At 44.0% G+C, this 53,377-nt stretch carries 75 protein-coding genes, 2 pseudogenes and 1 other annotated feature (2 of these 78 cut by a window edge); of the genes and pseudogenes, 21 read left to right on the forward strand and 56 right to left on the reverse strand.

Annotation, left to right across the window (positions count from 1 at the left end):
* Positions 1-385 carry the 5' end (the start) of a D-alanyl-D-alanine carboxypeptidase/D-alanyl-D-alanine endopeptidase gene (gene dacB, locus HFA01_RS04655; RefSeq protein WP_146814005.1) on the reverse strand. 1,109 nt of this gene lie to the left of the window's left edge, so the window shows 385 of its 1,494 coding nt (coding positions 1-385); its start codon is at positions 383-385; its stop codon lies beyond the left edge, outside the window.
* Between the two features lie 316 nt (positions 386-701).
* Between dacB and HFA01_RS04660 the strand changes: the two genes are divergently transcribed.
* Together HFA01_RS04660 and HFA01_RS04670 are read left to right on the forward strand one after the other, a co-directional pair.
* Entirely contained in the window at positions 702-1,220 is a 519-nt protein-coding gene (locus HFA01_RS04660; protein ID WP_146813705.1) for a hypothetical protein, read from the forward strand.
* Positions 1,221-2,148: 928 nt separating this feature from the next.
* Positions 2,149-3,735: a M4 family metallopeptidase gene (locus HFA01_RS04670; RefSeq protein WP_146813709.1), complete on the forward strand. Its 1,587-nt coding sequence runs from the start codon at positions 2,149-2,151 to the stop codon at positions 3,733-3,735.
* 95 nt (positions 3,736-3,830) lie between these two features.
* Here HFA01_RS04670 and HFA01_RS04675 read toward each other — a convergent pair whose 3' ends face one another.
* The 3 genes and pseudogenes from HFA01_RS04675 to fosB form a co-directional block, all read right to left on the reverse strand.
* The gene (locus HFA01_RS04675; protein ID WP_146813711.1) at positions 3,831-4,343 is read right to left on the reverse strand and encodes a GNAT family N-acetyltransferase; all 513 of its coding nucleotides are present in this window, start codon (positions 4,341-4,343) and stop codon (positions 3,831-3,833) included.
* Between the two features lie 190 nt (positions 4,344-4,533).
* Positions 4,534-5,379, reverse strand: a complete 846-nt coding sequence (locus HFA01_RS04680) for a DUF2785 domain-containing protein (RefSeq protein ID WP_167506160.1) — start codon at positions 5,377-5,379, stop codon at positions 4,534-4,536.
* A gap of 29 nt (positions 5,380-5,408) precedes the next feature.
* A pseudogene (fosB, locus tag HFA01_RS04685) lies at positions 5,409-5,833 on the reverse strand (metallothiol transferase FosB).
* 259 nt (positions 5,834-6,092) lie between these two features.
* On the opposite strand from fosB, the gene HFA01_RS04690 reads away from it, so the two are divergent.
* Together HFA01_RS04690 and HFA01_RS04695 are read left to right on the forward strand one after the other, a co-directional pair.
* Positions 6,093-6,272: a hypothetical protein gene (locus HFA01_RS04690; RefSeq protein WP_146813715.1), complete on the forward strand. Its 180-nt coding sequence runs from the start codon at positions 6,093-6,095 to the stop codon at positions 6,270-6,272.
* A gap of 12 nt (positions 6,273-6,284) precedes the next feature.
* On the forward strand, positions 6,285-6,467 hold the full coding sequence (locus HFA01_RS04695; RefSeq protein ID WP_146813717.1) for a hypothetical protein: 183 nt from the start codon (positions 6,285-6,287) through the stop codon (positions 6,465-6,467).
* Positions 6,468-6,745: 278 nt separating this feature from the next.
* Here the strand turns inward: HFA01_RS04695 and HFA01_RS04700 are convergent, their stop codons facing one another.
* From HFA01_RS04700 to HFA01_RS04735, 8 genes are all read right to left on the reverse strand, one after another.
* Entirely contained in the window at positions 6,746-7,132 is a 387-nt protein-coding gene (locus HFA01_RS04700; RefSeq protein ID WP_146813719.1) for a VOC family protein, read from the reverse strand.
* 55 nt (positions 7,133-7,187) lie between these two features.
* On the reverse strand, positions 7,188-8,006 hold the full coding sequence (locus tag HFA01_RS04705) for an MBL fold metallo-hydrolase (protein WP_146813721.1): 819 nt from the start codon (positions 8,004-8,006) through the stop codon (positions 7,188-7,190).
* 147 nt (positions 8,007-8,153) lie between these two features.
* On the reverse strand, positions 8,154-9,092 hold the full coding sequence (rbsB, locus tag HFA01_RS04710) for a ribose ABC transporter substrate-binding protein RbsB (protein WP_146813723.1): 939 nt from the start codon (positions 9,090-9,092) through the stop codon (positions 8,154-8,156).
* A gap of 10 nt (positions 9,093-9,102) precedes the next feature.
* Positions 9,103-10,059, reverse strand: coding sequence for a ribose ABC transporter permease RbsC (gene rbsC / locus HFA01_RS04715; protein WP_146813725.1), 957 nt, complete (start codon positions 10,057-10,059; stop codon positions 9,103-9,105).
* Positions 10,052-11,542: a sugar ABC transporter ATP-binding protein gene (locus HFA01_RS04720; protein ID WP_146813727.1), complete on the reverse strand. Its 1,491-nt coding sequence runs from the start codon at positions 11,540-11,542 to the stop codon at positions 10,052-10,054. Before HFA01_RS04720 ends, rbsC begins: the two co-directional genes overlap by 8 nt.
* A 14-nt stretch (positions 11,543-11,556) precedes the next feature.
* Complete coding sequence (rbsD, locus tag HFA01_RS04725; RefSeq protein WP_146813729.1) at positions 11,557-11,943, reverse strand: D-ribose pyranase; 387 nt, start codon at positions 11,941-11,943, stop codon at positions 11,557-11,559.
* On the reverse strand, positions 11,940-12,830 hold the full coding sequence (gene rbsK, locus HFA01_RS04730; protein ID WP_146813731.1) for a ribokinase: 891 nt from the start codon (positions 12,828-12,830) through the stop codon (positions 11,940-11,942). The genes rbsD and rbsK overlap by 4 nt, the downstream gene beginning before the upstream one ends.
* A gap of 5 nt (positions 12,831-12,835) precedes the next feature.
* Complete coding sequence (locus HFA01_RS04735) at positions 12,836-13,813, reverse strand: LacI family DNA-binding transcriptional regulator (protein WP_146813733.1); 978 nt, start codon at positions 13,811-13,813, stop codon at positions 12,836-12,838.
* 145 nt (positions 13,814-13,958) lie between these two features.
* On the opposite strand from HFA01_RS04735, the gene HFA01_RS04740 reads away from it, so the two are divergent.
* Complete coding sequence (locus HFA01_RS04740) at positions 13,959-14,627, forward strand: HAD hydrolase-like protein (RefSeq protein ID WP_146813735.1); 669 nt, start codon at positions 13,959-13,961, stop codon at positions 14,625-14,627.
* A 48-nt stretch (positions 14,628-14,675) separates the two neighbouring features.
* Here the strand turns inward: HFA01_RS04740 and HFA01_RS04745 are convergent, their stop codons facing one another.
* Positions 14,676-15,512 (reverse strand): LysR family transcriptional regulator, encoded by an 837-nt coding sequence (locus tag HFA01_RS04745; protein WP_146813737.1) that lies wholly within the window; start codon positions 15,510-15,512, stop codon positions 14,676-14,678.
* Between the two features lie 139 nt (positions 15,513-15,651).
* On the opposite strand from HFA01_RS04745, the gene HFA01_RS04750 reads away from it, so the two are divergent.
* Positions 15,652-15,984, forward strand: coding sequence for a DMT family transporter (locus tag HFA01_RS04750; RefSeq protein ID WP_146813739.1), 333 nt, complete (start codon positions 15,652-15,654; stop codon positions 15,982-15,984).
* Between the two features lie 2 nt (positions 15,985-15,986).
* The gene (locus HFA01_RS04755; RefSeq protein ID WP_146813741.1) at positions 15,987-16,286 is read left to right on the forward strand and encodes a DMT family transporter; all 300 of its coding nucleotides are present in this window, start codon (positions 15,987-15,989) and stop codon (positions 16,284-16,286) included.
* A 115-nt stretch (positions 16,287-16,401) separates the two neighbouring features.
* On the opposite strand, the gene HFA01_RS04760 is transcribed toward HFA01_RS04755, so the two are convergent.
* Positions 16,402-16,785, reverse strand: a complete 384-nt coding sequence (locus HFA01_RS04760; RefSeq protein WP_146813743.1) for a hypothetical protein — start codon at positions 16,783-16,785, stop codon at positions 16,402-16,404.
* A 50-nt stretch (positions 16,786-16,835) separates the two neighbouring features.
* Positions 16,836-17,711, reverse strand: coding sequence for an aminoglycoside 6-adenylyltransferase (locus HFA01_RS04765; protein WP_146813745.1), 876 nt, complete (start codon positions 17,709-17,711; stop codon positions 16,836-16,838).
* Between the two features lie 275 nt (positions 17,712-17,986).
* On the opposite strand from HFA01_RS04765, the gene HFA01_RS04770 reads away from it, so the two are divergent.
* The 3 genes from HFA01_RS04770 to HFA01_RS04780 all read left to right on the forward strand — a co-directional run bounded on the left by HFA01_RS04770 (position 17,987) and on the right by HFA01_RS04780 (position 19,743).
* Positions 17,987-18,370, forward strand: coding sequence for a nuclear transport factor 2 family protein (locus tag HFA01_RS04770; protein WP_146813747.1), 384 nt, complete (start codon positions 17,987-17,989; stop codon positions 18,368-18,370).
* A gap of 109 nt (positions 18,371-18,479) precedes the next feature.
* The gene (locus HFA01_RS04775) at positions 18,480-18,959 is read left to right on the forward strand and encodes a DUF2243 domain-containing protein (RefSeq protein WP_146813749.1); all 480 of its coding nucleotides are present in this window, start codon (positions 18,480-18,482) and stop codon (positions 18,957-18,959) included.
* Entirely contained in the window at positions 18,952-19,743 is a 792-nt protein-coding gene (locus tag HFA01_RS04780) for a cytochrome c oxidase assembly protein (RefSeq protein ID WP_146813752.1), read from the forward strand. The genes HFA01_RS04775 and HFA01_RS04780 overlap by 8 nt, the downstream gene beginning before the upstream one ends.
* Before the next feature lie 6 nt (positions 19,744-19,749).
* Here the strand turns inward: HFA01_RS04780 and HFA01_RS04785 are convergent, their stop codons facing one another.
* The 5 genes from HFA01_RS04785 to HFA01_RS18810 all read right to left on the reverse strand — a co-directional run bounded on the left by HFA01_RS04785 (position 19,750) and on the right by HFA01_RS18810 (position 23,599).
* On the reverse strand, positions 19,750-20,220 hold the full coding sequence (locus tag HFA01_RS04785; protein ID WP_146813754.1) for a tetratricopeptide repeat protein: 471 nt from the start codon (positions 20,218-20,220) through the stop codon (positions 19,750-19,752).
* A gap of 164 nt (positions 20,221-20,384) precedes the next feature.
* Positions 20,385-21,008 (reverse strand): nucleotidyltransferase domain-containing protein, encoded by a 624-nt coding sequence (locus HFA01_RS04790; protein ID WP_146813756.1) that lies wholly within the window; start codon positions 21,006-21,008, stop codon positions 20,385-20,387.
* Between the two features lie 23 nt (positions 21,009-21,031).
* On the reverse strand, positions 21,032-22,273 hold the full coding sequence (tyrS, locus tag HFA01_RS04795) for a tyrosine--tRNA ligase (protein WP_146813758.1): 1,242 nt from the start codon (positions 22,271-22,273) through the stop codon (positions 21,032-21,034).
* A gap of 43 nt (positions 22,274-22,316) precedes the next feature.
* Positions 22,317-22,541, reverse strand: a binding site (T-box leader).
* A 166-nt stretch (positions 22,542-22,707) separates the two neighbouring features.
* Positions 22,708-23,334, reverse strand: coding sequence for an FMN-dependent NADH-azoreductase (locus tag HFA01_RS04800; RefSeq protein ID WP_146813760.1), 627 nt, complete (start codon positions 23,332-23,334; stop codon positions 22,708-22,710).
* 118 nt (positions 23,335-23,452) lie between these two features.
* Positions 23,453-23,599: a hypothetical protein gene (locus tag HFA01_RS18810; protein WP_167506161.1), complete on the reverse strand. Its 147-nt coding sequence runs from the start codon at positions 23,597-23,599 to the stop codon at positions 23,453-23,455.
* Positions 23,600-24,158: 559 nt separating this feature from the next.
* On the opposite strand from HFA01_RS18810, the gene HFA01_RS04805 reads away from it, so the two are divergent.
* The gene (locus tag HFA01_RS04805; protein ID WP_146813762.1) at positions 24,159-24,884 is read left to right on the forward strand and encodes an alpha/beta hydrolase; all 726 of its coding nucleotides are present in this window, start codon (positions 24,159-24,161) and stop codon (positions 24,882-24,884) included.
* A 191-nt stretch (positions 24,885-25,075) separates the two neighbouring features.
* On the opposite strand, the gene HFA01_RS04810 is transcribed toward HFA01_RS04805, so the two are convergent.
* The 3 genes from HFA01_RS04810 to HFA01_RS04820 form a co-directional block, all read right to left on the reverse strand.
* Positions 25,076-25,303, reverse strand: coding sequence for a hypothetical protein (locus tag HFA01_RS04810; protein ID WP_146813764.1), 228 nt, complete (start codon positions 25,301-25,303; stop codon positions 25,076-25,078).
* A gap of 117 nt (positions 25,304-25,420) precedes the next feature.
* Positions 25,421-25,963: a GNAT family N-acetyltransferase gene (locus tag HFA01_RS04815; RefSeq protein WP_146813766.1), complete on the reverse strand. Its 543-nt coding sequence runs from the start codon at positions 25,961-25,963 to the stop codon at positions 25,421-25,423.
* Positions 25,960-26,154 (reverse strand): hypothetical protein, encoded by a 195-nt coding sequence (locus HFA01_RS04820; protein WP_146813768.1) that lies wholly within the window; start codon positions 26,152-26,154, stop codon positions 25,960-25,962. Before HFA01_RS04820 ends, HFA01_RS04815 begins: the two co-directional genes overlap by 4 nt.
* 200 nt (positions 26,155-26,354) lie before the next feature.
* Here HFA01_RS04820 and HFA01_RS04825 point away from each other — a divergent pair, with 200 nt between their 5' ends.
* Together HFA01_RS04825 and HFA01_RS04830 are read left to right on the forward strand one after the other, a co-directional pair.
* Positions 26,355-27,287: an oxidoreductase gene (locus tag HFA01_RS04825; protein WP_146813770.1), complete on the forward strand. Its 933-nt coding sequence runs from the start codon at positions 26,355-26,357 to the stop codon at positions 27,285-27,287.
* A 127-nt stretch (positions 27,288-27,414) separates the two neighbouring features.
* On the forward strand, positions 27,415-27,855 hold the full coding sequence (locus HFA01_RS04830; protein WP_146813772.1) for a hypothetical protein: 441 nt from the start codon (positions 27,415-27,417) through the stop codon (positions 27,853-27,855).
* 45 nt (positions 27,856-27,900) lie between these two features.
* Here the strand turns inward: HFA01_RS04830 and HFA01_RS04835 are convergent, their stop codons facing one another.
* From HFA01_RS04835 to HFA01_RS19145, 6 genes and pseudogenes are all read right to left on the reverse strand, one after another.
* Positions 27,901-28,323: a DNA polymerase III subunit beta gene (locus HFA01_RS04835; RefSeq protein ID WP_281290455.1), complete on the reverse strand. Its 423-nt coding sequence runs from the start codon at positions 28,321-28,323 to the stop codon at positions 27,901-27,903.
* Positions 28,297-28,506, reverse strand: a pseudogene (locus HFA01_RS19140) (DNA polymerase III subunit beta family protein); the annotation flags it as partial. The gene HFA01_RS04835 and the pseudogene HFA01_RS19140, both read right to left, overlap by 27 nt.
* 15 nt (positions 28,507-28,521) lie before the next feature.
* The gene (locus tag HFA01_RS04840; RefSeq protein WP_146813776.1) at positions 28,522-29,013 is read right to left on the reverse strand and encodes a beta clamp domain-containing protein; all 492 of its coding nucleotides are present in this window, start codon (positions 29,011-29,013) and stop codon (positions 28,522-28,524) included.
* Positions 29,014-29,140: 127 nt separating this feature from the next.
* Positions 29,141-29,608: an NUDIX hydrolase gene (locus tag HFA01_RS04845; protein ID WP_146813778.1), complete on the reverse strand. Its 468-nt coding sequence runs from the start codon at positions 29,606-29,608 to the stop codon at positions 29,141-29,143.
* A gap of 14 nt (positions 29,609-29,622) precedes the next feature.
* Entirely contained in the window at positions 29,623-29,883 is a 261-nt protein-coding gene (locus HFA01_RS04850; RefSeq protein WP_146813780.1) for a hypothetical protein, read from the reverse strand.
* A gap of 301 nt (positions 29,884-30,184) precedes the next feature.
* The gene (locus tag HFA01_RS19145) at positions 30,185-30,316 is read right to left on the reverse strand and encodes a hypothetical protein (protein WP_281290447.1); all 132 of its coding nucleotides are present in this window, start codon (positions 30,314-30,316) and stop codon (positions 30,185-30,187) included.
* A gap of 52 nt (positions 30,317-30,368) precedes the next feature.
* On the opposite strand from HFA01_RS19145, the gene HFA01_RS04855 reads away from it, so the two are divergent.
* Positions 30,369-30,803: a PH domain-containing protein gene (locus HFA01_RS04855; protein ID WP_167506163.1), complete on the forward strand. Its 435-nt coding sequence runs from the start codon at positions 30,369-30,371 to the stop codon at positions 30,801-30,803.
* Between the two features lie 204 nt (positions 30,804-31,007).
* Here the strand turns inward: HFA01_RS04855 and HFA01_RS04860 are convergent, their stop codons facing one another.
* From HFA01_RS04860 to HFA01_RS04880, 5 genes are all read right to left on the reverse strand, one after another.
* A complete protein-coding gene (locus tag HFA01_RS04860) occupies positions 31,008-31,559 on the reverse strand; it encodes a 2'-5' RNA ligase family protein (RefSeq protein ID WP_146813784.1) in 552 nt (183 codons plus the stop codon).
* Positions 31,560-31,761: 202 nt separating this feature from the next.
* Positions 31,762-32,721 carry a DUF2268 domain-containing putative Zn-dependent protease gene (locus tag HFA01_RS04865; RefSeq protein ID WP_146813787.1) on the reverse strand — a complete coding sequence of 320 codons (960 nt, stop codon included), beginning with the start codon at positions 32,719-32,721 and terminating at the stop codon, positions 31,762-31,764.
* A gap of 80 nt (positions 32,722-32,801) precedes the next feature.
* Positions 32,802-33,668, reverse strand: a complete 867-nt coding sequence (locus tag HFA01_RS04870) for a DUF4097 family beta strand repeat-containing protein (RefSeq protein ID WP_146813789.1) — start codon at positions 33,666-33,668, stop codon at positions 32,802-32,804.
* A gap of 167 nt (positions 33,669-33,835) precedes the next feature.
* Positions 33,836-34,315, reverse strand: a complete 480-nt coding sequence (locus tag HFA01_RS04875; RefSeq protein WP_146813791.1) for a glycosyl-4,4'-diaponeurosporenoate acyltransferase CrtO family protein — start codon at positions 34,313-34,315, stop codon at positions 33,836-33,838.
* The gene (locus HFA01_RS04880) at positions 34,315-35,388 is read right to left on the reverse strand and encodes a glycosyltransferase family 2 protein (RefSeq protein ID WP_146813793.1); all 1,074 of its coding nucleotides are present in this window, start codon (positions 35,386-35,388) and stop codon (positions 34,315-34,317) included. The genes HFA01_RS04875 and HFA01_RS04880 overlap by 1 nt, the downstream gene beginning before the upstream one ends.
* 101 nt (positions 35,389-35,489) lie before the next feature.
* On the opposite strand from HFA01_RS04880, the gene HFA01_RS04885 reads away from it, so the two are divergent.
* Together HFA01_RS04885 and HFA01_RS04890 are read left to right on the forward strand one after the other, a co-directional pair.
* The gene (locus tag HFA01_RS04885) at positions 35,490-36,368 is read left to right on the forward strand and encodes an alpha/beta hydrolase (protein ID WP_146813795.1); all 879 of its coding nucleotides are present in this window, start codon (positions 35,490-35,492) and stop codon (positions 36,366-36,368) included.
* Positions 36,369-36,461: 93 nt separating this feature from the next.
* The gene (locus HFA01_RS04890) at positions 36,462-37,286 is read left to right on the forward strand and encodes an alpha/beta fold hydrolase (RefSeq protein ID WP_167506164.1); all 825 of its coding nucleotides are present in this window, start codon (positions 36,462-36,464) and stop codon (positions 37,284-37,286) included.
* A gap of 34 nt (positions 37,287-37,320) precedes the next feature.
* On the opposite strand, the gene HFA01_RS04895 is transcribed toward HFA01_RS04890, so the two are convergent.
* The 3 genes from HFA01_RS04895 to HFA01_RS04905 form a co-directional block, all read right to left on the reverse strand.
* Complete coding sequence (locus tag HFA01_RS04895) at positions 37,321-37,536, reverse strand: hypothetical protein (RefSeq protein WP_146813799.1); 216 nt, start codon at positions 37,534-37,536, stop codon at positions 37,321-37,323.
* A 21-nt stretch (positions 37,537-37,557) separates the two neighbouring features.
* A complete protein-coding gene (locus HFA01_RS04900) occupies positions 37,558-38,061 on the reverse strand; it encodes a GNAT family N-acetyltransferase (protein ID WP_146813801.1) in 504 nt (167 codons plus the stop codon).
* 455 nt (positions 38,062-38,516) lie between these two features.
* Positions 38,517-39,716: an MFS transporter gene (locus HFA01_RS04905; RefSeq protein ID WP_246139274.1), complete on the reverse strand. Its 1,200-nt coding sequence runs from the start codon at positions 39,714-39,716 to the stop codon at positions 38,517-38,519.
* 296 nt (positions 39,717-40,012) lie between these two features.
* Between HFA01_RS04905 and HFA01_RS04910 the strand changes: the two genes are divergently transcribed.
* Together HFA01_RS04910 and HFA01_RS04915 are read left to right on the forward strand one after the other, a co-directional pair.
* Positions 40,013-40,963 carry a nucleoside hydrolase gene (locus HFA01_RS04910; protein WP_146813804.1) on the forward strand — a complete coding sequence of 317 codons (951 nt, stop codon included), beginning with the start codon at positions 40,013-40,015 and terminating at the stop codon, positions 40,961-40,963.
* A 137-nt stretch (positions 40,964-41,100) separates the two neighbouring features.
* On the forward strand, positions 41,101-42,513 hold the full coding sequence (locus tag HFA01_RS04915; protein ID WP_146813806.1) for a glycoside hydrolase family 18 protein: 1,413 nt from the start codon (positions 41,101-41,103) through the stop codon (positions 42,511-42,513).
* Positions 42,514-42,540: 27 nt separating this feature from the next.
* On the opposite strand, the gene HFA01_RS04920 is transcribed toward HFA01_RS04915, so the two are convergent.
* The 4 genes from HFA01_RS04920 to HFA01_RS18815 form a co-directional block, all read right to left on the reverse strand.
* A complete protein-coding gene (locus tag HFA01_RS04920) occupies positions 42,541-42,984 on the reverse strand; it encodes a hypothetical protein (protein WP_146813808.1) in 444 nt (147 codons plus the stop codon).
* 186 nt (positions 42,985-43,170) lie between these two features.
* The gene (locus HFA01_RS04925) at positions 43,171-43,482 is read right to left on the reverse strand and encodes a hypothetical protein (RefSeq protein WP_146813810.1); all 312 of its coding nucleotides are present in this window, start codon (positions 43,480-43,482) and stop codon (positions 43,171-43,173) included.
* Positions 43,483-43,594: 112 nt separating this feature from the next.
* Positions 43,595-44,068 (reverse strand): hypothetical protein, encoded by a 474-nt coding sequence (locus HFA01_RS04930; RefSeq protein ID WP_146813812.1) that lies wholly within the window; start codon positions 44,066-44,068, stop codon positions 43,595-43,597.
* Positions 44,069-44,080: 12 nt separating this feature from the next.
* The gene (locus HFA01_RS18815; protein WP_167506165.1) at positions 44,081-44,233 is read right to left on the reverse strand and encodes a hypothetical protein; all 153 of its coding nucleotides are present in this window, start codon (positions 44,231-44,233) and stop codon (positions 44,081-44,083) included.
* 120 nt (positions 44,234-44,353) lie between these two features.
* Between HFA01_RS18815 and HFA01_RS04935 the strand changes: the two genes are divergently transcribed.
* Positions 44,354-44,749, forward strand: a complete 396-nt coding sequence (locus HFA01_RS04935; RefSeq protein ID WP_146813814.1) for a hypothetical protein — start codon at positions 44,354-44,356, stop codon at positions 44,747-44,749.
* Positions 44,750-44,813: 64 nt separating this feature from the next.
* On the opposite strand, the gene HFA01_RS04940 is transcribed toward HFA01_RS04935, so the two are convergent.
* Positions 44,814-45,242 carry a VOC family protein gene (locus HFA01_RS04940; protein WP_146813816.1) on the reverse strand — a complete coding sequence of 143 codons (429 nt, stop codon included), beginning with the start codon at positions 45,240-45,242 and terminating at the stop codon, positions 44,814-44,816.
* A 255-nt stretch (positions 45,243-45,497) separates the two neighbouring features.
* On the opposite strand from HFA01_RS04940, the gene HFA01_RS04945 reads away from it, so the two are divergent.
* A complete protein-coding gene (locus tag HFA01_RS04945) occupies positions 45,498-46,865 on the forward strand; it encodes a TrkH family potassium uptake protein (protein ID WP_146813818.1) in 1,368 nt (455 codons plus the stop codon).
* A 16-nt stretch (positions 46,866-46,881) separates the two neighbouring features.
* The gene (locus tag HFA01_RS04950) at positions 46,882-47,547 is read left to right on the forward strand and encodes a potassium channel family protein (protein WP_146813820.1); all 666 of its coding nucleotides are present in this window, start codon (positions 46,882-46,884) and stop codon (positions 47,545-47,547) included.
* Between the two features lie 35 nt (positions 47,548-47,582).
* Here HFA01_RS04950 and HFA01_RS04955 read toward each other — a convergent pair whose 3' ends face one another.
* The 14 genes from HFA01_RS04955 to HFA01_RS05010 all read right to left on the reverse strand — a co-directional run.
* Positions 47,583-47,774 (reverse strand): hypothetical protein, encoded by a 192-nt coding sequence (locus tag HFA01_RS04955; protein ID WP_146813822.1) that lies wholly within the window; start codon positions 47,772-47,774, stop codon positions 47,583-47,585.
* Positions 47,775-47,848: 74 nt separating this feature from the next.
* Positions 47,849-48,406, reverse strand: coding sequence for a DEAD/DEAH box helicase family protein (locus HFA01_RS04960; RefSeq protein WP_146814007.1), 558 nt, complete (start codon positions 48,404-48,406; stop codon positions 47,849-47,851).
* A gap of 48 nt (positions 48,407-48,454) precedes the next feature.
* On the reverse strand, positions 48,455-49,195 hold the full coding sequence (locus HFA01_RS04965) for an ABC transporter permease (protein ID WP_146813824.1): 741 nt from the start codon (positions 49,193-49,195) through the stop codon (positions 48,455-48,457).
* The gene (locus HFA01_RS04970; RefSeq protein WP_146813826.1) at positions 49,192-50,103 is read right to left on the reverse strand and encodes an ABC transporter ATP-binding protein; all 912 of its coding nucleotides are present in this window, start codon (positions 50,101-50,103) and stop codon (positions 49,192-49,194) included. The genes HFA01_RS04965 and HFA01_RS04970 overlap by 4 nt, the downstream gene beginning before the upstream one ends.
* A gap of 196 nt (positions 50,104-50,299) precedes the next feature.
* Positions 50,300-50,509: a hypothetical protein gene (locus HFA01_RS04975; protein ID WP_146813828.1), complete on the reverse strand. Its 210-nt coding sequence runs from the start codon at positions 50,507-50,509 to the stop codon at positions 50,300-50,302.
* Between the two features lie 33 nt (positions 50,510-50,542).
* Complete coding sequence (locus HFA01_RS04980) at positions 50,543-50,893, reverse strand: cupin domain-containing protein (RefSeq protein WP_146813830.1); 351 nt, start codon at positions 50,891-50,893, stop codon at positions 50,543-50,545.
* Positions 50,894-50,940: 47 nt separating this feature from the next.
* A complete protein-coding gene (locus tag HFA01_RS04985) occupies positions 50,941-51,207 on the reverse strand; it encodes a hypothetical protein (protein ID WP_146813832.1) in 267 nt (88 codons plus the stop codon).
* 14 nt (positions 51,208-51,221) lie between these two features.
* The gene (locus HFA01_RS18820) at positions 51,222-51,398 is read right to left on the reverse strand and encodes a hypothetical protein (RefSeq protein ID WP_167506166.1); all 177 of its coding nucleotides are present in this window, start codon (positions 51,396-51,398) and stop codon (positions 51,222-51,224) included.
* A gap of 67 nt (positions 51,399-51,465) precedes the next feature.
* Positions 51,466-51,621 carry a hypothetical protein gene (locus HFA01_RS18825; protein ID WP_167506167.1) on the reverse strand — a complete coding sequence of 52 codons (156 nt, stop codon included), beginning with the start codon at positions 51,619-51,621 and terminating at the stop codon, positions 51,466-51,468.
* A 15-nt stretch (positions 51,622-51,636) separates the two neighbouring features.
* Entirely contained in the window at positions 51,637-51,834 is a 198-nt protein-coding gene (locus tag HFA01_RS04990; protein ID WP_146813834.1) for a PspC domain-containing protein, read from the reverse strand.
* Positions 51,835-51,854: 20 nt separating this feature from the next.
* Positions 51,855-52,127 carry a hypothetical protein gene (locus tag HFA01_RS04995; protein ID WP_146813836.1) on the reverse strand — a complete coding sequence of 91 codons (273 nt, stop codon included), beginning with the start codon at positions 52,125-52,127 and terminating at the stop codon, positions 51,855-51,857.
* Positions 52,128-52,162: 35 nt separating this feature from the next.
* Entirely contained in the window at positions 52,163-52,411 is a 249-nt protein-coding gene (locus HFA01_RS05000; RefSeq protein ID WP_146813838.1) for a hypothetical protein, read from the reverse strand.
* A gap of 162 nt (positions 52,412-52,573) precedes the next feature.
* A complete protein-coding gene (locus HFA01_RS05005) occupies positions 52,574-53,239 on the reverse strand; it encodes a response regulator (RefSeq protein WP_146813840.1) in 666 nt (221 codons plus the stop codon).
* A protein-coding gene (locus HFA01_RS05010) for a GAF domain-containing sensor histidine kinase (protein ID WP_146813842.1) crosses the window boundary here: on the reverse strand, positions 53,229-53,377 show its 3' end. 1,372 nt of this gene lie beyond the right edge of the window; the window shows 149 of its 1,521 coding nt (coding positions 1,373-1,521); its start codon lies off the right edge, out of view; the stop codon is at positions 53,229-53,231. The genes HFA01_RS05005 and HFA01_RS05010 overlap by 11 nt, the downstream gene beginning before the upstream one ends.

A 53,377-nucleotide genomic window follows, 5' to 3' on the forward strand; every position in this document is an offset into this window, starting at 1 on the left:
GATCGCCTTTTCCTTTAAGATACAAATCTCCATGAAGTTTTTTTCCTTTGATTTCCCCCTCAGCAAGGATTTCAGTCGTAAACGTATAACCTGGTCCAAGAACTTCCATCGCTGCAGCTCCTGTCAGCAACTTCATATTCGATGCAGGCTTCAAACGAAGATCCCCGTCATGTTCATAGATCACTTCCCCTGACTCTGCTGAACGAATACTTACTCCGGCGAGGGCGCCATCAAGATCTTCATCCATTAAAATCGTGCGGATTTCTTCACCAAGGTCGTCGTTCCCTGCCATTACCCCCGCATCCTCATACGTCTGAAATGGGGTCAAGATTAAAAAAGAAGCCATCATCAAAAAGACCATTTGTTTCCAACGAAACGGGTTCATCACTATGTATAGACCTCCTTGAAAATTATGGATAATTACAACCTTACCAAAAATAACAGAAAGTTATAACTATTTTTAGGATAAGAATAAAAACAGTGCCATAGTCGCAGTCTTTAGTACTTCACCCGTTTTTATACCATTTTGGCCTGACCCTCCCGCTTATAAAAAGGTGAAGCGTAAGCATAAAACATTCTCATGCGGGGGCCACACCCTTATTAAGTGAAATTAGGCAAATTCACCAATTCGTAAGAAACGATAGGCGAAGATATCGGAATTGAATAGGATGAAGAGATGTATTCAAGGGAGGCGAACATTTATGTATCACATGAATTCTTATCCCCCATATTTACACCAGCGTCAGCAAGGGGCCATGATCTGCTTTCCCCAAGGGCAGGGAGCTCAGATGCAAGGGGGCATGCAAGGAACGATTACAGGAGAAAACGGTGAAGAAATGACCGTCACCTGCTACCCCTTATATCCTCAGACTGGATCGCAGAATGGAACGGGAAATGGAGAAAGCAACGAAGAAACCGGAAGTCAGGGAAATGGAAGTGGTGAAAATGGCGGAATGACGCAATTGCCTGAAATTCCATCCCAGGGGCAGAGCGGAACCGGGAATGGCAATGGGATGATGCCGGGATTCCCTATGCCGGGGCAAAATGGTGGTGGCAGCGGAAGTGGGATGATGCCAGGGTTCCCTCAACCAGGTGGAAACCAAGGTGGCATGCCAGGTGGGGGAATGACGCCGGGACTTCCAGGTATGGGAGGTCAATCACGCGGTTATTTAGAACCCGCACCTTGGATCTATCAAGGTTCCCATCATTACTACAAATAGAAGATTTGGTGCCTGCCCAGGAACGACTCCACAGAAAGGCAGGCCCCTCCTTCATTCAAATTGCAGCCCCATCAATATCAAAATAAGCTCTAATGCAGGAGAATTTACATTACCGAGAAGCCGTCCTGAATTAAATATGCTGGATATCGATAATTTATTTTAAAAATTTTGTAAATTCGACATATTTTACTTAACGCACAAGGAATAGAAGAGTAGAATTCTAAGTAGGTTCGGGCTATTGATGAAAATGACAGAAAGGAAGTGACTCTAAAGTGACGATTAGTAACATTTATGACCGGTTAAATAACGAAAAAATTGTGGGGATGTACTATAAGGTTCTAACGGAAATCTTTAATGGTACGTTGTCGGATGTGATGTTCAACGAAGTAGACTTATTAGAAACCATTGCTGCAAAAAGAGGCATACACCTATCCTATTACAGGATCAAAGAACATTTAAATAGGCCTTCCCAGTTAATCTTACTTATTAGATTCCATTGATACATATCACTCGTAAGAGGTATAAGTGATAAAACAAGCAAGGGCTCAAGGAAAGAACCTCCGCTTCCTATCCTCCCTTTCCTTCTTTTGATCATACTTCGAATCCCACTATCACTACTACTACCCAAATACTCCTTGCCCAACCATCCATATTTAATATGGATATTTTCGCAATCCTTATCGCCTTCACTTGATAAACTTTGTTCAGTATATTAAACGTAAGCCTTGCCAATTCCGGATACCCTCTAATGACACAAAAGAGACCCTCCATACATGCTACAGTTGTCTTTTTCAACCGAATTTACAATATTCCCAAGTCTCTTGATTTACGTTCATCTAAGCTACTTTTTTACCCCCTGGATATCCCAAACATGAATTCAGAATATTATGTTACATTGAATTTGTGTTAAAAATACAGGAGGGATTCGATGAACTGGAAACACACAGTAGCTACATTTGTTTTAGGTACGAGCCTGGTGACTGGCGGAACCATGGCTCACGCAGAGGTTGGAAACAATGGGAACGGGAAAGCAGAAAACCCTGTTTTCATGAAAGAAAACCTGCAAGGGAAAAAAGTCAAGTCCGAAAAGGGAGTCAAAGAGTTCTTCAAACAGAACGATGCCCTTTCCCAACTCAACCCAAATAGTGACTTGAAATTGTTGAAAACCGAAACGGATGACCTTGGGATGACACATTATACATACCAACGAGTGATTGGTCAGGTTCCCGTAGCGAATGCGAAGGTGGTCGTCCATACCGATCAGGAGGGCCAGGTAACAGCTGTAAACGGGGAATTTCATAAAGATGCTCCAAAGAAGATAAAACAAACGAAGGAAATCCAGAAGAAAGAAGCGCTGGATCTCGCTTGGGATCAAATTGATGTCTCCCGTGCAGAAGCGAACCATGTCCAGAAGAGTTTGAAAGGAGAAGACTTCCAAACGTTGACGGAGAACTCCGATCTCGTCGTTCATTATGAAGATGGCACGTACACACTTGCTTATCATGTGGAACTGCAGTTCTCCAAGCCATACCCTGCCAACTGGCAGATCTATATCAACGCTGAAAGTGGAGAAGTCCTTAAATCTATGAACCTTGTTCATGAAGCGACAGGGACAGGCACGGGGGTTCTAGGAGATACAAAGTCTTTAAATACTTATTTCTATAACAATACGTATTATCTTTTTGATACGACAAAACCGATGAGTGGCGTCATTGAGACGTTTGATAACTATGGTGGTGAGTATTACAGTCTGCCTGGTTCTTATGTTACAGACTCCGGAAACACCTTTTACAGCGAGCGTCAAAAGGCTGCCGTTGATGCTCATTATTATGCAGGAGAAGTCTTCGATTATTACTATAATCAATTTGGCCGGGTCAGTTATGACAACCAGGGAGCAGACGTTCGTTCCACCGTTCATTATGGCAGCAATTACAACAATGCCGCTTGGACTGGAAATCAAATGATTTATGGAGATGGCGATGGTTCCACATTCACATACCTATCTGGTGCCGATGATATCGTCGCACATGAATTGACACACGCTGTTACAGATACAACGGCGGAGTTGGTTTATGAAAACCAATCAGGTGCACTGAACGAGTCCTTCTCTGACGTATTTGGATATTTTGTAGATTCAGAGGATTGGTTAATGGGTGAAGATGTGTACACACCAGGGCAGCCAGGAGATGCTTTACGCTCTATGTCCAACCCGAACGCCTACGATCAGCCTGACCATATGAATGAATACCAGAACCTACCGAACACAGAAGCCGGCGACTGGGGCGGCGTCCACATCAACAGTGGAATCCCGAACAAAGCCGCTTACTATACGATCAACAGTTTGGGCATTGCCCAATCCGAGCAGATCTATTACCGTGCGCTGACCGTTTACTTGACTCCAAACAGCAATTTCACAAATGCTAGAGAAGCATTAGAACAGTCTGCTTTGGACCTTTACGGTACATCTGCAGCGAATGCAGTATCTCAAGCTTGGGATAATGTAGGGGTTTATTAAACGAAACCGAACAATTAGGAAGACCTAAAGAGAATACTCACAGCCAAGCGTCTAAGGAAAACCTTAGACGCTTTTTATTTTAAGCTCCATCCATTTTAGTCAATCACCCATGCATATTTTACAAACTTTACTGTTTCCCCTAACATAACAAATTCATCACCACTAGTTTCCAATCTCTTAAAACCATCTCTCTCAAGGACTTTTTGTGAAGCAATGTTATGATCGATTGTCTTGGCTAACACTTTTGTGAAGCCATTTTCTTTCACATGTTCCATCAACATACCCAAAGCTTTTTTTGCGATCCCTTGTCCTGCGTATTTTTGCCCCACTCTATACCCTAGATGTCCTAAGTTTTTGGATTGGTCTACGTCTACGAAATTCATCCTACCTAAGATTTCACCCGTTGTCTTCTTAATCAGATAAAAATAAGATAACCCTTGCTTTTGTTCATCTAATAATTTCATATGTTTGATCATGAAAGTGTCGAAGTCATAATATTCCTCTCCCCGACTGGGTACCATCTTTTCAAAAAACATTCGATTCTTACACTCAAAATTAAATAAATCCTCCGCGTCTTCATATCTTAATGGTTCGATCACAATTTCCATTTCATTCTCCTCGATCCCTGGTAACTATTGATTTGGTAAGGTAAGGAGCGGACGGCCAATGATTAAACGATGAACCTTACCTACGTACAGGAATTTTAATTGATTTCACAAAAGGTTTATTTTTCTTATTATCACCATTCAATAACTTTTGAATCTTAAAGAGCTGATGATAGATTCCTGATGTATTCACTCATTTTCCAAGCAACCCTTCCACTAGTCGTTGAAGGCGGTAAAATGGAGAATTTTGATTCAATTGGAAGTAAAGGCTTTTTAAAAAAGCTTTGGCGTTGTTTCGGAATATTAAGTACTGCTCCATAGTGACGCTGTTTTTATGCTCGTTCCAATCTAAGGAGAGTTCTTTCATTTGATTCTCCACGAGTGTGATACTCAATCCACGGTTCAACATTTCCATAAACGGCGTCAAGATGCGCTCCTCTTCTCCATGGATATAAGCATGATCATAGATGAGGACCTTCGACCATAAAGCACGGAAAAGCTCAGGATAAGCGTCACTGTCCGTTTTTTTGTTCTTGACAAGTTCATCAACAGCATCAGCCACATGAGCAATGCTGTGAGCCCAGCCCTTCTCTTTGACATATCCCCTGTAGTCTTCCTCTAACGAGAGATAACGCAGAAACGCTTCTTTCACCTCGACCACTTTCGTTCCACTCAAAAAATCATCTTCCTTATCCCGATACAAAAGCAGGGCCATCAGTAATGAAGTAAACGACCGGGTGAACACGGTGTCTGTCCCTCTTTCTTTAATTCCTTTGAAAAGCAGATCCTGCACACACAGATCCATCATTTCTCCCATCAGCTCCGCTCCCAGCTGATTCTTTTCTACAATCACCTGAGCGAAGGTAGAAAAAATCAAATCATCCCGAAGCTTAGCATCGAGTGAGCCGATGTGAGCCATCATGGAGGAGATGACCTCCTGCTCATTCACCTCAGCCCATGAAATCTCTCCCTTTTTCACTTCCGATAAAGTCCTTTTCAATTGCTCTTCATTCATAGGTGCAGCTTTTACATGGATCATCAAACGTCCCCTTTTTTGACTAGGTACTCTCATGAATCATAAAAAGTCATATGAGGTTTAGCCTCTTTGTAATAGTCGAGCCGATCTTTCCTTGTTCCTGTATGAAATTCGAACTTATGCCCATCTGGGTCCGTAAAATAGATGGACCGTTTATCCCTCTCGTCACGCTCCCGCCCCGGAAGGTATTCACTCCGAGGCTTTTCAATTCATCATAGACGTCATCAAAGTCACTCTCTTTGATCGTAAAAGCGGTATGCGTATAGGAAGATGCCCCGTCCTGTCTGGGTATATCCTTCTCTTCATTTAATGCGAGCCACATCCCCTTCAGATCGAAGTAGGCGGTCGTCTTTCCTCTGACCAATAACTCGGCACCAAAAACTTTTTCATAGAAAGGGATGGATGTATCTAAGTCAGATACCGAGAAAAGAAAGTGATTGAGGCCTTGGATTTCCATTGCAGCACCTCCTTCGAAAGCGATTGGTTTCAACGTGCAGCCGTTACCCTTTCAACCTTCTTCTTTCCAGGCTTCCATAAACGCTCGAACGCTTCCAAACCTTGCTTCTCTATCTTCATTCACTGCTTACCTAACCACTTCATAAAGACCCTCACCAGCTCGGTCATGAGTCAATTCCATATCCCTCATCCTTTCTACATGTTTTCGGTTTGATAAAAAAGGTAATAACAGGAAGTAAACCATTTATGGAGCTGATCAAATGACCCGGAGTCAACAAATCTTTCTTGGACTTGCCCTCGGATTCGCCCTTGTCTTAGGATTCCAACTGGGATTTACGGTTTCTGATCAATGGATCGTCATCATTCTCATTGCTCTGGGATGTGGATTTATTACCCGTTTCGTCCTGCAGTGGTTTTTCAAAAGGAGAAATCATGGGTAAGGAGGTATTCATTTGGGGAAAAGACTGCTATGGGGAATCACCACCGCTTTAGGATACTTGATCGTTTCATTGATTCTCGGCTATATAATTGTTGGAGAACCCGATGTAAGCCTTATTTTAGGACTGACTTCAGGCGGATTCATTTCCGGGATTACCTACCTGAATCCTCCTCCAAAGAAATGGCGGGGAGGTTAAGGTTTTGTTTCTCTCCATGGACATCCTTCCTCATTATAGTTTAATAGTATATGATTTCCAGTTACACGTCCATGACACTCTTAATGCCTGTCCTCTCATGCTTTGGAGAGCCCCGCTCCCCTTCACAAATCTCTCCTTGGAGGGAATTTCTATTGATAAAAATGGCTCTCCCTCTTTAAGAACCGCTAAACAGCAACTGTACAGGATTATGGTCCTTTTATAATCATGCCAAATGATAATTTCACAACCTTTTTCATCCCCTATACTATCCCTGTTTGTTAAGTTCGAGTATAGGATGCACTCGATGCATTCATTTCCCCTAATTCAATGCGGTTTCCATCCGGATCAAGTAAAACCGCGATCGTCCCCCAGTCAAATACACGCCGCTCTTCTAAAAAGTGAATCCCGCGTTCCTTTAGGTGATGGACTTCTTTACTGAGATCTTTCACATCGAAACGAAGGACGGTCGGATTATGAATCCTCGTTTTCTCCCCCAGTTGAGCCACTCCGCCCTTTTCGACCATAAGATAACCAATAGGAAGGTCGAAACAGACAAGCATTTCTTGACGCCTTCTTACAGGCAATTGTAAGCGGTTCTGATAAAAGCTTACACACTGTTCAAAACGCTCCACAAACAAAATCAATCCGAATTCATCAACGTTCATACTAGTAAACTCCCTTTCATCTCAAACGATTGAAACCTGCTCTAAGGACACTCTTTTATGTCGTAAATAATGTGCCTTGAATGGCACGAATGTAGCGATCAGCTGAATCTTGGACCACTTCATCCGCCCTTGTTTTTACGATGTTGTGAAAAGCGTTATAAATACGATTGAAAGCAAGACCATCAACTTTCTCTGCTATTGCTGCGACTTTTGCTGCCGGGAGGGGAATCAAGTTCGGATAGCTGTACATGAAGCTCACCCATTGGTTATCTGCAACGACCTGGATGATATCTCCAGTCATCAGCAACCCTTCGTCACCATTTTCGATGTGCAGGACCGCTCCCCCTTTGAAGTGTCCACCTAAACGATGAAGAGAGAGATTTTCTGAAAGTTTCATAGATTCTCCGTTCCAGAAGTGAAGGGCCGAGCTTTCTTCCATGACCCATTCCTCGTCATCCTCGTGTAGGTACACGGGAGCATCAAACGTTTCTGCCCAATCGTTCATTCGTGAATAGTAGTGCGGATGAGAAATGGCGATCGCATCAATGCCGCCAAGATCGCGAATGACATCTATTGTCTCTTGATCAAGGTAAGTGATGCAGTCCCAAAGCACATTCCGTCCATCTTTTTGGATGAGGTAGGCCGTTTGACCAATCCCTACTTTTGGAGTGGTGGTGATGCTGTACAATCCTTTTTCCTCTTTTCTGATCATGTTTTGATAACGTTCTGTCTGAACCAGCTCTTCATGTGTGGTCCATTTCTGTCCCCCCGGGTTTACATACTGTCTTTCTTCGCTGCATATCTCACAACGATCTGGTACTTCTTCACTTTCTGAATACTGAACGCCGCAAGTCTCGCAAATATACTTCTCCATGAATCTTCCTCCTTGGAATGTTCCGCTTTTGTTCTATCTTCAGCTTAGCTGGAAAATGAAAAAGAGAGCACCTGCCATGGATGGAAGCATTCCTACAACTTTGGAAGTATAAAAAAAGAGACTCATCACGAGTCTCTCTTTTCATCTTTATTCTTCTGTTTCCAAATCCGACTCCTGCGTGACGAGCTTCAAAGGTACCGGAATCGTATCTTCAACTTCCTCGCCTTGCAGCACATCGGCACCGGCCTGCACCGCAAGCTTGCCAATTTCCTCCGGCTGTTGAGCAACAGTAGCCGAAAGGTTTCCATTTTGAATACTAGATATCGCATCATCGTTCCCGTCAAATCCGACGACCAGAACATCCCGACCTGAACTCTGAATCGCCTGGTAGGCTCCGAGCGCCATTTCATCATTGTGAGCAAAAACAGCTTCAATGTCCGGATTTCCTTGGATGATGTTTTCCATCGTAGTCAATCCTTCCGTCCGGTCAAAGTTCGCTGTTTGTTTAGCTACGACATCCAGTTTTTCATCGGCAATGTTGTGGAAACCAGCGCCGCGTTCACGTGTCGCGGACGCGCCGGGGACACCTTCAAGTTCAGCGACTTTGGCCCCTTCACCAAGCTGCTCAACCAAATACTCCCCGGCCATTTCGCCGCCTTTTTCGTTATCTGAGCTGACCAATGTCGCGACTTCCCCTTTTTCTGCCGAACGGTCAAGCGTCACGACCGGTATGCCTAAGCTGTTGGCTGACTGAACGGCCGTCGAAATGGCCGAAGAATCGGTAGGGTTGATCAGCAATACATCCACACCCTGCTGGATCAGATCCTCCACGTCATTGATTTGTTTCGCTGCATCATTTTGCGCATCGACGACAACGACTTCCATTCCTTGAGCCTCAGCCTCATTTTCTACCCCTTCTTTCATAGAAACGAAGAATGGGTTATTCAGCGTAGATACAGACAGACCAATTTTTATATCATCCGGATTTTTATCCCCTTTAGGCTTCGCCCATTCCGGTGGCTGCAGCGAGCAGGCACCAAGGAATACCAGGGATAAACTCATCAGTAATACGACTAGCTTTTTCATGTTACCCCTCCTATGCTGCTTTCTTTCGATCGATGAGTACGGCGATGATGATGACGACACCTTTGACCACCATTTGGAAAAAGGACGACACGCCGAGAAGGTTCAAACCGTTGTTCAACGTCCCGATAATCAGAGCACCAATCAATGTGCCGATAATCAACCCACGTCCGCCAGAAAGGCTTGTCCCGCCAAGAACAACAGCAGCGATTGCATCAAGTTCGTACGATGTACCCGCTGTCGGCTGAGCCGAGTTCAAACGTGATGTAAGGATAGCCCCGGCAAGCGCTGAAAGCAGACCAGCAAGAGAATAGACCAGCACTTTGATCCGAGAAACTTTGATCCCTGAGATGAGTGCTGCCTTCTCGTTGCCTCCGATCGCATACGTTTTACGGCCGAATGGAGTTTTATGCAAAATTACCCACAGGACAGCAAAGGCAAGCAGCATCGTGATGGCTGGGACCGGAATCCCAAGGAAATAACCTCTTCCGAACAATTGGAAAGCATAGCTGTCGCCAAGCCCTGTAATCGGGTTTCCATCCGTATAAACAAGTGTCAGTCCACGGAACATCGTCATCGTTGCAAGGGTCGCGATGAACGGAGCCATTTTCCCTTTGGTAATAAGAAGTCCGTTAACCGCTCCCATGAGTGCTCCAAGCAAACATCCAATCAATATCGCTAAAATCGGATCCACACCTGAGACCATCATTCCGGCCATCAAGGCACTGGATAAGGCGAGAATCGAGCCGACAGATAAATCGATGCCCCCGGTTAAAATGACGAATGTCATTCCATAAGCAATCAGAGCATTGATTGCGACTTGTCTTAATAGATTCAATAAGTTCAAGGGTTCAAGAAAACTCGGGTTAATAATGGAAACTGTCGCCATCAATACAAGTAAACCAACGAATGGTCCTAACTTCTGCATCACGTTTCCTAAATGATTCGTTTTTTTGATTGCATTAATCATTGACTGTACCTCCTGTTGCCAGTGTCATAATTTTTTCCTGATCGGCTTCGTCTTTGGAAAGTTCTCCAGCAATCGTTCCTTCATGGACGACGAGCACACGATCACTCATTCCCAATACTTCCGGCAGCTCAGAAGAAACCATGATGATGGCTACTCCTCTGTCTGTCAGTTCATTCATCAATTGATAAATCTCCCGTTTCGCACCAACATCGACACCACGGGTCGGCTCATCCAGGATGAGAACTTTCGGACCGATCCCGATCCATTTGGCAATGACGACCTTTTGCTGGTTACCACCGGACAAGTTCTTTGCTTCTGTTTTGGCAGATTCGGTTTTGATCGTCAGCCTTTTGATCAGCATATCGACAAATTCGCGTTCGCGTTTTTCTCCAATGAGGCCTTTGTCTGTGAAGCTGTACAAACTCGGAAGCGCGATGTTGTCCTGGATCGGAAAATCAAGAACGAGTCCCTCTTCTTTTCGGTCTTCCGTAATGAAACCGAGGCCGAGCTTGACCGCCTGACTCGGGCTTTTCACCGTCACTTTTTCTCCATTGATGAAAATGTCGCCCTGATACTTGCCATCCAAACCGAAAATGGTGCGCATGATTTCTGTACGACCTGCACCCATTAATCCTGCCACACCGACGATTTCACCTGAATGGGCACGAAAGCTTACATTCTCGAAGAGGCCTTTTCTCGTAAGATTTTTCACTTCCAACACAGCTTCTCCTGGTTTTGCTTCTCTCGCAGGAAAACGATCGGTCAGTTCACGGCCAACCATCTTCCGGACGACATCATCAAAATTCGTTTCAGGGATCGGTGTGGTATCCACCGTGTGCCCATCTCGCATGACCGTGATCGTGTCGCAGATCGTGAAGATCTCTTCCATCCGGTGAGAGATGTAAACGATGGATACGCCGGATTTTTTCAAGGAGCGAATGACTTCAAAAAGTTTCTCTATTTCCCTGTCTGTCAAAGCGGCTGTCGGCTCGTCCATGATGATCACTTTGGCATCTGTCATGAGCGCTTTAGCGATCTCAATCATCTGCTGTTCACCGACCGAACACTGGCCCGCTTCTTTTTGGAGTGGGATTGAAATAGACAGCTTCTCAAACTGTTCGTTCGCAATCGCTTTCATTTTATTCGTTTGAATGAGACCAAAATGTGTAACCGGTTCCTTATTGATGAATAAATTTTCCAGCACCGTCATATCCGGCCATACATTCAACTCCTGATGGATGAAAGCAATGCCGAATTCTTCTGCTTCCTTTGGGTTGGCAAACGTTTTTTCCTTCCCATCAATTTCGATTGTACCTTTGTCCTTCTTATGAAGACCTGTCAGGATATTCATGAGCGTAGATTTACCAGCGCCGTTTTCGCCCATCAATGCATGAACTTCTCCGTCTTTGATGTGAATATCAACGCCTTCAAGGACTTTGTTCTTTCCGAAAGCTTTATGAATCTCGTTCATACGGATTTCCATGATTGCTCACCTCTTTAAAAAGTTACTCCAGCGTGAAGGATACAGTTTGCATAGGGGGTGATCTCCCCTGTCCGAACCACCGCTTTGGCATGTTTCAACTGATCTTTAAGTGCTTCATGAGGGAGAGAGTCCATTTCCCCAAACCACTCGTTCATCCCTTTAAGAACAGAGGGGTTTTGCTCCATTTCCTCTGCAACGGTGACACGTTCGACAACCATCTCTTCTTTCAAAACCTCTACGACTTCAAGGAAAGAAGGGACCCCTTGTTTTAAAGAGAGATCGATCTTTTTCACTCCGTCCGGCACGGGAAGCCCCGCATCAGCAACAACGATCGTATCGGTGTGACCGAGATCTGCAAAAACTTTGGATAGATGACTGTTCAATAGGCCATGTCTTTTCATTCCGTGAGTCCCCTTTCTACTTCTTCCCGTCTAGGCATACCGCCTTGTGCCCCAAATCCTGTAACGGACAGGGAAGCCGCTCGATTCGCAAAGCGCAGACTTTCTTTCAAGTCCATCCCTTCGGCTATTGCCGTTCCGAAGGCCGCATTGAATGTATCCCCCGCACCCGTGGTGTCTATGGGTTTCACAGGAAAAGACGGAACGAGCACCTCTTCTTTTCCATTAAAATAGCGGACGCCTGCTGCTCCTTCCGTAATGAACAGCTTATTTGGATGTTTCTTTAATGCTGTGGCTGGTTCTTCTCCATGAAAAAGGAGGGCAGCTTCATGTTCATTCGGCGTAAGGTAACTCACTTGTTCCACCACCGTATCAGGGATTTCCCTCGCTGGTGCAGGGTTCATTAATAACGGCACGCCAAGCTCCTGGCACAGTTGAGCTGTTTCAATCACAGTTTCTTCAGGGACTTCCTGCTGAATCATCACAAGGTCACACGTTTCAATGAAGTCCCGCTTTTCCTTCACATACGCAGGAGTAACGTGATCGTTGGCTCCTTTGACGACAACGATGCTGTTGTCTCCTTCCGCTAGAATAATGTGAGCCGTTCCACTTCTTTCATGTGTAACCGGTTCCACATAATCCGTCTGAACGCCATTCGATTTGAAATTATTTAAGATCGCTTCCCCGTAGGCGTCCTCTCCTACTCGGCCGATCATATACACGTCTGCTCCGAGACGGGCGGCGGCAACAGCCTGGTTCGCCCCTTTGCCTCCAGGTACGGTTTCAAAAGATTCACCAAGAACCGTTTCGCCCGCGCCCGGACGCCGGTTGGATGTCACAACTAAATCCATGGAAGAGCTGCCGATCACAGCTATTTTAGGTTTTCTCATACGTTTCATTCCTTTCGTGTCGTCTTTCGTTCTACTAATTCCACAGGCATTTGAATGGTCTGTTCAACGCCTGGTTCTTTCTTTATCGTCCGTATTAACAGCTTTGCCGCTTCCCTCCCCATTTCATAGGCGGGCTGGCGGATCGTGGAAAGAGTCGGATAGGACAAACGGCTTTGTGGAATATCGTCATAGCCGATGATTTGTACATCCTCAGGAATACGCTTTCCACGTTCCATAGCCTCATGAACGATCGCAATCCCGACAATGTCGTTACTCGCAATAATTCCATCTGTATCTGAAAACTTATCAAATAATTCTTCTGCCCATCCTTGCGCCTCTTCAAAAGAATAGGAGGTCGTGGACAGGACAGAAAAATCAACATCTGCCCGACTCAGCTCTTCGATCGCTCCTTGGAAGCGGTCCTGGGCGGGCTTGATATTCGCCGGTCCTTTTACGAGCGTAATCCTCTCTGCCCCTTTTTCAATAAGGGTTTTCGCTGCCAGGCGCCCACCTTCTCTTCCATCCGCGTAAACCGCTGGATAGTTTTCCGACGCCCGGTCCAAGAGGACGAGTGGCAGATCGAGAGCCTCATAAATTTTATAATCGACATGATTAGTCGCCGTTATGATTCCGACCACATTATTCTGGACGAACGTTTGTATATATTCCAATTCCTTTTGAATATTTTCATCACTATTCCCAAGCAGAAGCCGATATCCTGCCTGGCTCAGTTCATCTTCCACACCTCTTGCCAGCTGTGGAAAGAACGGGTTCGTAATATCAGGCAAAAGCAGACCGATGAGACGGGACTCCCTTTTATAAAGAGAACGTGCCACTTCGTTCGGACTGTAGTTCAATTCAGCAATGGCTTCCATCACTTTCTTTCTCGTATCTGCTCCTACATACCCATTATCATTTAACACACGTGAAACGGTAGCCACTGAAACGCCTGCTTCACGTGCAACATCTTTGATTGTTACCATACGTTCACCTCTGTGTGTAACCGGTTACAGATAAAGTACCACATCCTTGTAATCGTTTGCAAGAACTTTTTTATAGAGATGGGACATGTTTGATCATAAAACTGATATGATGAAACTCACAACCTATGAAAAGGAGCGCTTACATATGCTACGTGCCATCATTTTTGATATGGATGGAACCTTGTTCCAGACAGAAAAAATCCTTGAAGTTTCACTGGAAGAAACGTTTGATCACTTGAGAGATTACGATGAATGGAAAGGAGAAACACCACTTCAAAAGTATAAAGAAATTATGGGTGTTCCTCTCCCTACGGTGTGGAAAACCCTGCTCCTCCATCACTCGGAGGAGATCAGACATCAGGCAAACGTCTACTTTCTAGAAAAACTCATCCTCAATATTCAAAAAGGGAAAGGCGCGCTCTACCCACAGGTCGAAGAAACCCTGGCAGCATTGCATAAACAAGGCTACTCCCTTTACATAGCCAGTAATGGGCTGACTGATTATTTGCAGGCCATCGTCAAATGCTATCGTCTGGATCGCTGGGTAACAGAAACGTTCAGTATCGAGCAGATCGACTCGTTGGACAAAGCCGATTTGGTGGCGGCCATCTTGGAAAAATACGGCTTTAAACAAGGCGCAGTTGTCGGAGACCGTCTCTCAGATATACAGGCCGCTGAGAAAAATGGTTTAACTTCCATAGGCTGTCGGTTTAACTTTGCTCAAGAAGCTGAACTTGCTGAAGCCGATCATGTCATTGATGACTTTTCTTCACTGAACGAAGTGATACGAATCCTTGAAAAGTTGCACGCTTGACGGATGCATAAAGAAAGCAGCTACCCTTGTCACAGGCAGCTGCTTTCTTTATTGAATATCTCTAAATAGACCGCTCAAGTAATCAAGGTTCTCCTCTGTTCGTGCGTAAAGATACATGTCTCTTTTAAAAGGATTGTCTTGAATCGGTAAAAACACAACGCCCCGATATTCCACTTGCTGAACCATCATCTCCGGAAGGTAAGCAACCCCCATTCCAAGTGACACCAACCCCGCCATAGCGTGATACTGGGATTCTATCACTTCACCTTTGAATTCATACGCACGCATGACCGTCCGCACTTTTTCAGATAAAGGCCCCTCTGTCGGGATGATTTGAGTTTCCTCTAAACATTCCTCAAGCGTGACGGTCTGTTTTTCTGATAATGGAGAGGTTATGGGGATGGCAGCTATAAAGTGATCGGTGAACAAATAGGAGGACCGCAGCGTCTTATACGCAGGTGTATCCTGGATAATAGCTGCATCGATCTCGCCTTTCTCAAGTAATGGAAGAAGATCTTTACTATCATCTTTGATTGCAGTCACATGAAGGTTCCCTCTTACCAGCTTATCGTAATACTTGGGCAGATAATAGGACGTAAGCACAGGTGTGGAACCAAAACGGATGTGATCTTCATGGGATTGGTATTGTTTCACGGTTTGATGAATACGTCCGAATAACGGGGTCAACTCCTCCACCATCCCTTTGCCTTTTTCCGTCAGCTCGACACCATAGGAAGCTCTGTTGAAAAGGGAAAACCCAAGCTCTTCTTCCAATTTTCTCATCTGTTTGCTCAGTGCCGGTTGAGAAATATACAAAGCTTCTGCTGCTTTCGTAAAACTCCGTTGTTTGGCAACTTCGATAAAGGCGTTTAATTTCTGCAGCATTCTCTTTCACCCTTTCGGTATTTGCATGGTACCTCCATTATAACCTCAGGTTATGATGATATGACAATTCGATTGTTCCTACTTCCTCCGGTTTCTTTTATCCTGAAAATAGACGAAAGAAAAAAAGGAGGACGGAAGGATGAAAACCTATCTTTTATTAGGAATCTCCATTTTGTTTGAAGCTGCCGGGGCGACGGCGATGAAATATTCGGAAGGCTTTACGAATGTCACGGCCAGCCTTGTCGTCATTTTCTGCTATGCTCTTGCCGTTTCCTTCTATATATTTATTACTAAAAATCATGAAATCGGGATGATCAACGCCTTATGGTCGGGCGGTGGGACGCTGGTTGTCACATTATTAGGTGTTGGTTTGCTGGGGGAATCGGTGACGATGTCCAAACTTCTCGGACTGACGTTGATCCTGGCAGGAATGGTGGGCTTGACAGTACCAGGGAAAGAAAGGGGTGCATAACCATGGGTTATTTGATACTTTCTCTAGTATTTGCGACAATCGGCAACATTTCCGTAAAATTATCCTCCGGTTTCCAGCGGGTCATCCCCAGCATTACAGCCTTCGTTTTCATCGGAGCATGCCTGTATTTCCTCACGCTGAGTGTCCAGACAATCGAAGTAGGCATTGCTTATGCCATTTGGAGCGGGGTCTCCATTATGGCCACCACAATCTTTGGAATCCTACTTTTCAATGAAAAAGCAAGCCGTAGAAAGTTCCTCTTTATCATTCTCATTATTCTTGGCGTGATGATTATTAAATAAAAGGAGAGAAGGGTTCCTATGAAAGCCCTCTCTCTCCAGTGATGGAAGGCACTCTTTTCTTCGTTCAAGAATGCCATCCATTTTTCTTCCCCTCTGTCCAGCTGAGTCTTCCTTCTTAATCTATGTACTCCAAGTCCAGTGTCTCTTCCTTTTCTCCCCATTCAATCGTAACCTGGATCTCGTGATCTTTTCTTGTCACCGCACATCCAGAGCAGAAGTTCCCCATTTGTTGAACCATCCCATCATTTAACAAGACGTAATCACCTTCTCTACCACCTGCAGGACTATCCAGGGTGTAGTTGATGTTTTCCGGAGCTTCACCTTCCCCTACATACGTGATGTGAAGACTTGTCGATTCACTGTCTTCTGATTTTACATCCGCGATGTATTCGACCTCCCAATTCTCGCTTTCTTCTTGAAAATACAAGGTTTTCTGCCCTAGACATCCGGTTAGTACCACCGCGGTCATGAAAAAGAAAATAAACGTGAGATACTTCATGCAATTGCCTCCCTTATCATTATTCATATGCACCGAGGACACATCCCCATTTAAAAAATCCGGTCGGCCGATGGAGATAACTTCCTCACCTGCTTCAAATAGTGCGTCATGTTTTCATCCTCATCGTTTCGATAGGTGAAAGAAAACTCATCCGCTACATGACCAGCAAGCGTGCGGAATAAATGACCGGCAGCAAACAAGGCATCCCAAATATGTTCCAGGTCTCCGTCCGCATAAGTCGCTTCATACATCGTCCAATATTTTTCAGGCAGGAGCTTCTTAAGATAATTCCCGACCTTCCCTGTCGACACCATAAAATCTGTCTGGATCCCAATATACCAGGAAACCATCTGATCCAAGTCCCTGCGGATGATACACTCCAGCATGAACTGCGCATAAGGAACCTCATCTCGCCACAAGCTTTTAGCTACGTTCTGCTGACACCACCAGAAGTTGTTGCAGCGAGCGAGATATTCCTGTTCCGTCGGCTTCAGCACATGATAATCTTCATCTGTTGCATCAGGAATCTCAGGTAGACAACCATCCTTATCCAACAAAGCTACCGTAAGCTTGTCCTCCCCGTAGTGCTCCTGCATATGCGGAAGGGTTTCGATATGTAAATCGATCCGGTTGCCATCCGTAAAGAGCATCAAATAACCATAAAAGTCAGCATAGTCCCCATCTGCACCCTGATCATTTTTATCCGGTTCCTGCATCATCAGCCTTTCACCGAAGGCATCCACCCACCCCTCATCTTCCAAAAAAGAAGCCGTTTCCGTCACAACGTAGACAATGTCATAATCCTGAAAAAGATCTTCTTCTAAAGTGGGATTGGTTCGTGACCCATTCATATATACCGCCCGGATTCGTTCATCTTTCTCAGCAACAGTCAAAAGTAGATCCATCATTTCCTTTTCTGATCGCATCCTTTGCTCCCTCCCCTTTACAGTCCATCTTTATGATCCAAATAATCTTCGTATCGTTCCTCCCACTCTCGTCTTTTCATTTCTATCTATACACTTTTCTTCAGACTCATCCATGATAAAACCGAGAAAAACAAATTTCATTCCCAAAGCCTTTCATTGGTGCTTCTTCCTTATTTTCAAAACCAATCTTCTTTAACATAGGCAGGCATTGCTACATCCCATCGTGATAGACTCAAAGTATAATATTCCCATAGAAAATTTTAACACAAAGGAGAATGCTTATGTCTCTGAAGGAAGAACTGAAAGAATTGGAGAACCACCACATACAGGTAAACACACGCAAATCCACAGAAGAGCTTGATCACATATTGGCGGAGGACTTCTGGGAAATCGGCAGTTCCGGCGTTCCTTATGATAAAAAGTTCTGCCTAGTTCAAGGCGTCGTCCTGACTGAGATGACCCTTCATCACTATCAAATCCAGCCCCTATCCGAGGACACGGTCCTCGCCACGTATTATGTCGAGGACCGGACAAGAAGCAGAAATACTCTCCGCAGTTCGATTTGGAAAAAGATCGATGAGCGCTGGCAATTGTATTTTCATCAAGGCACCATTACGGACTTACATAAAGATGAGTATAGAGAAAGGGTTGGTCTCTGATCATGTCTTCCCCTTCCAGTCAAAAGTCCTTTTTCTAGCCAAGTACGTTTGTATTTTTCAAGTGATGGGTACAACATAGGAAGAATTTTGAAGGACGGAAGGTTTCTGTATGGGTTCAAAATCTCTTCATTCAGATCAAAAACATACCTCAAAACGCAACCTATGGTCCGGAGTCCTTTTCGGGATCGGCCTGGCTGCTTTTATCGATGAAACGATTTTCCACCAACTGCTAAGATGGCACCACTTTTACGATCAATCCACCACGGACATCGGCCTGATATCCGACGGTTTGTTTCACGCGTTCAGCTGGTTCGCAACCATTGGCGGCCTGTTTCTTTTGGCCGATTTAAAAAGGAGGAATGGCTTATCATGGAAGCGCTGGTGGGGCGGCGTTCTGCTTGGGGCAGGCTCCTTCCAGTTGTACGACGGGATCATCCAGCATAAACTGATGCGGCTGCACCAGATCCGTTATGTAGAAAATGTGATTCCCTACGATCTGGTCTGGAACATATCCGCTGTCGTTATGATTGCTGCAGGTCTATTCCTTCTAAAACGCACCAGCAAAAAAGGAGCTCCTTCCGATGCATGAGGCGCATGCGGGCGGAAATGGGCTCCTGTTTGACTTGATTTTGTCGTTCCCTTTCCTCTTAGCCATTGGCTTGTACATAGGAGCGGGCTTCGTCTCTAATCGTTCTCCTCATTTACAAAAATGGCCGACTTGGCGTTATGTGTGCTGGACCATCGGGGTCCTGTGCGCAGGATTGGCTGTCATCGGCCCGCTCGCTGACCAGGCGCGCATCGATTTTCGCGCTCATATGATGGGACACTTACTTTTAGGTATGCTCGCCCCACTTCTGCTCGTCCTCGCCGCACCGATCACCCTTGTGCTAAGAACACTGCCCGTTTCCGCTGCAAAAAAACTGACCCTTCTTCTGAGAAGTACTTATGTACGTCTCATCAGCCACCCGGTCACCGCCTCCATTCTCAACATAGGCGGATTATGGGTGCTCTACACCACAGACTTATATCACTTGATGCATCAAAGTCTATGGATTCATGTGCTCGTCCATCTGCATGTGTTCCTAGCCGGTTACCTTTTTACAATGGCCATGATTTACACCGAACCTGTCGCTCATCGCTACAGCTATCTTTACCGGACCCTCGTATTCATCATCGCTCTTGCCGGCCACGGAATTCTGTCGAAATTCTTGTATGCTTCACCGCCCGAAGGAGTCAGTCAAAGCCAGGCAGAGGCAGGGTCCATGCTTATGTATTACGGAGGCGATGCCATTGACGCCGTTCTTATTTTCCTCCTCTGTTTGCAGTGGTACAAAGCCACTCAACCGGATAAGAAATTGGCAGCTAGTCAATGAAAAGCCCTACCAGGTCTGATCCAAATGTCCTGCATAAAAGCATATGGCTTTTCTATACTTCTTAATCCAGGGGCTATCGGCATGAGAACCAAGGACGGCCAGCAGTTGTTTCACAGCTTCTGGCGACTGTTCCAAATTGTATAAGGCCATGGCATGGAAAACCTGTATCGCGGGATTGCCTGGAAATTCGCGCGCTCCCTTTTCCAGGACTTCCCTCGCTTCCTGATACTTTCCCGTGCACCGCAGACTGCTTCCCAGCTGGATATAGGCCTGAGTTCTACGATCACCTTGAATTCCTTGTTCGATGGCTTTTTCATAAAACGGGATGGCTTCCCGCTCCATCCCCTGTGCATCATGGGAGAATGCACACAGGTAATTCAACACTGCGCTCTTCTCTTCATGTTGCAATTGATCGAGTGCTTCCAATCTCGCTTTTTCGACCTCGCCCTCATCCAACCAAACTTGAATCTGTCTCATAAAATCCCGTCCTTATTTTCCTGATTGCGATCGATCCATGATTTTGTAGCTATTTTTGTTTTAATTGATTTATCTTGATTTGAATTTGTATATTCTGAGTTCAGTTGATATATCTTCCATCCAGCCGTTAAATCTCCATTTTGTCTGATCTACCATCGATCGACTCACAGCTTCTGCAAGTGGTCGATCCAGGCATCCAACCGTCTGCGATCTCCTGGACCTTCCAGCAGCTTATCGTAAATCCGGTACCCTTCCTCATCGTGTTTCCGTAACCAGTTCAATGACTTTTTCGGGCCGAGGTACCAGCGTCCGATCATCTCAAAATAAATTTCAAGACTTTCCTTCACGAGCCAGTGGAATCGATATCGACCTTCCAGATCACCTTTTCTAGAGCGAATTTTCATTTTGGTCAGCCAATCTTTCAAAAACTGCTTCTCCTTTGGCTCCATAGATGCCGGACCTTTCTGGAAGATGGAATCAATTTCAGTCATCCAGGGTTTCGCTCGTTCATGATCATCAACAAGCACGTCTGCGCGATGGACTTTCAAAAAGTTGGCTGGTTGTTCCATCTCCTCGGTTTTATGAACCCATACATCCAGGAGCTTCCCGCTGAAGGTTTCCACTTTGTTTTGTGTTTCCAGTTCGTCGGAAAAACCGATCAGATCGACATCACTTTCTTCCGTGTAGTCATCCGTCTGATAGGAACCATACAAGAATACGGTATGGCACTTGTAATTCTCTCTCATATGCCTAGTTGCTTTTTCTAAAAAACGTTCACGATCCATCATTCTATTTCCCCTTTATCCTCTATTCAGGAAGATCTTCTTAATCGTACGAACTTTCTTTTTCCGACTTGAACGACCGTTCCATCCTGTCCTTGCACCATCTGGCTTGGGTCCGTCACTTTTTCCTGATTGATCCGTACGCCGCCATTCTTGATCATTCGTCTCACTTCGCTTTTTGATGGTAAAAGTCCAAGCTCCTTGACGAGGTCGACAACGTTTACCTTCTCATCTTTTTCCCACATCACTTCAGGGATCTCATCCGGCATCGCTTTCTTTTGAAAAACATTCGTAAAGTGTTCACGGCTTAGACGGGCCGCTTCTCCCCCATGAAGCATTTCAACAAAGGAAGCGGCAAGCTTCATTTTGGCATCCCTCGGGTGAAGCGTTCCTTCATCAAGACTCCGTTTCACTGCCTGCACTTCTTGAATAGATAACGGAGACACGAGTTCAAAATATTTCATGATCAACGCATCAGGGATCGACATCGTCTTTCCGAAAATGTCCTGCGGCCGTTCATTCACTCCAATATAATTGCCTTTTGACTTCGACATTTTCTCTACACCATCAAGACCCTCAATTAACGGCATCAACAGGACCACTTGTTTTTCCTTCCCGAAGTGCTCCTGCACCTGACGGCCAAACAACACATTGAATTCCTGGTCGGTTCCACCGAGCTCGATATCTGATTCTAACGCATACGAGTCGTACCCTTGCATTACGGGGTAGAAAAACTCGTGAAGGTGGATCGGTTTATTCGCTTTGTACCGGTTGTGAAAGTCATTACGCTCGAGCATCCTCGCAACCGTCACTGTGCTCGCCAATTTCAAGACTTCTGAGAATCCTACTTGTGACAGCCACTTCGAATTGTAATGGAGCTCTACTTTTTCCATATCAATCACTTTGCCGAACTGCTCGAAGTAGGTCTTGGCATTGTGCTCCACTTCCTCATCTGTCAAAGCGGTCCGAGCGGTCGCCTTCCCCGTCGGATCCCCGATTTTACCTGTGAAATCACCGATGATCAGCTGAATCGTGTGCCCGAATTCCTGGAACTGTTTCAGCTTATTCAAAACGACCGTATGACCGAGGTGGACATCAGGTGCCGTCGGATCGAGACCCAGCTTCACTTTTAGAGGCTGCTCATTTTTGATCGACTTTGCGATCTTTCCTTTGAATTCTTCTTCTGGAATGATGGAGGATACACCATAAGATAGAACCTCCCATTGCTTTTCAAATTCTTTTTTTTGTAAGTCATTCCATTGTTCATTCATCTTACAGCCCCCCTGTTTTAGAATACAAAAAAAACACGCCCCATCATGGGACGTGTCTTCATCACGCGTTACCACCCAAGTTGAAGATGAATCGCTTCATCCTCCCCTCAAAAAGATAACGGATTTACCGTCTTCCACTACTCACGTGAGTTTTCGTAAAAGAAGCTCCAGAAGGTAATTCATGATGAGATGTGTATCGACTCGCAGCAACCGTCGACTCTCTGAAAACAGGGATCTCTTCACTACTTATTTCTGTCATTGCCGTAGGTATTAAAGTTAGGATTATGTTACGCGGTAAGGAAGAAGATGTCAACGTTTTTTTCTGAATCTTTTATATTTTGACCTTTTTTATGTGGTAAATGTTATCAGTCATCCACTCCACCCATAGGAACCAAAGGCAAACAAAAAACCTACAGGCAAGTGAAAGTAGAAACTTAAAACGTCTGAGCTGCATCCTTTGCTCTAGCTATGGCATGTTCTCTAATCTCATCCGCTTGATCCGGATTCGCTGCATGTCCTTCAACAAAAATACCATCGAAGGACGGGACGCCGAAAAACTGCATGACGATGTTCAAATACCGATGCCCCATCTCCATACCTGCTGCCGGTCCTTCCGAATAAATTCCCCCGCAAGCCTGGATGTGGAAGGCTTTTTTATCGGTGAGCAAACCAATGGGACCTTGCTCTGTATATTTAAATGCTTTGCCCGCTACGGCCACAGAGTCGATATAAGCCTTCATCACAGGAGGGAAAGAGAAGTTCCACATCGGGGTGACGAAGACGTACTTGTCTGCGGAGATGAATTGATCACTCAGCTCTCCCAATCGCTCGACTTTCCTTTTTTCTTCTTCAGAAAGTTCATCGCCGGACTGCAGTTTTCCCCACCCACTGAAGATATCAGCATCAATATGAGGAATGTCTTCTCTGTACAAGTCGATGTGAATGATCTCATCCCCTGCATTCATTTCTTTGTATGTGTCAATAAATGCCTTCCCTACCCTCATGCTGTACGAGGCGGTCTCGTCGTGAGGATGGGCGGTAATATATAAAACCTTTGCCATACATATCCTACCTTTCGATTCAAGATAGTATAGTTTGGATAAAAACGACCCATTTTACTAATCAAATACATAAAAAAAAGAATCCATCCTGATTAGGATGAATCCTTACTAATAGCTGTTATTCCTGTTCAGCTGAAACCTCATGAACGTAAGGATTAGCTGCTATGTTCTTTCTTGCTTCATCTGTGATGGTAAACTCCTCGTGCGGGACTCCCTCTTGATTTAAAGCGGATCGTCCATCGTAGTGAAAGGGTGTGTTTTCCATATTGTCGCCTCCTTTCGTGCTTTGTTCAATAGTTTCCGCTTTTAAAAAGCGAATATTCCCGGGTTATGAAAAGATGCTCTTTGCTAAATTTCTCTATGTAAGACTTCGAGCTTGTTGCAAGAACCCCTTTTTCTTATCCTAATCAAATGAAAAAAGGATGATACAGTCATGTCCCATCCTTTTTTATCGTCTTACTGATCCATCTATAAAGAACCAATTTTATCCATTTTGCTTTTTCATCATGGAATGGAAGATACGATCAAACATCCGATCAGGAAACACTTTTCTAGAACATAGGGTGTGGCATAGACACAAGTGAGTATCTATAAACAGGTGTAACTTCGGATCGATGTGGAAGTGATGATGTACATAAAAAAAGTCTTTTTAGTCAATTTGCTCAACCCAAACAGGATTACCTCAAATTGCCGCTTTGCTCTCATGAACCAGTGATACTTTTTACTATATCTGTATCACTAGGGCAAAACCATTGCTATAGGGCGATCCCCTTATTATAATTTTCTTACATAAGTCTTTTAACGAAAAGAAGGTGGTCAGGTAAATGAAAAAGTGGCTCAAGTATTTATTGTTCGGTCTCCTTGCCCTGATCAGTGTTGGAATCCTCAGCTTCCTTATCTGGACTCAGCAAACCTATAACCCGACTGAAGAAATGAATCGTCTTGTCGAAGACACCCATCAAAAAGACGGGTGGGTGATCCATGAGCCCGAAGACAACGCTACAAAAGGAATCATCCTTTACCCTGGAGCAAAGGTCGAACCAGCTGCCTACAGCTACCTGGCTCAACAACTGGCGAGCAACGGATACGTCATAGGGATTCCAGAGATGACGTTGAACTTACCCATCCTTAACTCGAATAAAGCGCAGGAACTGATGGACCGATACGCTGAGGTCGAAGAATGGTATGTAGGAGGCCATTCCCTTGGCGGGGTTGCGGCTGCCTCTTTTGTAAAAGAACATCCGGATGAAACGGATGGTTTAATTCTCTTTGCTTCTTATCCGACGGAAGGGAGCAGCTTTGCCAAAACGGACACTCCGATTTTATCCATTTATGCTGAGAATGATGGGTTAACGACAGAATCAAAAATAGAGGAAACCAAGTCCTTGCTTTCGACGGATACGACTCTTTATAAAATCGAGGGGGGCAACCATGCCCAATTCGGTATGTATGGGCCACAAAAAGGGGATCAGCCCGCTGAAATCCCTGCTAAGACGCAACAAGAGATTATCATTCGTACCATACACGAGTGGATCGAAAATCAATCCTGACAGGAGAAAAGACCGGAGCTTCCTATAAAGTTACGGTCTTTCCAATTTATTTAACGCGAACCCGGGAGTTTGAAGCCAATTCCCCAAACGACAGCCTTGTGCTCAAATATCTCCCCATTTATCCTCCTTATGTATGTACACCTCTCCCAATTATTGCTATAAAAAAAGCCAGCATGAGTGCTGACTTTTCATCAATGAAAGCCTCCGAAACCTCCGTGGTTCCCTTGATTTCTAGAGTGTTGACGAACTTTGTCCTTCTGAATTTCTGCTTGATCATAACGTTTTTCAACAGAATTCCGTTTTTGTTTATTCATTTCATCTCCGTAGAATTTGTTCCTGTTCCATCCGAAAGCGTCGCGCAAGAACCCATACAAAAGCGGCACGACCAACAAACCGACAAGTGCGAGAAACCCCCACATGTGCGAAACCCTCCTTTTCGTTTATTACAAGTACGTAAAACCATCACGAAAAGTTTCAATCCTTTTCTTTTTTGATGAAAGGTGCAGTGTGTTTGCATACTTCCATCGAGTCAAACTCTATGCATCCTCCGGGTTAATAATCGCAAGGACTTGATGGTCTTCCCACCTTCCATTGATCTTTACATTCTTCTTTGCTATTCCTTCTTTGTGAAAACCCACTTTCTCAAGCACACGAATGGATGCTATGTTGTGAGGCATAACTCCTGCTTCAATCCTATGTAATTGGAGGTGTTTAAAAGCATAGGCAACAAGAAGTCTGACAGCCTCTGTCGTATAACCTCTCCCATTGAAATCCTGATCGAGAAAATACCCGATGAACGCACTTTGCAATGACCCTCGGTGGACTTGAAAAAGATTGACCGTTCCGATCAGCTGATCTGTACCTTTTTGGAATATACCGAAAAAGTAACCGTTGTCCCCCTCTTTTTCTTTATGAAGAGTTTCCAATCGTTTGTTTTGCCCCTCCAGGGTATAAAAATCATCGATTCTCATCATGGAGAAATGTTCAAAGAAAGAACGATTCTTCTTTTCATAATGCAGCAATTGATCAGCATCATGTCTTGTAAATTCTCTAATATAAATCGATTCCCCGTTGATCACATGCCGTCACCTCCGCCCGGTCCCCCACGAAAGCCTTTTTCTCTCGCCACTGCGCGTTCCACTTCTTTTTCCTGTTCTGTTTTCCTAACGGGAGGCTGCCCTTTGCGTTTTTTGGTCTTTTTCCTGTCCATGAAAATCATAAAGGCAATGAACAAAAAAAGAATCAATCCCCATATTATGTTTGCAAGCATCAAACCTCTCCTTTTTTCTTATAACCTTAGGAAAATTATACCTCTTACCATGGTTTCAAAACATATACTTTCTTCCAATTAAACCACCTTCTCCGACCATTGAATGGTTCCATGATATTCTTTATATGCTCATCTGAAGGCTATTCTTTTTACATACGTACGGAATTTTCTTACTATAAAACTCATAAGGAGTGATAAAAATGAAAGAACAAGCGTGGACGAAAGAGGACATTCCTTCCATGAAAGGTCAAACGGTGATTGTAACTGGCGGGAACAGTGGTTTAGGATATGAATCTGTGAAAGTTCTTTCCAAACGGGGAGCGACCGTCATCCTTGGATCAAGGTCTATGGAGCGAGGTCAAGAAGCGTATTTATCCATACAAAAGGAAAATCCGAACGCCGAAATCGACGTCATGTCTCTAGACTTAAGCGATTTGGAATCAGTCAAGTCGTTCGCAGAAGCCTACAAGGAGAAATATGATCGGCTGGATTTACTGCTTAACAATGCTGGTGTCATGACGACACCCTACGGAAAGACCAAAGATGGTTTTGAACAACAGTTGGGAATTAATCACCTCGGTCACTTCGCTTTAACTGGACATTTGTTTGAAACGTTAAAGAAAACCCCAAACGCCAGAATCGTCAATATTTCAAGCAATGCTCACAAATCCGGTAAAATGAATTTTGATAACCTGATGTTCGAAGGCGGAAAAGGCTACACACCGATGAAAGCCTATGCCCAGTCAAAGCTTGCTAACTTATTATTCACTCAAGAACTCCAACGTAAAGTAAAAGAGAATGGTTTAGACATCACAGTAACCGCCGCCCACCCCGGCATAGCAAGCACGAATCTTATGAGGCACATTGAAGATAAATTCCTATTTAAAATCCTAGGACGTTTGCTTGCACCGATGACGCAGGAGGCACATGAAGGGGCCCTTCCTGGTTTAAGAGCAGCGACAGACCCTGAAGTGCAAGGAGGAGAATACTTCGGTCCAGGAGGCAGATGGGAAATGAAAGGTGCCCCGGTCACCGTTTCTCCAATCACGAAATCTTACGACGTCATGGATGCTGATCAATTATGGAAAGTATCTGAAGAGCTTACAGGCGTTACCTATCCTTTCACTAAATAATCCTAGATAATCAAAGCTGAAGGGGGATATCCTCTTCAGCTTTTTTAATAAATACAGACTTGTAGTTGAATAATATTCCTTTATTTGGAATAATAAAAGCTATAAAACCACGGCGAGGAGCATGACGATGTCCAAGAAAAAGATGTGGGGTCTAGCTTTTACGATCAGTCTCCTATCCATACTTACCATCTATGGACTGGCGATGGACTTTGAATTTTTGAAATATGAAGTTAATGAGCAGAATCAATTAGTTATGTATGAAGGTTTGAGCGGACCAAATCCAATCATCAACTCTGATGTAAGCAAGGAACAGGCAAGCCTATCTGTTTTAGGCTCTTATATGAGTCAATTTAACCGTTGGTTCCTTGCAGGAATACTGATCGCTCCGTTTTTCATCGCCTCTTATTTTCTTCTTTTCAGTGAAAAATGGATGGGGGATCATCCAAAGAAGAAGAAATACCTTTCTTGGACACTATGCACGAATGGAGTGGTCATAGTCGTTGCGGTCTTTATTTGGGTTCACTATATCGAGGTCTTGAACAAAGCTTTTCATAACGTTTTATTTTGAATACCAGGCGGGAGCCTTTCCTACTAGTCTTTGATTCATTCACCTCTATGCCCGGACAGGAGAAATTACATGAACCTGTTCTTCGTTTCTCAGATTACGAATAATCAATGGACTCATCATCCCTTTGTAAAAAAGCTTTACGTCTTCCCCTTTTGTCACTTTCAACGCTTCCAACAAAAAAATGCTGTCGATGTGAACATCCAGCTTTCCTACACCTGATAATTCTTTCAGAGGAATGTTTTCTTCGATATTTCCTACTTCGGGTAAAAAGGAGGAGATGTTCAACTGCTTCCCTTCCATCAAGCATAATTTCACCTGATGGTTCCTGAAGTTTCCTGCAAACAAACCGGCTCTGCCTACCCTTTCCAGCATCCGATTTTTATCTAAGGTCAAAACCGTCTTCGCAGATGCTGTCAATAAGTCACCAACATTAGGATAGGCTCCATCAAGCAACTTGGAGGTGATCATTGTTTCGTTTGACTCTACCTTGAACAATTGGTCGGTTATGGATAGCCTCAATGACCCTTTCGTATTCTTAAAGACTTTTATCACTTCTTTTAAGGTTCTCACGGGAACTGTACACGAATAACTCTTCTCACTGCTCAATTTTTTCTTAACAAAAGCTAACCGATGAGAGTCTGTGGCTGAAGCTTGGACAAGATTAGTTTAAAAGTCGAGGTGAACCCCCGTAAGCACGGGACGACTACCCTCTTTTGCTGCTGCGAAAAGTGTTTGGCGAACGATCTCTACCAAGTCCTCCCCGTTCATAAAAATGGCTCCTGTCGATTCGAATTCCGCCATGTCGAGGTATTCATCGGTAGAGAGTGCGCTTAAAGAAGACTTGACTTCCTCAGATTCGATCAGCATACAACCGGCGGCTTTTTTCATGTGAACAGGTCCGGGCATTTTCTTTACTAAATCCTGAAGTAAAGCCGCCGGTAGTACACTAGAACCTATATCAATCGATTCGCACCCTTCTTCAAAAGGTATGACTTTCTTTATCATAAGTTCTCCATCACTTCCGGTCAGAACAACTTCCCTTTCTCTGACCTCCAATTTTATACCATTCAAGACCGGAAGCACACTCTTTTTACTAAGGACAGAGGCTGCTTCAGACACAGCATCCTTCAGTCTTCCTTTATGTATTCGGAATTCCATATCATGAACCTCCTATCTTTCTACACTCTACATTCTACACGAACATACGTTTGTACTTCTAATCTAAAAAAGAACTTTCTATTTTTGAATAGAAAGCTCTTCTCTATTTTATATCCTATTTAGATGATTACCCTACAACCGGCGGCATCCGTTTTTTCGTTACATCATGGATCACTTGCTGATGATCACGAAATATGTATTTCGGAAGATCATCAAGATCAAAAAAATGATGACTCAATGATTCATCGTTCTCTTTTACCAGTTCCCCTTCATAGGAGCGGCAACTAAAACAAATCTCTACGATAGCCGCCTGATCTCCATTCGGAAAAACTTTATGCTTATGAGGTCCTGAATAGATACCGAAGAAGTCCATTTCTTTTAACTCCAAGCCCGTTTCCTCATAGACTTCTCTTCTCGCAGTATCTTGAACGGACTCATCCAGTTCCATAAAACCACCAGGAAGGCCCCAACTTTTCGAATCTGCCCTCAATTGCAATAATAATTCGTTCTTTTCATTAAAAACGAGCGCTCCCGCAACGACCATCAAGACTTTCTCATGGCCGACCATGGAGCGTAAATGACGAATATAATCCATAGCTGTCTCCCTTTTTATGAAGATTCTCTTAATCCGCTCTTTCGCACGTCGACTTTCTGCATCCGTCCGGCTACACGATACTCATTCGTATTTAAGCGGAAGTAATGACGAGCACCTGTATAAGTGGTGTACCAAAGGTTATTAATGATCACCATTTCTTTAGTTTTTTCATCCTTCTGAATCGGATGGAAAGAAGACCCGAACCGTTCATCTTTCCGTTCAATGACTCCAAGCCTACCTTCTTCATCTAACCATATCGCTAAAATACCATGCATCTCTTCCGCCCCCTTATTTAAATTTGATCGACTGTTCGCCGACCAAGTTCATCAACTATAATGGTTCCTATGTTTTAAGTACCACTTCAAGGGGATGAACCTCAGAAACCTGATCAGAAAAAATCCACCGCCTGGTTCAACGAGAAGGAGATCACTATGGCTTCCATCATCTCCCATAAAACTAAGATATGCCCTGATTATCGGATCGTAGTTTCTGGATGTTAAGCCCGTGCGCTACAATTCTTCACCGACTTTTCACCATTACTCGTAAAAAAGGATTGCGCTCTTTCTTTCCTATACATCAAGAATAGCGATTATTCGTAATAATCACCTCAGGTAGTGGAATGATTTCCTCTACGACTTCAGATGGATAAAAACCTCTACCTACAGGATGATCGAGGAGCTTAACCCCCCCTAACAATTCCCATTCCATGAAACGTAATACCTTCTATTTCCGTAACTATAGAAGAAAGGAAGGGGTACCCATGTATTTTCCATCAAAAAAAGACGTCTTTCACACGATCACCATCTGGGGCGTCGTCCTGTTTATTGTTTTCATCTATGCCTTTGGAGGGGAGCCCACCGGTTTTCAACTCATTTCTTACCGTGACCCATTAGGTTATGTATTAGGAGGTCTGACTATTGGCGTTTTAGTGTGGATCTGGTTCCATACCGGATATAAAGTGGAAAATCAAGAACTTCTCATCCATTCCGGCCCCTTAAGAAAACGCATAAACATCATGAACATCACAAAAATCAAAACCACAAAAAGCCTGATGTCTTCACCCGCTTTGTCTTTAGAAAAACTGGAGATCTTTTATGGAGATTACAAGTCCACGTTCATCTCCCCACAGGATGAACAAAGGTTTGTACATGCGCTATTAGAAAAGAACCCTCAAATAGAAATCATCCGGCACTGAGAAACTGAAGTCACACGTTTCTTTCCTAATTGGATAAGGTGGCTCGCAGGTAGACGTCCTCCACAGAACATTGACTTTTCACGGGCCTAAAAACTTTCCCGTGATAAACTAGTGAAGCACAAGGCCCTGCCTGCTTATGGACAGACGCTTCCTGGAATATAGAATGTTTGATATGGGTGGACAATTGATCTATTATTCATATTTTCATGACTGCATACGTGGGATGCTTCCCAATGGTAGATCTTCCAGCTTCGTATATGTATTCGCACGACCTTCTTTATAAACTCTGACCTGGTCCACCTCAAACGCTGGGAAAGGACGAAACTCCTTGTCTCCGGCCTCAGCCATATCGACCAGGTCTTCTTTAGATAAACCATATGTCGTCTTTGCGAGCGTCAAATGAGGGACGAAATGTTTCAGCTCAAAATAATCATCCACCTGCTTTGAAGTGGGTTCAGCGATTTGGACCATTTGTTTATGTAAGTCATAGATTTTTTCTGAACGAATACTCAAATAAAGCACGTCTTCTCCAAAAAAAGCGGGTCCTCCTAATTGGACACGAAAAGGATTGGTTCTCCAGCACGCTTCTTTTACTTGGTCCAACCATTTCCTGTCAGGGGTCAGACCTCCTTGAGCCTTTAACGTGATATGAGGTTCGACAACTTCTGTGATCGTATTTCCGCTCCACTTTTTTTGAAAGTGGATGACTTTCGCTTTGAAATCTTCCGGTGGGACCACTCCAATGAAATGCTGCATGTTTCTCTCTCCCTACTCAGGTACGTATTTATATCTCGTCACAAACGAAGATCCCATCAAGCCCGTGATAAACAGACTTAAACCTAAAAGACTGCTCACAACATTTGCATCGTGTCATCGTCCCCACCTCCTTATCTTTATTACGATGAAGTGGCCCGGAAGTTTCATAGATTGGAAAACAGAAAAACATGACTTATCCTCTTCACCCACCAATCCCGCTTCCTTCAACCACCTTTTCAGATGATAGATTCGTCCACTCTTCTACCGGCATGTCCGGGTGCTTTTCCATAAACTTTTCCATAATTTGATAACCAATTCGATAAACAGCCCTTGGCGCAATATCCTGTTCTGGGTAACCATAAAAAAAGTCGCCAATGATCCGCGGGTCTTCAGAATCCGCATATTCAAGAAAAAGGTCCACGGTTTCTGATTTATACCTCCCCCGCAATGGCTCCGTAAAAGAACTCTCCCCTTCTGGATAGACTTGATTTGCAAAAAACTCTGCTTTCCCTTCGACTACTGCATTCTCCCGAAGCGTATAACGCGGTTCATTCCTTTCGTTATAAACCGTATGGTGGTATTCATGTGCAATCAGCTGTTTCAATTCTACTTCAGAAAAATTACGCCCTATCGTAATCAACATGAACTCTTCATTCCAGGTCACTCCAGATAGGTCATCGACACGACCCATACCGAACGTATTGTCCGGGTTGGTGGGAAAGACATGGATATCCTTATCCCCACCTGGAAGCAGATCTACAGAATTTCGGATTGCCTTTTGAATGGTTTCCAGAATCATAGCCTCTTCCTGCTCTAAATACACCAACGTCTTCTCCAGGGAACTTTTATTATCAGGAGGTATGAAATGCCAGTCCTCCGCGCTGACGAGCGAATACCCTTCGTTTTCTCCGAATGCCTGAGTGCGGAATGATTCTAGCACCGTGGAATGATAGACATCCTTTAAATCACACGTATCCATTGCCTCTAAATAATCGCCGTACTCTTCTTCATATGTAATGATTTCAAAATCCTGGTCTTTGTAGGAAAAAAACTTCGGATCTTCTTCCACGTCCGCTTTTTCCTCGACAGAACAACCAGCAAGGACCCCCAGCCAAACAACCAGCCCGGTCATAAATATCCTTATGGTGGTCATCTTATTCATTCAAGCTTCCTCCGTTTCTCCTGTAGAAATGATGCCGCCTAGAACAGGATGACAGGAAAGTTGTGACTGAAGCGTGATTCCTATCCGACCTTCAAATCACCTGAACTTGTCTCAGCCGTTAGATGGTACTCGCCATCCGCTTTTGTCCCCCGCACTTCATTGTCCTTTTTCACTTCATAGTCAAGACATGTCCAGTTAATCTCTGCTTCTCCCGAATTTGATAGATAATCGAGTTTACAAGAGGCCGGTTCTTCTTCATAGAATAAGCGGATATCCCCGCTTGAAGTAGAAGCTCTCACATCTCCCAGCATCTTTGCTGCCTGGATGCGAATTTCTCCAGACGAGGATCCGAACACACCTGTCCCGTAATTAAACTTCTCCCCAAACAATTCCCCGCTGCTTGTATGAATGTCTGAGTTCCCGCTCTGTACCCTTTTCAGTAAAACATCACCACTGGACGTTTGGATTTGCAAGTTCTCTTGAACGACATCCGCCATGGTCACATCCCCCGAACTTGAGGTAAGCGTAGAATGGTTGATTCTTAAACCTTCGACATCGATGTCAGCCGAGGACGTTTCTATCATGAAAGAACCAAGGGTTTCCGCTGGAACTTCGATGAATAGTTTCATATTTTTCCGCATTTGAATGCCGAACCGAGTCTTTTCCTCATTCACTCTCAAGGTCAAGTTCCCCCCCTGTCGATCATGGGAAAGAGTAAAGTGCTCCTTGTCTTTTTCATAGATGGTTCCGGATAAGGTCACACTCCACCCCTCACGGTCCACCTTCACCACTTCCACATCCACAGACGTCGATTCGACCTGTAGATTCTTAATTTCACCCGCAAATTTTTCCTGCTTATGTAGATGATAGGTCTTTTCTCCATTCGATCGTTGGTAGAGAAGTGTTATACCGACCATCGCTATGATCAAGATTAGTATAAGTTCCATAATCCATAACTCCTTTATCTTTCTTATGACTTCAGCCTCCCCTAAAAATTCGACAAAACTTTCCAATTACCTCCTAACAATAGTAAAAATCCCTGGTCCATAATGACCAGGGATTCGAATTTTATCGTTCTCTATATGTGTTTGGTATTAACGTCCTCCACTCGTATTCAATGTCCTTTAACTCGTGGGCAATGTCCTCTATCGCTTGAAAACACACGATCTTTCACTCTCATCAACCGAACGCGGTTATACCTTTGAACGATAATAAAAGGAAGGTTGAACAATAGGGCATAAGCGACCATGATCCAGCCGGCCCAAGGCGGGTTGAATAAGAAGAAAAAAGGAGCAGCGAGCATTTGTATCCAGTGGGAGAGCTCCGATCGATTCGTCTGCTTTTCGAAACGCTCCCATTGGGACGGACTTCGCAAATGAGCCGCTGACTTTTCCCTTCGAAACCACTTTCGCGCTTCAGGGAGCCGGTCTTTCCACTTTTTCACACCCAGATGTTCATAAACTTTATCCTGCGATTCCCACCTTTTTACACGGTATAATCCAGCGAAGGCATTCACAAAAGGATCTGGCACAATTGAGACGAGACTGCTCACGCCAAGATGGATGCACAGCCAGGCGACTACATTAGCGAACATTAGGAGGGACTCCTTTTCTTATCAACAATCGAACGTCCTTTCCATGTTGTTTCCTTCATGAAAAAGGTCTTCCACAAAGAGTAGGCAAAAACGAACAGAAAAAAGAAAAAGTGCAGCGGAAACAGGAGCACATCAAACCACCGGAAGTTCCCGATTTCTTTCCACGTCCGGTACAACCAAACAGCTAAAGCCATATACCCAAGTAAACCCCACCAGCCCAGACCAGGAAGGTTTACCAGAAAGGAGAAAACGGCCGTAAGCCACACGACATTTGCAAGCGTCATGATGGGGGACGCTGTTTTCGCCCCTGTTGAAAAGCTTTTGGCCCACCCTTGAATCACTTGTTTCAAATCAGCGTCATACATTCGCATATTCAAAACACCGCGCCCGCTATAGGCTTGTGTTTTTAACCCTTGAGAAGATGCCATTCTTGTAAACGCCAGGTGTTCGACAATCTCTCCCCGAATGGCCTCATGACCTCCAAGCTTCCAATAGGTATCCGCGCCGATAACCAAGCAAGGGCCGAATCCGCCTTGTGTTCCGAGTTTGTCCTTGAGAACAGTCGTCAAACCGGAAGATGCCATAACGACCAGATGAAAAACACCGGATAATTTTTCCCAAAACGAGCGCATCTCATGATAAGGATGAACGGTCATGACCGTTTCTTCACCGTCAAAAGCTCTCACCAAACGCTCCGCTCCTCCCTCTGAAAACCATGTATCCGCATCAAGGAAAACGAGCGTCTTTCCTTTCGCTGCTTTCGCCCCGTTATAACAGGCCCAGGACTTGCCCATCCAACCAGGAGGCAAAGGTGGGTTGTCCACGACTTTCACACCAAAACACTCCACCACTTTTCTCGTCTCGTCCTCTGAATCGTCGTCCACCACAATGACCTCACGATGATGGCCCTTTGAAAGTAAAGTCGGTATCAGGCGCTTCAAGTTTTCCTCCTCGTTCCTCGCTGGGATGATCAATGTGTACATCTCTGTATTCTTACGTTTTTCTATAGGAAACGATAATTTATGCCAGAACAGGAGAAAGGTTGATAAAACAGCCAGAATCATCACCCACATTCCGATCACCTCCCTATGTACTTCCATTGTCACCTCAGAAACACTTGATTATACAAGGACAAGACCGGGTACAATGGTTATTAAAAAAAGAGGGTTCAATGATGCTTAAGTTATGGATGGCACGATTACTGCGACTTTTCCCCAATCAGGCAGAAAGAAACCTGATGGTCCCGTTTCGATATGTACATAAGAAAGTAGACCTGGTCGTCGATACAAAGGTGAAACCGACGCCCATCAGCTTATACTATCCGGCTGCAGCTGATGGAAAAAGGTTCCCCGTTTATATGAACATGCACGGAGGCGCCTTCATCATGAATGAAAAAAGAATGGACGATCCGTACTGCCGTTTCCTTGCGAATGAAACAGGGTGCGTCATCGTCAATGTCGACTATGCAAAGGCGCCTGAATACCCTTTTCCAAAACCTGTGGAGCAGTGCTACGAGATTTACCAATGGCTGAAGACCCATGCAAAAGAACTTCAGCTTGATGCCGATCAAATGATGGTCGGCGGACAAAGTTCAGGAGGGAATATGGCTGCTGCCCTTTGTCTTCTCTTAAAAGAGCGCTCCGAAAGACAGCCGCTTCTGCAAGTGCTGTCCTATCCGATGCTCGACTTCGTCACTCCACACAGTGATAAACCGGAACCGGATAAATGGCGGGCGAAGTATCCAGAGGCTGCTCATTTCCTCAACTATTGTTACGTTCCGGAAAAAAATCAGGCAGAGCACCCGCTCGCTTCTCCAGTGAAAGCAAAAAAGGTGGAGGGACTGGCCCGGGCGCTTTTCATTATTCCCGAATACGATGCTTTTACTATGGAAGGGAAAGCTTACGCAGAAAAATTGAAACAAGCGGATGTTGACGTAGACGTCAACGTTTTTGAAGGCTGCTGCCACGCTTTCACCCATCAGGGACCGCGGAATCAAGCAGAAGAAGCCTGGCGGATCATTTCAAAAACGATGCGTCAGGTCACAGAATCGTAACAAAACCAGACCGATTATCCTTTGCTCCCCCCTGCTTTTTCACTTATAATGACGATTAGTGTCGTATTGAGATTTATTAAAGCAGGTGATCGATTGTTAGAATATAAAGTGTTAGGCTCAGACCCTTCCAAGGAGTATGTCATCTTCCTCCATGGAATTGGTGGAAGCGTCAACATCTTTTTTCCACAAATGAAAGCGTTTCGAAAATCTTTCAATATCATAGTCGTCAATTTGCCCGGTCATAAAAATTCACCAAGCGTGTCCAGCTACAAAGAGAAATTCTCCTTTGAAACCGTGACCGACGAGGTAATCGGAGTCCTAGACGATCTCGGGGTGGAAAAGGCCCATTTTGTAGGGATCTCTCTTGGATCTGTCGTCATTCAACACGTCTTGTCCACGGCCTCCCACCGGGTACAAACGGCTGTCTTAGGAGGAGCAATCACACGGATTAATCTTTTGGCAAAACTTCTTCTCATGCTGGGGACGATGCTTAAAAATGTCACCCCGCACTTGTATCTGTATTCTTTGTGCGCTCGAATTTTGATGCCTAGGAAGAATCATAAAGAGTCCAGGAATGCCTTTATCCATGAGGCCTCCCAAATGAAGAGGGAAGATTTCTTAGGCTGGTATAACATCGTCTATTCCGTTCCGGACACCTTTACACGCGTTCATTCAAACGCTGCCTCGATACCCAAGTTATACATCACAGGGGAAGGCGACCACATGTTTAGAGATGATGTGATGAAAGATACACGGCACATGCCGAACACCTCTTTCCTCCTTTTATCGGAAAGCGGTCATGTCGTGAATTTAGATAAAACAGAGTCGTTCAATAAACTGGCCATTTCCTTCATTAAGTCGGAAGGGCAAATGGACTTGACGAACGTTACAGAGGAAGTCATCAACTCCAATCATTAAAAAGCGCCGGCAGCATGCCAAGCGCTTTCTTTTTTTATTTAGACTCCCAACTCTTAATCAAACGGATCGCCCAATACAAAACAATCCAGGGAAGGATAAATTTTGTCACCCATTCCACAATTGCCATCAAGGTGAGCAAAATCCAATAAGGTTTCACCCCAAAATGCGGGAGCGTAAAATAAAGGACGATGATGAATGCCAAACCAATGATGATATCTTTCCACTCGATTCTCCTGCTCGCTATTTGCAACCACTCACACCTCTTTCCTAGTTAAATATTCTTCCAATATCTTAGCGACGTGTACTTTTCTGCTTCTTCACTTCCATAGCCTTTTTGTTTGTGAGAAAAAACGAACCCTTTGGCTTCATAAAAAGGAATACCCTGCTGGTTTCCTTCCTGCACAGAAACCCACAACTTCTTCGCTCCGTAGTCTGCTTGTTGCTTTGAAAAAGCTTCCAGAAGTTTCGTCCCGATCCCTTCATTTTTTCTGACTGGATCCAGGTACATGACGTAAAGTTCAGAGGCATCTTCTGCAATCATCCCGCCCCCACACGCTCCGACAACCTCTTCACCGTCAACCGCGACGATATAACCGCCCCACTCTTTTCCTGTCTGGGTGACCTCATCCATGATCCTTTCCTTTGTGTAAAACTGATGGATAATTTGCTCTATGTAATCAGCGGGGTATATTTGAGCGTATGTGGTGCGATTACCTTCTGAACAGACACGCACAATTCCTTCCACATGCGCCGGTCCAGCTTTAAAGATTTCCACCTTTCTCCTCCCCCTTCCATAAACGCCTGTTCAAAAGATCACCTCTCCCTAGATATGATAACTTCCATAAATGATTCTATTATGGCTTGGCATTACCTCATTTGATAGAAATAATAAGCCCAGATTACTCCATAATATATAAATGGAACAATTGGGCTTTTATGTATGGATGATTATAGAACCTCATCCATACATAAAAAAATAGGGACTGTTCTTCCACGCCCCTCTTTCTACTTCCATTATACTACCAATAAAAGACAATTTATAGTTCCAAATCACCTTCGCAAATAGTAGCTGAGTGAAAAGCATGGGAAAGACATTCCGAGGAAGAAATAAAACAAATGCTTGCCTCATTAAGAAATTTACGATTAAGCCTCATCTATCATTTCGCAAAAGGAATAGGGCTAACCAAGGCCACCCCTATTTCTTTTGCACGAACATGGTCACTCCCAACCCTAAGAGGTGCTTTTAAGCTCCTGCTCTTCTTTGAAGTACCCTGATCGGTTCGGCATAAGAACCAGCTTGATCTGCCAAAAGCTTATCAGCAGCATCAGGGTCGAGGCACCTATGATACTGTATCGAATTGGAATAATATCCCCTGTAAAGCCAATCAGGAAAATAAAAAGAATCTGAAATACACTCTGAAAAATTCCATAGATACTCGAGATCCTCCCCATCATTTTTACCGGCACATTGTTTTGATAAAAAGTCACAAACCCAGTACCTGAAAAGGAGTTAAAAAACCCCAATACCATGAACCCCATGGCCACAGTCCAGAATGAAACGGAGAAAGCATACACTAAATAGCCCACTGATACCATCAAGTACCCACTGATCATCAGAGCTTTTATGGATAACTTTTTAGACAAGAGAGAAACAGTGGCTGCTCCTAAAATTGAACCAACTCCAGTCAGACTGATCAGCAAGCCGTAATCTGTTTCTGATAAATGCAGGACCTCTTGAGTAAAGACAACCTCTTGAGCATCCATTCCAAGGGCAAGTACCATAAAAAATTGAGCTATGAAGTACACCTTTACAATATACAGGTGGCTCTGACTGTATCGAAACACTTCTTTCCAATCGCTTTTCATCATGTTCAAACTAAATTTATTTACGGTTTGGCCTGCATCCGTATTCACGTTTGGTAACCAATACACCAGGATCGCTGATACAACAAATGAAAAAGCATTCATCCATATCGATATATGTACCGAAGTAATGAGCAGAAGTGCACCAGAAATCGCAGGTCCAATTAAAAACGCACTGGAAGTGATCAAACTTCTAAAAGAGTTAAATTGTTTTCGATCGTTTCCGGGAACCAAATGTGTGATGTAGGTAATCGCTGCGGGTTCAAAAAACGCTTTTGAAATGGATAGAAAGAATAGACATACATAGATCGGCCAAATAGAGTCGAAGAATGGGATGATCGCTACTAAAGCTGCACGAATGAGGTCTGTTCCAATCATGATTCTCCGTATGTTCAAACGGTCGATCATACTCCCGGACCAAAATTTTGTTACTAACGAAGCAATCGGTCCTATCATCCATAAGCCAGCAACTGCAGCAGCTGAACCGGTTAAATTCAGGACCAGAATATTGATGGCTACGATATAAATAAAGTCGCCTATAGTAGATATTCCCAGTCCGAATAACAATAAAAATGAATTTTTCTTTTGGGAAAGACTGTGTCTAATAGTAACACCCCTCTAAAGAAACCTTTCTACAAAATTTGGGAATATCCTATGAATTTCTATTGTTGTCACAAATCATTCATAACTAAAAAGCCGTTGTTTGATATTGAACAACCTTCCTTTAACGAAGAGTTGTTTTCATAAAGTTGTTCTTTGTAAGAATACATGTGAGATGCCCACGATCACTACTGAAAACATAGATTGTGATTTAATTGCGATGCCATACATAAAATAGCTTATCTATATTAAGGGGGGGTTCTATGCATAATGTTCTTCTGTTCTGTGACCCAGGGATTGATGACTCACTAGCCATCATGTACGCACTCCTAAATCCAAAAACCAATGTGGTAGGAATTGTTTCTGGCTATGGAAACGTGCCCCAACAACAAGCAACTCAAAATGTTTCCTATCTCTTAAAACTAGCAGGAAGAGAAGACATTCCCATTATCGGGGGAGCCAGAAGTCCGCTCAGTGGGGAAGTTGCTGTTTATTATCCTGAAATCCACGGGGAAGAAGGTTTAGGACCCATACGTCCTCCAGAGACCCTTCAAAGTGAGGTAGTAAATTTCGATGAAATCTTTAAAATCATCGACTCGTACGAAAACAACCTAGTCATCCTGGATGTAGGAAGGTCTACGTCACTTGCGATTGCATTTTTGTTAGGAGGCAAAGAGAATTTAAGCAAAGTAAAGGCTATTTATTGTATGGGAGGAGCCTTTTTAGTACCAGGAAACGTGACGCCTGTGGCAGAAGCTAACTTTCATGGGGATGGAATCGCTGCCAACCTCGTATTAAACAAATTAAATCATATCTATATCACTCCATTGAACGTTACGAACCACGCCATCATCACACCCGAAACCATTCAAAGAATAACCTCTCAATCTTTCAATGCGTTCACCCATCTGATCAAGCCGATTTTTGACTACTACACCGCAGCCTATAAAAAATTAGACCCAAAGCTTTCTGGGAGCCCTCTGCACGATGTATTTACTGTATTTGCCTTAGTGAACCCAGAACAAGTCCGGTATATCAAACGCCAGGCTTCTGTATCCATTAACTTTGACAATACAAAAGGTGAGAGTATAGCCGACTTCAGGCCAAATTCCAGCGAAGAGCCGACAGAAAATACGGATCATATTGCCATATCGTTTAACTACGAAGCCTTTGTAAAAGATTTTGTTACTGTGATGACTACACGATATCTATAAAACGTTCGTAACATTTGAGGATGGCCCTACGCTCAGAAGTTCTTACTCACTTACGATCAAACTATGACTGCTTATACATAGGGACAAAATCCCCTTGCATATCTTCATATAAAGAAAGCGCAAAAAGGAGGGGCGAAATGATCATTCATGTTGTTGAAGTTGGCGACTCTCTATGGAAAATCGCCCAGCGGTACGGGGCGGATATCAACCAGATTATCCTTCTGAACCAGCTGAACAATCCCGACGTGGTCGTGATCGGGCAGGCACTCGTCATCCCTGAGCCGAATAAAGAATACGTCATCCAACCTGGTGACAGTCTATGGAACATTGCAAACCGTTATGGTGTCCGTGTTCAGGACCTGGCCGAGAAAAATAATATTGCGAACCCAGCGCTCATTTTTGTTGGTCAACTGCTCCTTCTTCCTTTTACGAATTATACGGTTCAGGCAGGTGACAGCCTTTGGAAGATCGCCAACCAGTTCGGCGTATCGGTTTCGGAGATTGCTGAAGCGAATGGCATTGAGAACCCAGCGGTTATTTCTGTCGGTATGACGCTGGCCATCCCGTCCCCTCTTCGTCCTGTAAAAGAAATCAACGCCTACATTACGAGGACCAAGGCCGAAGGAGCAAGGGAAGTGAACACGCTTGGCAGCCATTTCACCTATCTCTCTCCTTTTACACGCACCATTCAGACAGATGGAAGCCTGACAGATTTGGATGACGCAGCGGTTTTACAGGCGGCTGCAGCTCAAAACATTTCTCCATTGCTGGTGGTCACTAACTTCGTAGGAGGCAGCTTTGACTCGGATCTCGCAGCCACCTTTTTAAGAGATCCCGGAATTCAGGATACCTTCATTAACAACCTTTTGACACAGATGAGGTCGAAGGGCTATTCAGGAGTAAACTTCGACTTCGAATATGTGTACCCGGAAGATAAAGAAAACTACAATGCCTTTCTTAGAAAAGTCGTCAGTCGTCTGCGCCCAGAAGGTTTCAGCGTCTCTACCGCCCTCGCGCCGAAAGTACGCGAAGATCAGCAGGGTCTTCTTTATGAAGCTCATGATTATGAAGCCCATGGGGACATTGTTGATTTCGTTGTGCTCATGACCTATGAATGGGGATGGTCAGGAGGAAGGCCATGGGCCATTGCACCAATCAACAAGGTACGTGAAGTGCTTGATTATGCCGTCACCGTCATCCCTCGTGACAAGATTCTGATGGGAATGCCTCTGTATGGACGTGAATGGGAAATTCCATGGGTGCAGGGCACTTATGCTCGAACGGTCAACCCTCAGGAAGCCATCCAACTTGCTGCCACATACGGGGTCCCGATCCAATACAATGAAGAATACCAATCTCCCTTTTTCCGATATACCGATGCAAATGGTCAGCAGCATGAAGTCTGGTTCGAAGATGCGAGAAGTGTGCAGGCAAAGTATGATACGGTCGAAGAGTACGGCCTAAGAGGCGCGAGCTACTGGGTTCTAGGAAGCCCTTTCCCACAAAATTGGCCGATCCTTCAGCGCCATTTCAAAGTGAAAAAAATATGAGGCCTCCCCTACTTGGGAGACCTCTCTTTATTCTAGTATTTTCAAAGTGAAGCCGCCTGCTTCTACTTTTTTCCTCTTCCCCTCTACTTCTACGATATAAATGAACGGCTTATCTGTGGGATGGATCTCCTCCACCTTTTGATTCCTTTCATTAAAAAATGATCGGATTTCACGTTCGTCCTCAGCGTCTATCTTTCTAGTCAATTCATCTTCCTCTTCATATGTAAAATCAATCTCAGAAGGTTCATGTTCCCTATTTTGATCATACATCCCTTGCAGCAGATGGATCACTTCTGCAAAACCAAGAAATAGAAGCCCTGTCACGAGACTGCTGACCAATACACCGACACCTGTAATGGCCGCTCCAATCCTTTGGTTAAGAATAATTGCAAAAAAAGAAATTACACCGAGGACGACGATGGCTATAGCACAATAGGTCAAAAGCTTTGCAATCGTATTGGATCTCCTCACTTTACAATCCTCCTTTATGCCGTCCGGCCAGCTCTTTTTCACGACCACGTACTGCCTCTCTTTTAAAGACAATCTTTGAGTACTGGCATCCATGAACGCTTCTTTGCTAAAATTTCTTCCATTTCGAATCTATGCTAAAACGACCTTCGGGATGCGGTAGGGCTGAAGCCAAATAATGGCCGGTCGTCATTCATCGATTCCTCCTATTAATGGACAAACGTACTGGATATAAAAGCCTAGGGGAATCGTCAACCACAACGTAACGTTGGTCAGTACTATGTCCACATACGTGACGCTGTCCCACTCTCTTTTGGAAAAATAGCGCCAAACAAGGTAAGCCCCGATTCCCCATATAGGAAGAAGCAAGAAAAAGTCCGGCTCCACTATAGATGTATGCGTCCGCCTTTTTACCAGTGGTCCATTTACAAAATAATAAAAGACCCACAAAGCAAACAAACCGCTTAAAACAATGTTTCCGATTACCAGGAAAGGCTTCATGACTAACACTCCCACTTGTAAAACTTTTACAATATAGAAGTCTATTCCCTTCTCTGTTCTTCCTTTAACGTTATGACTCCCAATCCTTTTCCAAGAGCTCCCAACTATGAAATCATGGTACAAGGTTATGTAAAAGTGTTTCACTATCCTGAACGAGTTCAACGTATTGAGCACCGATCCGGAACGCTGCAAAGGCATACAAAGATATGACTACACCAATCATCACCGGTCTCCATTTTTCAGGGATTTTTATTATCCCTTCCAAGGACACCTTCCATAACCTAGATAACCACTCCAACACGATCGAGTACACGAGCACTAAAAAGAGCAGAACACCTGCAGCAAACGTCTGCTTCAACTTATTTTCTAAAATAAGGATTCCCACCTCTTCCTTTGAAGTGATTTCTTGGATCGAGAACCCTTCGACGACATTCCCTCTCCAGTCGTACCTCTCTACCGTACGCTCGTCCTCCTGCAAGGAAACCCCAAAAGGAACAGCATAGTCTCCAATAGAAAGGAACATATGGAGCCCCAAAATCACAGGCATTACTAAAAGAGGAGAAAATTTTAACCACGTCTTTTTCACAATGAGCCTCCTTTACCCTTTCTTCTCAGCAAGCCGTTCCTTGATTTCTTGTAAATGTTGGAGTTGCTCATCTTGTCGATCTGTGATCCTTTTCGTTATTTTTTCCAGCGTTTTCGTAATGGACCATAAGGAAAGAATGATCACTATACCTATAAAAACAGCCACGAATCCCCCTCCCTCTCACTCTATTAGGACGCGGATGTCTAAATGATTCATAGAAAAGGAAAGCTTTGTCCCCAAAAAGAAGTATAGTAAAATGAGAGCCATATAAATTAGGAGGATCCTATGAATAAAAAAGAAGGACTGATCCTTTCCTTCATCCTACTTTCCTTTGCCAGTCTATTCATATGGTACAGCTCAGGAGCGAAATCACTGACAGGACAGTCCCAAAGTTGGTCTAGTCATTATGTAGGTTATGAAGAGAGCGGGACCATGTTCAGAGAGCTTACGATTATATATACAGGAGAGCAGAATATGGATGGTCTTCCTGTTACCTACACAGTAAACTCGGAACCTGCCTGGACAGGGAAAGAAATCAACTGGAAAGGGACTAAGCGGCTGTCCGGTCATCAACTTTACTTGGAATCAAAGTGTAACGACTGTCGCATTGCGCTTAAAAGTGAAATGACGATCACCCTAAACTGGGAAGGTAAAGAAGAGAAACTCGTCTTATCCAAATGAAACGTCTAGAGCGTCTAGTCTCTAGATGTTTCTTGGTTTCCTCCGGTTCACTTTTAAGAACTACTTATGGTGTCGTCCTCATCTTTTCCTGCTGTGTCCTAACATTCTCTTTATGAAAAGGAGAGTTCAAATCCTCGTCTACCACACTGTAAACATTTTGATCCGGATCGAAAAAGTCAAAATGCTTCATGCCGCTGAAGTCTTGGATCTCTGTTGTCTCAACCCCTGCATCTTTCAACTGCTGGAAAGCGACATGGATGTCGTCTACAACAAAATTGAAAAAGCTGTTTCTTTCACTCTTGTTTATTTCAAATTCCGTGGACTGCGAACGGGAAACTTCAATCAAACCAAACTGCGCAGAGCCTTGAGGAAAGAAAAAACCAGCTCCTCCTTCCCATGAATCGATTTCCTTTACACCCAGGTGTTCTTCATACCATTTTTTCGACTTTTCAAGGTTCGTTACTGGAACGAATACACTTCCGACTTGAAACATGCTACATTCCTCCTTTTTTAATGAAACCTTTATGCAACCAATGAAGCAATTGTCCTTATGTATTCCCCTGATCATCCTCGTGACCTTCTGCCTTGGCTTAACTTTTTAGTCCAATCGTTTCCCCCTCCATTATCCCACTTTCTTTATTTTCTGTAAATTTAACCCACAACCTATGATTCGAAAGGATTGTAATCATAATAGAGAACATTTAAAATCCATGTATAACTTGATTTCTTCACCTGAAGGAGCATCTTTATGTTTTATGACCTAAAAACCAAATTCAACAAATACTTTGACCATTTGACTCCTTTTCAGGTGATTGTATTGTTCTACGCAACGGCAGTTATCGTTTCCACCATACTCGTAAGCCTGCCATTTTTACATAAGGAAGGTGTCGAATTAAGCTTTATTGACGCTCTCTTTACTGCCGTAAGCGCTGTGAGTGTAACCGGGCTAAATGTCGTATCGACGCTGGATACGTTTAATACCGCTGGATATTTTGTTCTCATGTTTATTCTCCAATTCGGCGGGATCGGCGTCATGACGCTGGGAACGTTCATTTGGCTGATGCTCGGTAAAAAGATCGGCTTGAAAAGGAGACAACTCATTAAGACCGACCAAAACCGCTCTACGTTTGCAGGAATGGTCAAATTGATCAAGCAGATCCTATTGATTATTCTTTTCATTGAACTGGTGGGTGCCATTATTTTAAGCGTCTACTTTATCCAATACTTCCCGACAGTATGGGAAGCCATCGTTCAAGGGATGTTTGCATCGGTCAGTGCCACGACTAATGCAGGTTTTGATATTACCGGCGTATCCCTTGTCCTTTTCGAAAATGATTATTTTGTGCAGATGATCAATATGCTCCTGTTAACACTAGGAGCCATTGGTTTTCCGGTGCTCATTGAGATCAAAGATTATCTGACACATAAACAAAAGAATGTCATACACTTTTCCCTTTTTGCAAAATTGACGTCTGTTACTTTCGGGGTTCTCGTTGTTGTGGGGACAGTGCTGATCTATCTTCTGGATAGGAACAACTTTTTCGCAGACAAATCCTGGCATGAGGCTTTCTTTTTCTCCCTTTTTCAATCCGTGACCACACGGAACGGAGGACTTGCGACTATGGATGTAGCAGAATTCAGTGTACCGACCTTACTGGTCATCTGTATTCTTATGTTTATCGGGGCCTCTCCGAGTAGTGTTGGAGGAGGAATACGGACAACGACTTTCGCAATTAGTGTTTTAACGGTCATCGCCTATGCCCGAGGGAAAACTCATGTACGAGTGTTTAGAAGAGAGATCGATCCGGATGATATCTTCCGTTCGTTCATTGTAATTAACACGGCCATCGCCATTACAGGGATTGCGGTAATTTTATTGAATTACTTCGAGCCGCAGTTTTCTTTAATGCAGATTTTATTTGAGGCATGCTCAGCCTTTGGAACGACCGGTCTTTCAATGGGAATTACCCCTGACTTGCATACAGCTGGAAAAATCATTATCATTACTCTCATGTTTATCGGAAGGATCGGTATTTTCTCCTTCTTATTCATCATTCGAGGAAAAGGCGTCAAAGATAAATATCATTATCCGAAAGAACCGATGATTATCGGCTGATAGGAGGAAACCAACGATGAAAAAAACATTTGCTGTCGTGGGACTTGGCCGTTTCGGCGGAAGCATCTGCAGAGAACTCAGCCGAGAGGGCATGGAAGTCCTCGCTCTCGACCTCGATGAAAACAAAGTCAATGAGTACCGAGAGATCGTTTCTCATGCCGTTATGGCTGATTCCACCGATGAACTCGTCCTCAAAGAATTGGGTTTCAGGAATATTGATCACGTCATCGTAGCCATCGGAGATAATATCCAGGCCAGTATGTTGACGACGTTGATTTTAAAGGAGATGGGCATACGAATGATTACCGTCAAAGCCCAGAACGATTACCATGAGAAAATACTGAACAAAATCGGTGCCGACCAAGTCGTCCACCCGGAAAGAGATATGGGAAAACGTATCGCGCATCACATCATTTCTGATAATATCCTCGATTATATCGAGCTATCTGATGATCACAGCGTCGTCGAGGTGAAAGCAGGAAGGAAGATGAGCGGAAAAACATTGATCGATTTAGATATCCGCGCCCAGTACGGGTGTAATATTGTAGCGATCAAAAGAGGCAAAGATGTCATCGTTTCTCCAATGGCGACCGAACAAGTCAATGCAAGTGACATATTGATTGTCATCGGAGCCGATAAAGACGTCAACCGCTTTGAGAAAAACCTCGTTGTCGAGGATTAATAAAAGCAGCAGCTGTCCAACAGCTGCTGCTTTTTTCAAGATTTTAATATCGCTTGATTGACTCGGGTGACCACGCCGTAAACCACCCTGAACATCAACGGAAACATAACAAGCCCCATCATGAAACGGAGCCAAAACTCTCCATCACCGGTTAGTATAGCAGCAGTGAACAAAAAGGTTGAAGCCATTATGTACAGACTGACAGCCATCCAATAGTACACAGTCATCAGCTTTGATTCTTAGTAAGGAGCGCCAAAAAAAAAAACGGAACGATGATTTTCATTAAACATGACCTCTATGATTACAAATCAAACGTTTTGCGAATCCTTTCTGCAACAACATGAGGTTCAAGTTCTGAATTATCGATCTTGATGTAATTCTTCTCGTTAATTTCACCATCTTTTGTATTCATCCGCAAACGGTCTATGGAAGCCATCATCCTCTCTTCCGATGCTTCCACATCTCTTTTCGAAGGTTTGTGCTCAAGCCTGTTCGTCGTACGGTTTCTCCTGATCCGTTCTTCCACATCCGCCTGCAGTTCCACGAAATACACTTCTCCTCCTTCACGTTGGAAGATGTCAACGATTGTTTCAACATAATCCCAATCTTCCTGCTTATTGAACGCCCAAATAAACGTAAAGATCATGCCATACTCATCACTTTTCGCATAAGTACGGAAGATTTCTGTTCTGAATAATTGAGATAAGTTCCACATCTCGTCACTGAATCCAAAAAAGGGCTGAAGTAGCTCAATGGTCATATGATTGTGAAAAAGCTTCAGCCCTGTTAATTTTTCTAATTCCTGTCCAACCGTCATTTTTCCGACAGCTTGAGGTCCAAATAATAAAACAAGTTTTATTTCTCTCACCTCTTTCCTTTGTAAAAATCCCTTTCATTCTAGAGGCCATTATTGATCGCTCCACCTGAAGTATCGTGAAGCAAGCACAATAGAAACGACCGCAATTCCTAGTAAAATCCCGATTTCGAGTCCGAATTCAGAGATAGGAGCCTCATTCCACGTGCCACGCAGCAATTGAATCACATAATATAATGGCAACACTTTGGCTACATACTGTAGAATCGTCGGCATCATCTCCATCGGAAATGTGGCACCAGAGAGAAAAAGCATTAAGTTTAGAAAAAGGGAGCTGATGGCCGCTGCTGACTGTGTATTTTTAGCTAGTGAAGTAACGAACAGGGCAAACGGGAAAAAGGCAAGAATACTGATGAATAGAGCCAAAAGCGTACTTCCAATATACATAGGAGTCTGAAGGTCGTACATGATCATACCGAAAACCATAAGTAATATAGCAGAAATAATGAAAATCACTGTCCCCTGCACCGTGTGGGCAGCGAGAATCTTCCATGGTTGAAGCGGTGTCGACTGATACCTGCGCAGGACCCCTGTTTCTCGATAGCCGGCAAGAACGGTTCCTAAAGTAAAAAACGAAGTGGTGACAATATTGACACCGATCCATGACGGGATGAAGACTTCAGCAAAAGTAAAAGGACCAGCCATGTCTCCACTGAACATCGAACCGAATAACCAGATCATCACCACAGGGAAAAGGAACGTCCAGAAAACACTGAGACGGTCACGGAAAAACATTTTAGTTTCCAAGTTTGCCAGCTTCATTACCGTATTCATCCGGTTTTCTCCTTTTCCAAGTATTGAACAAACAAGTCATCTAGCGAACCTCGCTCAAACTTGAAGTTCTTCAGTTCGATGTTCTCGTCATGGCAGTAGGTGAAAATTTGATAGGCGGTATGTTGGAGATTCTCACTGAACACTTTGAAGTTGCCCTCTTCTTTTTCCACCCTCACCACATCACTTAACGTCAACAGGTACTCATAAGGCATCCGTCCGCTTTCAAAAGCAATATAATGGGTCGCGACATCTTCCAGAAGAGCATCAGGGCTATTCAATGCTTTGAGCTCCCCGCTGTAAATCATCGCGACACGATCACAAAGTTTTTCCGCTTCCTCCATATAATGCGTCGTCACGACAATCGTGCTGCCACGATCTCTTAAGGTGCGAATCATCCCCCACATTTCACGTCTTGCATGGGGATCCAGGCCCATACTCGGTTCATCCAGAAACAACAACTCAGGCTGGTGCAACGTTGCCAAAGCAAGCGTGACCCGCTGTTTCCAACCACCAGAAAGGTCTTCAAAATGGACATTCAGTTTTTCTTCGAGGTCGAGCATACGAATCAATTGATCCTTTTGGGTCTTCCCTTTGTAAAAGCTTGAGAACAGGTCCAGCGCTTCTTTCACTTTCATCTTCTTCTGAATGGAGGTCGCCTGGAACTGCACGCCTATGCGGCGATTCAGTTCACGCAGCTGTTTCTCAGGATTCAGCCCCAGCACCTCTACTTCACCTGACGTTGGTTTCTGAATCCCTTCCAAAATTTCAAGTGTCGTCGTCTTTCCGGCTCCATTCGGTCCGATGATCCCGAAAATTTCTCCTTTGTTCACTGTAAATGAAAGGTTCTTAACTGCTTGAGTGACGCCGAATGACTTGGATAAGTTTTCAACCTGGATGACGTGTTTGATGATGACTGCCCCCTTCTTTCAAGTTTTATATATGTATCTACGCGTAGATATCAAAGAAGTTTCACAAGAAGTTTTATTGCCTCATGCCATCTACTTGATGATTTTTTAGACTTTTGCACGGGTTACGAAAATGAACCAACTCCGCCCACGTTAAAATGTAAAATCAGCACCTCACTATGTGTATTCCAATAGGGAGTTAATTTTTCTCTTTCTTCAAATTTTTCTTTAACCCAATCCCTATTGATGTACCGATCAGACCGCCGATACTGAGACCGATGATAAGACTCCAATCGATTCCCTCACCGTTCCATAAGCTAATTAGGGATATCCCTACAAGTACGCCGATCATCCAGCCAAACCAGGATTTAAAGAATCTTTCAATAAGAGTCACCCTTTCATTGGGCATGTGTCCCGTTTTCAAAGCACACTAGCGTTTTTTCTATATGGTTGCTAAAGCAGAGACGTCCAACTCTTCACTTTCAATGACAATGGCTGTCAAACCAGTCTCCGTTTTCGTTTCATGCCATTCGTCTTTTTCCCAATAGACGGCATCCCCACTTTTTACAGGAGTAAACCCTTCCTTTTCCCCTCTTACCAATCCTTCTCCTTCGACCACAAGCAAGAGCTGTGGAACAACAGCCTGATGGTACCCAATCACTCCATGCTTATCTAAATGCATACAGCCGATATGAGCATCTTTATGAGTCTTGGTTATGCGTGACATGATAAAATCCGATTGGAACTTTTCAATCTTTTTACCCGTTTCTTTTTTAAAGGAGTAAATATCCATGTTAACCTCCTGATCAAGTTCTATAAATAGATGAGATTCCTATAAATTCATGCAGTCGATTGTGAAACGTGTGGCATATATCTCGTGAAATAAGCGCCTAACATGAGGAGGACAATCGTGATCCCCCAACTAACGATGCCAAGACCATCCAACCAGTAAGCCATAAGGTTCAGTATAGCAATTGCGTAAAAACAGATGGATGTCAGCGCTGTTTTCCATCCCTTTATTCCTTCTTTCTTTCGCATATGTATGAATGCAGAAACTGATACCAATAGGGCTAAAAGCAATAAGCTAGAGAGCAGGATCTCCATCAAAATCAATCCTTTACTTAATAATTTTCTATATAAGCCGTAAACTGAATGGTAAATCCGACAAGAAGCAGAAGCCCAATAAGAAGACAACCAATATGGATGATCCTCTGTAATAACGTTTCTTCCTTCACTTTTTTAATCGTCACAAGCGGAAGCACTGTCAAGAGAACGCCAAATAGTAAAGCTAAATCCATAATTTCTCCCCTTTAGTGAAAACAATTGTCTTGGTTCTGAGTGTCTAACCCTGTCACGTTACCACTTTTAATACAACTTGTTTGGACTATTTCTGATTACAACTTCCAGTAGGGCGATCACCGCCATAGAAACGAATAACAAAAGGATCATGTTTTCGGCTGAACCTTGAACAGCATGGATAGTTGCAAGAATGAAGCCTCCATATAGAAAATATTTCAGCACGAGTCTCCTCTCCTTCTACTTCCTTACCTGTCGATCCGTCGGCATGACGATCGCAGCCACAAGGTAAATAAGCCAAGTCAATCCTCCTGTGAAAAATCCAGATACCACAACGATGATCCTCAGGACACTCACATCAATGTTAAACGTTTCACTGAGACCGCCGAGAACCCCTGACAACTGGCTTTCATTCGTGGAGCGATATAATTTTTTCATATCCTTCCCCTCCTTGGTCACTATTCGAAGATCCACTCAAAAAACGTGGTGACGTAGTACAAATTGAAAAAAAACACGACTTGCATACCTAAAAATAAAACCATGACTACCAGTGCCCGCTTCATCGTGGGCTGCTTCAATTGAAGATAGTACCCAATACCCCAGATCACATAGACCAGTAGAATACTAAGGTTTTCACCTACATAAGGATCTTCCTGTTCTACGAAATGGGTACCAAAATAAAGAAAAAATCCCCATGCTAAAAAAAGTACGAATAACATCAGATTAGTCATATGAACCTTTTGACGAATGTTAACCACTCCTTTGTTTAAGGTTGGCTGATCCCCATCGCAAGAAGAAGAAAGAACATCATGATCAGCACCCCGCCGTTTACTACAAATCCTGCCGTACCTGCGATGATTTTTTTAGATAGCACCGCACAGACGATGCCTATGATGGAAAGAGAACTTCCAACGATTACGACCAATGGCAGATTGACGTTTGGTCCCCGCACCAATAGGAATAAAATAAAGTTAACGAAAACCATCCCTAAGGACGTCCAAGCCCACTTATTCATATAATGTCTCCCCTTTACAAGTAATCAGCGTTTCAGCCTTCGTAATCCTAGTGAAGATCATCGTTGTAAGAAAAATCCATTTCTTATTTCATACGGTTGTTCCTCCCCGAGGGTTTCATTATTTATCAATAAAAAACATCCCCCTAAAAACGGGAGATGCTTTTACTTACTTTCTTCAGACCGATCAGCAAATAGATTTTCTTTCATCGCATAAATCGCCGCCTGTGTACGATCATGAACCTGCAGCTTGCTTAGAAGATTACTTACATGCGTTTTGACGGTTTTTTCTGTTATGTACAAGTCGCTCGCAATTTCTTTGTTGCTTTTCCCGAGCGTGATTTGAAAGAGCACATCTTTCTCCCTGTTCGTCAGCTTGAAATGAACGCCAGGCTCTTTCTTTTCCGCTCCACTGCTCATTTGCTCCAAAAGTAGATTCGTCGCTTTTGGGTGAAGCAGTTTCTCGCCTTTGGACGCGGCTCTGATTGTTTTCACAAGTTCATCGGGGTCGACATCTTTGAGCTGGTACCCGACAGCCCCGGCCTGCAAAGCGGGAATCACATGGTCTTGATCAGAATAGCTCGTCAGGACGACCACCTTTGCTCCCGGATGGGCTTCACGTAATTTTTTTGTCGCTTCTACTCCATCCATGACCGGCATCATCAAGTCCATCAGCACCACATCCGGCTTCCATTCTGCATACGCGTTCAATGCTTTTTCTCCATTTTCCACTTCACCGATAACCTCGATATCTCTCTGCGTATTGAGAAAAAATTTCAACCCTCTCAATACGACGAGGTGATCATCCACGAGCATCACTCTAATTTTCATGCTCACTACTCCTCTCCCTCCGATACGGTAAAAAGACATCAATCGTTGTGCCTGCACCCGGTTCGCTTCTCACAGAAAGTTTCCCACCTAAGAGTTCTGCCCGTTCTTTCATACTGGTCAGTCCGAGCGTCCGCCGAT

Origin of the sequence: Halobacillus faecis (assembly GCF_007991335.1) — a bacterium.
Classification (GTDB): domain Bacteria; phylum Bacillota; class Bacilli; order Bacillales; family Halobacillaceae; genus Halobacillus; species Halobacillus faecis.

Excerpts from the sequence above, each read along its gene's own strand:
- HFA01_RS04660 (WP_146813705.1), top strand. The coding sequence starts at position 702 with ATGTATCACATGAATTCTTATCCCCCATATTTACACCAGCGTCAGCAA.
- HFA01_RS04670 (WP_146813709.1), top strand. The coding sequence starts at position 2,149 with ATGAACTGGAAACACACAGTAGCTACATTTGTTTTAGGTACGAGCCTG.
- HFA01_RS04675 (WP_146813711.1), bottom strand. The coding sequence starts at position 4,343 with ATGGAAATTGTGATCGAACCATTAAGATATGAAGACGCGGAGGATTTA.
- HFA01_RS04680 (WP_167506160.1), bottom strand. The coding sequence starts at position 5,379 with ATGATCCATGTAAAAGCTGCACCTATGAATGAAGAGCAATTGAAAAGG.
- HFA01_RS04690 (WP_146813715.1), top strand. The coding sequence starts at position 6,093 with ATGACCCGGAGTCAACAAATCTTTCTTGGACTTGCCCTCGGATTCGCC.
- HFA01_RS04700 (WP_146813719.1), bottom strand. The coding sequence starts at position 7,132 with ATGAACGTTGATGAATTCGGATTGATTTTGTTTGTGGAGCGTTTTGAA.
- HFA01_RS04705 (WP_146813721.1), bottom strand. The coding sequence starts at position 8,006 with ATGGAGAAGTATATTTGCGAGACTTGCGGCGTTCAGTATTCAGAAAGT.
- rbsB (WP_146813723.1), bottom strand. The coding sequence starts at position 9,092 with ATGAAAAAGCTAGTCGTATTACTGATGAGTTTATCCCTGGTATTCCTT.
- rbsC (WP_146813725.1), bottom strand. The coding sequence starts at position 10,059 with ATGATTAATGCAATCAAAAAAACGAATCATTTAGGAAACGTGATGCAG.
- HFA01_RS04720 (WP_146813727.1), bottom strand. The coding sequence starts at position 11,542 with ATGGAAATCCGTATGAACGAGATTCATAAAGCTTTCGGAAAGAACAAA.
- rbsD (WP_146813729.1), bottom strand. The coding sequence starts at position 11,943 with ATGAAAAGACATGGCCTATTGAACAGTCATCTATCCAAAGTTTTTGCA.
- rbsK (WP_146813731.1), bottom strand. The coding sequence starts at position 12,830 with ATGAGAAAACCTAAAATAGCTGTGATCGGCAGCTCTTCCATGGATTTA.
- HFA01_RS04735 (WP_146813733.1), bottom strand. The coding sequence starts at position 13,813 with ATGGTAACAATCAAAGATGTTGCACGTGAAGCAGGCGTTTCAGTGGCT.
- HFA01_RS04740 (WP_146813735.1), top strand. The coding sequence starts at position 13,959 with ATGCTACGTGCCATCATTTTTGATATGGATGGAACCTTGTTCCAGACA.
- HFA01_RS04745 (WP_146813737.1), bottom strand. The coding sequence starts at position 15,512 with ATGCTGCAGAAATTAAACGCCTTTATCGAAGTTGCCAAACAACGGAGT.
- HFA01_RS04750 (WP_146813739.1), top strand. The coding sequence starts at position 15,652 with ATGAAAACCTATCTTTTATTAGGAATCTCCATTTTGTTTGAAGCTGCC.
- HFA01_RS04755 (WP_146813741.1), top strand. The coding sequence starts at position 15,987 with ATGGGTTATTTGATACTTTCTCTAGTATTTGCGACAATCGGCAACATT.
- HFA01_RS04760 (WP_146813743.1), bottom strand. The coding sequence starts at position 16,785 with ATGAAGTATCTCACGTTTATTTTCTTTTTCATGACCGCGGTGGTACTA.
- HFA01_RS04765 (WP_146813745.1), bottom strand. The coding sequence starts at position 17,711 with ATGCGATCAGAAAAGGAAATGATGGATCTACTTTTGACTGTTGCTGAG.
- HFA01_RS04770 (WP_146813747.1), top strand. The coding sequence starts at position 17,987 with ATGCTTATGTCTCTGAAGGAAGAACTGAAAGAATTGGAGAACCACCAC.
- HFA01_RS04775 (WP_146813749.1), top strand. The coding sequence starts at position 18,480 with ATGGGTTCAAAATCTCTTCATTCAGATCAAAAACATACCTCAAAACGC.
- HFA01_RS04780 (WP_146813752.1), top strand. The coding sequence starts at position 18,952 with ATGCATGAGGCGCATGCGGGCGGAAATGGGCTCCTGTTTGACTTGATT.
- HFA01_RS04785 (WP_146813754.1), bottom strand. The coding sequence starts at position 20,220 with ATGAGACAGATTCAAGTTTGGTTGGATGAGGGCGAGGTCGAAAAAGCG.
- HFA01_RS04790 (WP_146813756.1), bottom strand. The coding sequence starts at position 21,008 with ATGATGGATCGTGAACGTTTTTTAGAAAAAGCAACTAGGCATATGAGA.
- tyrS (WP_146813758.1), bottom strand. The coding sequence starts at position 22,273 with ATGAATGAACAATGGAATGACTTACAAAAAAAAGAATTTGAAAAGCAA.
- HFA01_RS04800 (WP_146813760.1), bottom strand. The coding sequence starts at position 23,334 with ATGGCAAAGGTTTTATATATTACCGCCCATCCTCACGACGAGACCGCC.
- HFA01_RS18810 (WP_167506161.1), bottom strand. The coding sequence starts at position 23,599 with ATGGAAAACACACCCTTTCACTACGATGGACGATCCGCTTTAAATCAA.
- HFA01_RS04805 (WP_146813762.1), top strand. The coding sequence starts at position 24,159 with ATGAAAAAGTGGCTCAAGTATTTATTGTTCGGTCTCCTTGCCCTGATC.
- HFA01_RS04810 (WP_146813764.1), bottom strand. The coding sequence starts at position 25,303 with ATGTGGGGGTTTCTCGCACTTGTCGGTTTGTTGGTCGTGCCGCTTTTG.
- HFA01_RS04820 (WP_146813768.1), bottom strand. The coding sequence starts at position 26,154 with ATGCTTGCAAACATAATATGGGGATTGATTCTTTTTTTGTTCATTGCC.
- HFA01_RS04825 (WP_146813770.1), top strand. The coding sequence starts at position 26,355 with ATGAAAGAACAAGCGTGGACGAAAGAGGACATTCCTTCCATGAAAGGT.
- HFA01_RS04830 (WP_146813772.1), top strand. The coding sequence starts at position 27,415 with ATGTCCAAGAAAAAGATGTGGGGTCTAGCTTTTACGATCAGTCTCCTA.
- HFA01_RS04835 (WP_281290455.1), bottom strand. The coding sequence starts at position 28,323 with ATGATCACCTCCAAGTTGCTTGATGGAGCCTATCCTAATGTTGGTGAC.
- HFA01_RS04840 (WP_146813776.1), bottom strand. The coding sequence starts at position 29,013 with ATGGAATTCCGAATACATAAAGGAAGACTGAAGGATGCTGTGTCTGAA.
- HFA01_RS04845 (WP_146813778.1), bottom strand. The coding sequence starts at position 29,608 with ATGGATTATATTCGTCATTTACGCTCCATGGTCGGCCATGAGAAAGTC.
- HFA01_RS04850 (WP_146813780.1), bottom strand. The coding sequence starts at position 29,883 with ATGCATGGTATTTTAGCGATATGGTTAGATGAAGAAGGTAGGCTTGGA.
- HFA01_RS19145 (WP_281290447.1), bottom strand. The coding sequence starts at position 30,316 with ATGGAATGGGAATTGTTAGGGGGGGTTAAGCTCCTCGATCATCCTGTA.
- HFA01_RS04855 (WP_167506163.1), top strand. The coding sequence starts at position 30,369 with ATGTATTTTCCATCAAAAAAAGACGTCTTTCACACGATCACCATCTGG.
- HFA01_RS04860 (WP_146813784.1), bottom strand. The coding sequence starts at position 31,559 with ATGCAGCATTTCATTGGAGTGGTCCCACCGGAAGATTTCAAAGCGAAA.
- HFA01_RS04865 (WP_146813787.1), bottom strand. The coding sequence starts at position 32,721 with ATGAATAAGATGACCACCATAAGGATATTTATGACCGGGCTGGTTGTT.
- HFA01_RS04870 (WP_146813789.1), bottom strand. The coding sequence starts at position 33,668 with ATGGAACTTATACTAATCTTGATCATAGCGATGGTCGGTATAACACTT.
- HFA01_RS04875 (WP_146813791.1), bottom strand. The coding sequence starts at position 34,315 with ATGTTCGCTAATGTAGTCGCCTGGCTGTGCATCCATCTTGGCGTGAGC.
- HFA01_RS04880 (WP_146813793.1), bottom strand. The coding sequence starts at position 35,388 with ATGTGGGTGATGATTCTGGCTGTTTTATCAACCTTTCTCCTGTTCTGG.
- HFA01_RS04885 (WP_146813795.1), top strand. The coding sequence starts at position 35,490 with ATGCTTAAGTTATGGATGGCACGATTACTGCGACTTTTCCCCAATCAG.
- HFA01_RS04910 (WP_146813804.1), top strand. The coding sequence starts at position 40,013 with ATGCATAATGTTCTTCTGTTCTGTGACCCAGGGATTGATGACTCACTA.
- HFA01_RS04915 (WP_146813806.1), top strand. The coding sequence starts at position 41,101 with ATGATCATTCATGTTGTTGAAGTTGGCGACTCTCTATGGAAAATCGCC.
- HFA01_RS04925 (WP_146813810.1), bottom strand. The coding sequence starts at position 43,482 with ATGAAGCCTTTCCTGGTAATCGGAAACATTGTTTTAAGCGGTTTGTTT.
- HFA01_RS04935 (WP_146813814.1), top strand. The coding sequence starts at position 44,354 with ATGAATAAAAAAGAAGGACTGATCCTTTCCTTCATCCTACTTTCCTTT.
- HFA01_RS04940 (WP_146813816.1), bottom strand. The coding sequence starts at position 45,242 with ATGTTTCAAGTCGGAAGTGTATTCGTTCCAGTAACGAACCTTGAAAAG.
- HFA01_RS04945 (WP_146813818.1), top strand. The coding sequence starts at position 45,498 with ATGTTTTATGACCTAAAAACCAAATTCAACAAATACTTTGACCATTTG.
- HFA01_RS04950 (WP_146813820.1), top strand. The coding sequence starts at position 46,882 with ATGAAAAAAACATTTGCTGTCGTGGGACTTGGCCGTTTCGGCGGAAGC.
- HFA01_RS04955 (WP_146813822.1), bottom strand. The coding sequence starts at position 47,774 with ATGACTGTGTACTATTGGATGGCTGTCAGTCTGTACATAATGGCTTCA.
- HFA01_RS04965 (WP_146813824.1), bottom strand. The coding sequence starts at position 49,195 with ATGAATACGGTAATGAAGCTGGCAAACTTGGAAACTAAAATGTTTTTC.
- HFA01_RS04975 (WP_146813828.1), bottom strand. The coding sequence starts at position 50,509 with ATGCCCAATGAAAGGGTGACTCTTATTGAAAGATTCTTTAAATCCTGG.
- HFA01_RS04980 (WP_146813830.1), bottom strand. The coding sequence starts at position 50,893 with ATGGATATTTACTCCTTTAAAAAAGAAACGGGTAAAAAGATTGAAAAG.
- HFA01_RS18820 (WP_167506166.1), bottom strand. The coding sequence starts at position 51,398 with ATGGATTTAGCTTTACTATTTGGCGTTCTCTTGACAGTGCTTCCGCTT.
- HFA01_RS04990 (WP_146813834.1), bottom strand. The coding sequence starts at position 51,834 with ATGAAAAAATTATATCGCTCCACGAATGAAAGCCAGTTGTCAGGGGTT.
- HFA01_RS04995 (WP_146813836.1), bottom strand. The coding sequence starts at position 52,127 with ATGACTAATCTGATGTTATTCGTACTTTTTTTAGCATGGGGATTTTTT.
- HFA01_RS05000 (WP_146813838.1), bottom strand. The coding sequence starts at position 52,411 with ATGAATAAGTGGGCTTGGACGTCCTTAGGGATGGTTTTCGTTAACTTT.
- HFA01_RS05005 (WP_146813840.1), bottom strand. The coding sequence starts at position 53,239 with ATGAAAATTAGAGTGATGCTCGTGGATGATCACCTCGTCGTATTGAGA.